This is a genomic window from Kribbella sp. NBC_00889 (assembly GCF_045207705.1).
In the GTDB taxonomy this organism is placed as follows: Bacteria; Actinomycetota; Actinomycetes; order Propionibacteriales; family Kribbellaceae; genus Kribbella.
The window spans coordinates 4,997,857-5,052,483 of record NZ_CP108783.1 but is presented as its reverse complement, the minus strand read 5'-3'; the positions used below and the strand labels follow the sequence as shown (position 1 = coordinate 5,052,483).

Genomic DNA, 54,627 nt, shown 5'->3' with positions numbered 1-54,627 from the left:
CGAGATAATGTGCTTGGCCCATTTCGACCCAACCTCGTTGTGCATGGGGTTGATCCGGGTTTCCATCTCAATCTCCTTCGTCTTCGGATACTTGCACCACTAAGACGAAGCACCCCGCCAAGACGTAACAACCGCCGGCGCTCGACCTGCGCTACTCAGGTCGTGCGGGCAGCCCCATAGTGTCGAGGCGCTTGCGGTCGCTCACGGTCAGGATCTCGACGATCCGGCCGTCGACCACGGTGCACGCCACCACGCCGAGCACCTCGCCTTTCGCACCCCAGGCCACGAACCCGGGCTCGCCGTTGACCAGGACCGCCAGCGCCGAGGTCATCGACCGGCTGCCGCGTAGGATCGGACCGGCCACCTCGGCCGCCCCGACCGTGGTCACCACGCCCCGCGGGTGGTACGTGCGCCACGTCACCTGCGGATGGAGCAGCCGTACGAGCCCTTCGAAGTCCCCGTTGCGCGCCGCGGCGAGGAACGCGTCGACCACGGCGCGCTGCCGCCGCGGCTCCCGCTCCGGCGGCGGTGTGCCCTGCACCTTCCGGCGGGCCCGGCTGGCGAGCATCTTGGTCGCGTCGGTGGACCGGCCGATGATCTCGCCGATCTCGGCGAAGGGCACCGCGAACATGTCATGCAGGACGAACGCCAGCCGCTCGGTGGGCGTGAGGGTGTCGAGCACCACCAGCAGTGCCAGCCCGACCGATTCGGCGAGCATCGCGTCGTCCTCAGGTGGAGCCCCGCCGTCCACCGTCACCACCAGCTCGGGCAGCCGGTCATCGTACGACAGCTTGGCCTGGGTCTTGCGCGAGCGCAGCGCGTCGAGGCAGACCCGGCCGACCACGGTGGTCAGCCAGCCGGCCAGGTTGTCGATCGCGTCCGCGTCCTGTCGCGCCAGCCGGATCCACGCCTCCTGCACCGCATCCTCGGCGTCCCCCCGCGACCCGAGCATCCGATGCGCGACCGCCACCAGGCGCTCGCGCTGCTCTTCGAAGGCTTCCGCCAGTGCTTCGTGCGGACCTGATCCGGTCACGTCGTTACCTTTCTCGCGCGAACCCCGTCATGGTTATGACGGACCCGAAGGCGCCGAGGTAACCGTGCGGCGTGCGCCCTGATCGAAGCACAGCGGCGGCGACCGATGATCAACAGGTGTCGCCGCTGCCCCAGCACGGTTCAGAGGGACCTTGATTCCTTCGATCCTGGTGGTCAGCTCGCCTTCCCCGACAAGGCTGAAGACCTTGCCCTGGAAGAAGCTGGTCCGCCACCGTGCCGACCTCGAACCTGGCGGCGTCGAGGCCCGCCCCTCAGAGTGACTCAGTTCGAGGTGAGCGCCGAGTCTGCGGTGAGCTGTTGCTCGGCTTCGTTGCGGCGCTGCCGCAAATGCCGCAGCGACTCCTCCAGCGCGGCGACCTCACCCAGCCAGGCTCGGTCTTTGGCCTCGACGAGGCGCGCTTCGGCGTTGCTGGTCATGTCCTCGATCCGGGGCAGCTGGGCGGGGTCGACGCGCAGGAACCGGCACCTAGTGCAGGCATGCTCGTGCACGCACGGCGTGCCGTAGGGGCGGTGGCATTCGCCCAGGGCGACCTTGCGCAGCAGGAAGTGATCCTCGAACTCGGTCCATTCCTCGCCCGTGGCCGGCCGCAGCTCCGCGAATGGGTGGGTCGCGCGGCGCCGCTCGATGAAGTGCTGATGTGCGGCGATGACGTCTTCGGGGAACACCGCGGTGTAGCCGCGGGTGGTGTCGAGGTTGAGGTGACCGAGCAGGGTTGCCGTGATGTGCAGCGGCAATCCGCTGGAGACGAGCTCGGTGGTGAAGAGTCGTCGGAAGTCGTGCGGGGTGAAGGTGATCGGCTGGCCGGCGTCACGCAGGTCTGCCGAGGCGCCGACGTCGTTGAGAAGACGCCGGATCACCGAGGCGGACAGGACTTCCTGGCGGCTGCCGAGCCGGCGGGCGAACAGGTGCGGGAACGGTTCGCCGTGGACCTTCTCGTAGGGGTCGTAGCGCACCGACAACGGCACCTGGTCGTGTCCGCCTTTGGCGCGGCGCTGGACCGCGACCAGCACGGTGACCAGTTCCGGCGTCATCGGAATCAGCCGCTCGGCGTCGGTCTTGCTGGGCACGATGTGCAGCAGCGGCACAAGTGTCCCGGTCGTGGTTGAGGTGTAGTGGCGCAGCGACAGCTGGGTCAGCTCCAGCAGTTCCTCGATCCGGATGCCGGTGTGCCGCAGTGTCTCGATCGCGGCCCAGGCCCAGAACCCGTCGGCCGCGGCCGCGGTGAGGTCGATCAGGCCGCGCCGGTTGGCCCCGACCGGCGGCACTTCCGGTGCTGCGGTGATCAGGCGCGCCCGCAGGAGGCTCGGGCGATCACGCTCGTAGCGGTGCGGCGGTGGCTGGTGCAGCTCGAACACCGAGCCGTCGACCACGAACTGTTCACCGTGGCTGACCTGGCCGGCCGCCGCCAGCGCTCGTGCTGACCAGTCGCGGCGCCGAACCGCCTCGGCCACCAGCCGCGGGAGCAGCGGCACCAGGGATCTGGTCCGGTTCTGAGTGCGGGACTGTTACGGGCTTTTCCCCTTCGACGCCGCTTTCGACTCGTGCCGCGATACCGGGCACGGCGCCACCCAAGGTCCCCAGCGTCCCAGTTCGTCGTGCGACCACTCCGCCAGGTCGCGATACATCCCTCGGACCGCGAACAGCACCGAGTGGACCTCGCCCCGCGGCCGGCCATCGCTGGTCACCGCGAGCCGTTCCCGCCACTGCGTTGCGACCGCCGGTGCCAGCCGCAGATCGGTCTGGGCAGGATTGATCTGCAAAACCTCCCACCAGAAAAGCCGCACCAGCCGGTAGGCCCAGCCTTCCAGGCTCCCATAGTCCATCGACGGCTTCAGCTCACGCAGATACTCGACGAGCAGATCCCGCACCCCACCCGGCGGAACACCGTAGCGGTCGACGAGAGTCTCCACCGAATGCTGGCGGGTGTTGCCTTTGGCCGACCACGCTGCCCGCAACGTCACCGGTTCACCGGCGAACGGCCCCAGCGCGACCAGAAGCTCCCAGGCCAGGTGCTCGCGGCGGTTGCGGCCCGAGGTCCTGACCACGTCGGCGTAGTGCAGCAGATGCTCGCCTTGCAGCTGGTCGAGCCGTCGGCCGGTGCGGATCAGGACCCTTGACAAGCACGCCTCGGCGTCGGCTTGATGCCGCAGCAGCGCAAGCCGGTAGGCCGGCAACGCACGCATCCGCTCGAGCATCTCCGCCTCGTGCGCCTGGAGCATGCGCTGCGGCTGATGCGCCCCAGCCCCGCTCGTCAGTTGCCAGCCGTAGGACGGGCGCAGCACTCGGGCCATCATCAGCGCGTTCACCGCGACCCGCAGCGCCGCCGGGACGGTCTGCGGCTCCACGCCGTCACGCCATGTCCGGGGCGCTAGATCGGCGCCGCTGGCCAACCAGCGCTGTTCCCACGAGTCACCCTCGAAGCGATCGAGCCAGCCCAGCAGCCGCCGGACCCCGTAGCTCAGGTGCTTGCGGCTCAGAAACACCCCCGCGGTCGAGTCCAGAGTGTGCTCGATCGCATCAGCCAGCCCCAGAGCCTGAACTGCTCGGCCTGCCGCGTCCGGGAGCAGCGGCGGCGGCTCGAGTCCGACGTCGTAGCCGTGTCGAGCGAGCAGTTTTCCGCCTGGACCGAACACCGCATCGGGCGGGACTACTCCAGGCAACGACAGCAACTTGACCGATGGCCCCGACGCCGCTCGTGTGGTGTTCGCTTGCTGCCGCTGGGCCGATAGCTCCTGCGTGATGGTCGATTCGCTCATGCAGGCAGGCCGAGGAGCTCGCGCACCGCGGCCGAGTCGTAGACCGGTTCGATGCTCGGTTCCGTCGCGCGGGGTCGGGCGTAGTGCTCCAGTACCTTCGCGACCAGGTCCTCCAGCCGCGGCTGGGCATAGATCTGGGTGGTGGACACGCTCGCGTGCCGAAGGATCGTCTGCACGTCGAACAGCGTGAACGCCGGATCTGCCAGTAGCCGAGCGGCCGCGGTGTGCCGCAGATCGTGCAGCGTCCAGTTCGTGCCCAGCGCGGCGTTCGCGCGGTGCAGAACCGCCCGCGCCGCGTGGTAGGTCAACGGCCGCGGCGTACCTTGCCGGGTCCACCACAGCGGACCGCCAGGTGACACCGGAGGGCACTCCTCGCGTAGATACAGCGCCAGCCACACGAACGAATCCACGCTGGCCGGGATCGTCTCCCGCAGTCGGCTGCCCTTGCTGACCACCGTGATCGTGTTCGCACCCGCGTCCAGGTCGGTGTCCAGACACAGACCGAGCAGCTCGGTGGCCCGGGCGCCGCTCGACAGCCAAAATGACACCAGAGCCCGGTCGCGGTGGCTTCGCAGGACGCTGAACAGAGCGTCCGCTGCGTCATCGGGTATCGCCCGCCACGCCGGCCGGGGAACCTTCTGCCGGTAGGTGGCGCGGCGGTGCACGACGAAGTTGTCCATCGGGTTGTGGTGTGCGTTGAGACGTCCCGCCGAACGGGTCCGTTGCGCCGGCACCGGGTTCATCAGCGGACCGAGGTCGGCCGCACAAGCCCATTCGTAGAACCCGAACAAGACGCTCAGCTGGTGGTTGATCGTCCGGGCTGCGTACTTCGTGCCCAGCACCGCCTTGCCTGTCACCGGGTTCACCGAGCCCGGCGGTGGTCCGTCCGGGCGCCGGTTGAGGCGCTGCGGAACCGGTGTCTCCCGCAACTGTTCGACGAGCTCGCGTACGTCGGTGCGCTCCGCGCGTTCCCAGGCGGTCCAGCGGCCATGAAGGAAGCGGAACCACCGCAAAAGGTCGTAGGCATAGCTGCGCAGAGTCGCCACAGAACAATCCGAGGCAGCCACGTCACGCAGGAAGCCCGACGCCGCCAGATGCTCGCTGTCGGGGAACACGACGCGCCATCGCAGCCCCTGCTCGAACTGCACCACCCGACCCAGCTTGGTTCCCGCCACCGGCACACCCTCTCCAGCCACCTGCCTCGAGCGCCAATCAGCGCTCGTGAAGAGTTCAGTCAACTAGCCGGGTCGCGATCGTCCGCGCCGGTGACCGGGCCCGGCTGTGGACCCGCAACCGCAACGACATTAGCGACCGCTTCCCCGACATCGTCACTGCCGCCGTCCGCCAGCTGCCCGGCGGCGTCGTCCTGGATGGCGAGCTCGTCATCCTTGGCGCGGACGGCCGCCTGAGCTTCGACGCGCTCCAGCAGCGCCTTGTCACGAGTCCGGCGAAGGCACGCGCCAAAGCCGCCCAGGTGCCCGCGGCCTATGCCGCGTTCGACCTGCTGGCGATCGGCGGAGTGGACCTGCGCACCGAACGCTGGACGGTCCGCCGGCAACGACTCGAGCAGCTCGCGCGCTCCTGGGTGCCACCGCTGCAACTGACGCCAGTCACCGACGACATCGACGAGGCCCGCGAGTGGTTCGAGGTCCTGCCTGCTGCGATGGGTGTGGAGGGCTTGGTGGTCAAAGGTGCCTCCACCAGATACACACCGGGCCGCCGAGACGCCTGGATGAAGGTCAATTCTGCTGGGGTGTCCGGTGTTCGGTTGGCTCGCCGTTCGGGTGTATTGCCTGGTCAGCGCTTCGCGCGGCGCTTGGTTGTCGTGCGCAACGGGTGTAGCGGGCGAGCGGCGGCGTGATGGCTGAACCTGCAGGGGACTGGCTGGTCCGGTGGGCTTTGAGCTGGCCAGATCCGTTGACGAGATGCCCGATGAGCGCAGGCAAGCCGGATCACGTCCCTCAATCCACGCCGACGTGGGCGTAGCTGGGGGAATCGCGAGCAGCCAGCTTCAGCGACTGGGGTGGTCTCGCGGTTCTTGGTGCTGCTCGTCTGGTGCCGATGCGTCGGTGCGGGTAGCGATGGTTCTGCGGCAACGCAGGTACTTGTCGAGTTCGCTGACGGCGATGGCTGAGGAGGCGACGATGACGGCGGCGATCCAATCCAGCCGGCCGAGGAGTGCCTCGCTCTCGCCGCCGGTGTTGTCCGGGCTCGGCTACCACGCGTAGCAGTCGGCGGTGTCGATGAACGAACCGCCCCCATCCAAGTAGCGCTCAAGCATCCCGACCGACGTCGGCTCGTCGGTCGACGTACCCATCAACATCGCTCCCAGCGCCAACTGGCTGACCTGCTCGCCGGTCCGGCCCAGCGGGATGTTCCGCATATGTGTTCTCCTCACGACCCTGTTGTGTCGTCACGAGGCTAGGAACGCGCCGTCCACTCGTCCAATGCCGGTCTTTGCGGCTTTTATGCGTACGGCGCATCAACTGGGTATGGTGCCGCGGACAATGCTGTCGCGTGAGTGAGCCGGATTGCCGTCGTTCGGCTCCAAGGAGACGTCGATGATCCGGTAACCCTCGCTGGTCAGGTTGTCCGGGATCCGGAATGTGCCGCCGGTGGCCGGATCGAGCACCCCGAGGGACACCATCCGTTGGCCGTCGGCGTTGATCAGCCAGAGCTCGTAGTACCCGGAGTGCGCGTCCAGGCCATCCACCGAGACCTGCAACTCGTTCCCCGCCTGGATCAGGTCCGCGGTCCCGCTGCCGGTCTGTCCGGGCAGCGGCTCGAGCCTGACCACGGCGACGGGCGGAGGTGCCGGCGACTGTTCGTCGCGGTCGACGACCGACGCGGCGCCCAGGCCGATACCGATCCCGAGGATCGCCGCCACTCCGGCCGCGAGCGCGAGCATTCCGCGCCCGTACCGCGGCCCCGGCCGAGCACCGACCACCGGCTCCGCGGTGGTCCCGCTCAGGACGCCATCGAGGCCGGGCGTCAGGTCGAGGTCGGCGCTAATGCGGGACCAGACCTCGGCTGACGGGGTGGACAGCTCCGGCGTCTCGTGGAGCTCGGAGGTGAGCGCACGCAGGTCGGACAGCGCAGCCTGGCAGGTGGCGCAGGTCGCGAGGTGGTCAGCCGCGTCCGGTTCGGGCTCGGTTCCTTCGAGGGCCCACTGGGCCAGGAGTTCCTCGTCAAGATGCTTCACTGTTCACCTCCTTCAATCTGTCCCGCAGGGACAGCAGACCTCGTCGCGCGTGGCTTTTCACTGTGCCGAGCGGAAGGTTCAGCCGGTCCGCGATCTGCGGATATGTCTGGTCTTCGTAGAACGCGAGCCGGAGGATGGTCCGGCGCGGTTCGTCGATCCGGTCGAGCTCGTCGGCCAGCATCAACCGGTCGACGAGTTGGTCGTCGGCAACCGGCTGCGATGCCGCCAGGGTCTCACCGACGGCGGTGGCGTTGCGCCGGTCGCGGCTGCGCGCCTCGAGCCGGTCGGCGATCCGGTGCCTGGCGATCCCGGTCAGCCACGAACCCAGCGTGCCCGAGCTCGGGTCGAACGTGTGCCGGCCTCGCCAGGCCGAGACGAACACCTGCTGGGTGACATCCTCGGCGTCGTGCCGGTCGCCGAGCACCCGGAGCGCCAGGGTGTAGACCAGACGAGACCAGCGTCGGTACGCGGCCGCGAGGCTGTCCTCGCGCCCCTCGGCGAAGCCCTTGGCGATCTCGGCCGGCGAAGGTTCGCCGGCGATGCTGGTCACGGCTGGGACTCTAGCCCTAGTCCCAGCCGTGATGTCAGACACGCGCGGCACTGACGATCAGGTTCTGCTGGTATCCGCCGTTGTCCGGCTCATAGCGTCCACCACAGGTGGCGATCCGAAGACGGGGCGTCCCGGTACGGTCGAAGAGGTCGGCGAGGGCCAGTCGCTGTTTGGCGACCTCGCGGATGGAGTCGACGCGGTACGTCGTGGTGCGTCCGCCGTCCGACGAGATCCGGACGAGCTGACCCGGCCGGAGCTTGCGCAGCCGGACCAGCGGCCCGACGCCGTACTGCTTGCTGTCCAGGTGCCCGCCGAGTACGACTGAGCCCTGCTCGTCCGCGGGGCCAGGCCCGAAGCGGTACCAGCCGATCACCGCCGGATTCGCCGGCAGTTCCATCTGTCCGTCGCCGGCGACCCCGACGCCGCGCACCGGGATGTCGATCCCGACGGACGGCGCCACCAGCCGCACCGGCGCCGGCCCTTGCGCCTCCCTCACCGTCGGTACGCCGGCTTCGCGCGAGCGCACTGCCGGCGACGGGACGACCGTCGGCGCGGCCTCCGTCCGCGCCGCCGACGGCGTCCCGACCGGAGTCGGTACGGCGGTGTCGCGGGGCCCGGCCGTGGGTGGGGCGGGCCCGCAGCCGGGAATCGCGAGGAGTGTGGCCGCCGCCAGGACGGCCACACGACGGGCATGGATCACGAGCGCGCCCGGACCGCGGCCGTTCCGCCGCCGATCAGTACCAGCATGAGCACCGCGGCCGCGGCGGCCGGCCAGACCGGCAGCTGCTGGGACGCCGCCTGACCACCGGTCCCACCCGGTACGCCGGACGGGTTGCCGTGCAGGCCGGACACCGTCTGGACCGCGAGCTTCAGGTTGTTGGCCGACGCACTGCCCCACGCGTAGACGATCGTGTTAGTCCCTTCCTTGAGGTTCACGTCGGCCGGGCCGAGGGCGACCGTCGACGTACCGGCGAGCACGACGTCGGCCGTGACCGTTCCGGCCGGGAGGTCGGCCTTCGCCTGCTTGGGATTCGTCAGCCCGGTGAAGACCGGCTTCCCGCCCGCCCGGACGTCCACGGCCGGGGCGGCGGCGGTGTGCCGGACGGTCAGCCGGGCCTGACCGGCGGCGAGCTTCGACGTGTCGTTGACGAACGGCGTGAGCACCGGCTTGCCGCCCGCGTTGAGATGCGCGACCACGGTCACGTTGGCGCCACCGGGTACGGCGACGTCGTTCGCCTGAATCAGTGCGGCCGTCTTGCCGGCCGCGGTGACCTTGAGGTCGTACTCACCCTCGGGCAACTTCAGCGGGTCGGTGAGGGTGCCGGGCTTGAAGTTGGTGAGCAACTTCTTGCCGTTGGCGTAGACGTCGACAGTCGCGCCCGGTACCCCGTGCAGGACGGACACGGTCGCGGTCGCGGCGGGTGCAGCCTGGGCGGACGCCACCGGGACGCCGGCAAGCAGCAGACCTGCGCTGATCAGTACGGCGGACCTGCGAACAGCCATCGGAACTCCTCCTAGCAATCGGTATGTGTCTGTCTCTTCCGCCGCAGCCGCCGCCGCGGATGCAGTCGAGAACTTGTCTGTCGGAACACAGATCTGCTTGGCGCCGAAGAAGCAATCAGAGGCGAGGAGTTCCGCGGATCACCGAACACAGTCAGCCCAAGGCGACGATCGTCCGTCCCGTCGCGCGGATTGCCTCCACCTCTCGCTCCGCAGGGACAACCGGGACCGTCTCGCGTAGTCGGACGGACAAAGCCAACTCTGAGGCATGAACGGCTCGCCGCGGCGCAAGCGCCGTGCACCTATGCGCGAGCCTGGTAAGCGGCATGGTGGAAGTCATGAGGACAACAGACCTGACCGCGACCGACGTCGATGAGCGCAGCCTGCGGTCCCTCCGCGGCTGGAATCTGGTCCTGGCGCTGCTGCACATCGGGCAGGCCCTGGCAGTGCTGGTGCTGGCGACCGACTTTGCCGTCACGGTGACCCAATCGCTGCCCACCGGCCCTCCGGGCACGCCGCCGCGGTCGCCGGAGGCGCTGTTCGACGTCCCGATCGGCGCCGCCGTCGCGGTGTTCCTCGCGCTCGCCGCCGTGGATCATTTGCTCACCGCGACGGCCTTCCGGCGCACCTACGAAGATGACCTCCGAGGCGGGATCAACCGGTTCCGGTGGCTGGAATACTCGTTCAGCGCGACGCTCATGGTGATACTGATCGCGTTGTACACAGGCATAGACGGCGTCTCGGCGCTCATCGGCATCGCTGGCGCCAACGTGGCCATGATCCTGTTCGGCTGGCTGCAGGAGTCCGCAAATCCGCCGGGGCGGTCGACCGTGACGATGAAGCCGTTCTGGTTCGGCTGCATCGCGGGCGCCGCGCCGTGGGTGGCGATCGCCTACAACCTGGTGGCCGCCGAGCAGGTTCCCGGCTTCGTCGTCGGCATCTTCGTATCGCTGTTCCTGTTCTTCAACAGCTTCGCACTCAACCAGTGGCTGCAGTACCGGCAGGTCGGACGGTGGCGCAGTTACGCGTTCGGCGAGAAGGCGTACTTGATTCTCAGCCTGGTGGCGAAGTCGGCGCTCGCCTGGCAGATCTTCGCCGGCTCGCTGGCGACGTAGCCGGGGACTCGGCTCTTCGAGGAGGGCCGCCAAGGCGTCGACAGATCGAGGCCCGGCCTCGCAACCGTGCGCGGGTCCCAGCCGCGCGGTCGACCGGGTAGCGGCGCCGAATTCCCCCCAGACCGGAAGTTGTTTTCCGGTAACATAGCTCGGATGGAGGGTCACGGGTGGACGTTCTTGTCGAACCACGGGCACGTGATGGTGTGTTTGGCGGCTGATCCGCAGGTGCGGCTACGGGATGTTGCTGAGCGGGTGGGGATTACGGAGCGAGCTGCTCAGGGAATTGTGCGCGACTTGGAGCAGGCTGGGTATGTGGTGAAGGAGCGGGTGGGTCGGCGGAATCGGTATCTGGTGGTGCGGTCGCGGCCGTTGCGGCATCCGCTGGAGCATCAGGTACGGATTGGGGAGCTCGCCGATCTGATCGTGGACCATGACCGGACCCAGGACTCGGGGTAGAGAGCTGTTGTGGAGGGGGTTGCGGTCGCGCAGCGTGCTGTGGTGGCCTGAGGTGCCGGCTGAGCCTGGGGGCCCAGCGCCGTGTGGAGGGGTGGACCCGGATCGCGATCGCGATCACCACGACCAGGATGAGGACGGCGTCGAGCATTGCCTCGGTCGCGGTGCCTGCGCCCGGCGGTGTCATCGGGCACCTCGAGGTGGGATATGTAGCAGCCCGGCGGGAACCGGACCGACGTGGTCACCGGTGGTGCCGGGCTGCATGGTGAGGGCGACGCGGTCGAGGTGGCGCAGGCGTCCGTCGTCGACGAGGGCGACCCAGCCACCCCGGGCGATGACGACCTCGATGAGGTCATCGATCAGATCGCTGCGCAACGTTGACGGATCGGATGACCGACCGCCTGCCGGGCCGGTGGCCCCGCTCGGATCGGTGGCGAGAAGTTCGACTCGTTGCGGTGCGACCGGCAGGCCGGGCTGGGTGGGGGTGATACGGGCGGGTTGAACGTAGGTTTCTTCGACGGCGAGCATCATCGGGCTGGCGTTGTGGGCAGCGGCCCAGCAGGCCGCGGCGCCGGTGACGACGGTGGGACCTTGTGGTCCGGGGACGAGCCGGGCGGTGGTGCGGGTGTGCTCGAGGTGTTCGAGGGCCTCGTCTTGGCGTGACAGCAGGTATGACTGGATCGCGGTGCGGGTTGCGTGGTGCAGAGTCGCGGGTGATTCGCTGTCGGGGCCGGTGATGGTGCCGGCGAGCCGGTTGCGGTTGCGGGACAGCACGAGGAACCGTTCGACGGTGCGCTGGTGACCGGCGACGATCAACGGGGCGGGGTGGCGCTGCCGGTAGCGGCCCAGGGCCTGGTCGACGCGTTGCAGGAACCGGTCGCCGTCACGCGCCGGGACCGGCACCTCGAGGCGGCGCTGCAGCGGAAACCCGACCTCGGCCAGGCCGGGGTCTTTGGCCTCATGATCCGTCACGGTGGCGCCGATGATGTCGGGAGGCTGGGAGGGGCCGACGTTGAGTGTGGCGAGGGTGTGGATGGGGGTGAGGTTGTCGCCGGTGCCTTCGTAGAGCTGGGCGCTGTAGGGCTGCAGCAGCAGGGTGAGGTGGGGTGGTGTGCGGTGGAGCGCGTGGATGAGGTCGCGGGTGGCGAAGGTGTCCTCGATCACGACCCGGGAGCGTACGGGGATGGGCAGGCGTAGGGTGCGTTGGACGGCGCGGTTGACGAACAGGGCCAGGGCCTGGCTGGTGGGTTGGCTGATCGCGGAGTCGGCCAGTGCGTTGAGCGTGATCAGGAACTCGCGGGCGTTCAGGACTCGCCGGTCGTGCAGCAGTGCGGCGGTCTGCCGTACCAGTTGCTGCAGACGGGCGGCGTCGCGCGGCGTCATCGAGGATGCCGGCGTGGTCGACAGCAGGATCGAGATCGAGGGAAACGCCTGGGTCGCCACGAGCTCGGCGACGGCGGCCGCGTGCAGCCGCGCCGATGGACCGCCCGGGGCATTCTCGGGCGATGCGGGCGCGGGCGGTGGGGATGCGGGTGAATGCTGACTGGACATGGTCTATCTCCTCGGTGCCTGGTGCGCGGGTGTTGGATCCGGCGGCGTGGCGGTTGTGGCGGCTGTGGTCGATGTGGGCTGTGGTCTGGTTGGCATGCCGTCCAGGTGCAGTCCGGTGAGCTGCTGTAAACGGTCGGCGTCGTCATTGGGATGGCGTCTCCACAGCAGGGCCCGGAGGAGTCGCCGCGGGCCTGGGCGGGGTGCGGTGGTCCAGCGGATCCGGATCCGGCCGCCACCGGTGAACTGCGGCAGCGGCCCTTCGGCCAGGCCGCCGGCCAGGCCGCCGGCCAGGCCGCCGGCCAGGCCGTCGGCGAACTCGTCGTGGCGATTGCGCAGCCACTCGGCCCGCTGCCGCTGCTGGCGCTCGATGAGACGGGCGTTCAAGGTCCATCCCGGGCGCGGGACCGCGATCACGACGGTGACGACGTGGCCCTCCCACGCCAGCCGGATCGCGGTCCGGGCCAGGCCCGCTCCAGCGGCCTGGTGTCGTTGAGGACAAGCCACATCGGCACCGGCGACCACTCTGACGGCTCCACGCCCGAGCTGGCGCCGGAACGGCTGCCCGAACTGCTGCCGGAAGTGGCGCCGAGCCTGACGGCGGCCGCGGTAGCCGTCGTGGCGGATCTGCCCCGCCGAAGCCGCATGATGCTCATCGCCGAGCCTCATCAATCGTGGTCGGCGCGGCACCGTCCACCGTCCGATCCACCCCGTCCACCCCATCCATCCCATCCACCCCGTCCACCTGATCCGGCGCGTGCGTGGTGTGAGCGGCGTCGCTGAGCACAGCCTGGGTTGTTCTTGTGGCGCGCAGGCTGGCGACGACAGCGATGGTGAGGCAGGTGGCGATGACGGCCAGGGAGACCGCGATCGGGATCTTGTACACGTCCAGCAGGAGCATCTTGGCGCCGACGAACACCAGGATCGCCGACAGGCCGGCCTTGAGGTGGACGAAGCGGTGCATCAGGTCGGCGAGCAGGAAGTACAGGGCCCGCAGCCCGAGGATCGCGAACGCGTTGCTGGTGAACACCAGGAACGGTTCCTGGGTGACGGCGAAGATCGCCGGGATCGAGTCGACCGCGAACACGATGTCGGTGGTCTCGACCACCACCAGCACCGCGAACAGCGGTGTCGCGACCCACCTGCCCCGTCTGTTCCATCTGCCCCGGCGGGCGGTGTCGCGGATCCAGAACTTCTGACCGTGGTAGGTATCGGTCGAGGGCACGATCTTGCGGATCAGCCGCAGCACCGGGTTCCTGGTCGGGTCGGACTCGTCGTGGCGATGGCGGAACATCCGCCACCCGGTCAAGACCAGGAATACCCCGAACACGTACAAGATCCAGTGAAAGCGCTCCAGCAGCGCGGCACCGCCGGCGATGAAGATCGCCCGGAACACCAGCGCTCCCAGCACGCCGAAGAACAGCACCCGGTGCTGATACTCGCGCGGCACCGCGAACGCGGTGAAGATCAACGCGAACACGAACACGTTGTCGACCGCGAGCGACTTCTCGATCAGGTACCCGGCGAAGTACTCACCACCGGCCCGGCCGCCGTACAGCGCCCACACCAGCACCCCGAACCCCAGACCGAGTGCAATCCACACCGCGCTCCACGCCGCCGCCTCCCGCACCCCGACCACATGCGCATGGCGATGCGCGAACAAGTCCACCGCCAGCATCACCACGATGACCGCCAGCACGGCGATCCAGCCCCACAACGGAACAAACAGCGGAACGGACACTCCAACCTCCGGACACCACATCGGATTCCGGAGGTCTCTCCCACCTCGACCTGACTCTTCACGCCGGGGCCGTTCCGCCGGGCCGGCGCTTCAGGTGGCCGACCGGACTGACGACGAGAACGCCAGGGATACTCCCCTCACTGATCAAGAAGTATTCCGGAAGTTCCATTCCGGTGTCAAGGGTTATGCCGACCCGGCTCCTTCAGCGATGGAGCATGTGCTTGCTGGTCTTGCGACGGCCACGCGGACCGCGCGGCCGCTCCTGGTCTCGAGCAGCGGCAGAGCGTCGTTGAGCGCGTTCATGACCTCGTTCGGCAGGGCGCGGCCTGGCCCGTCGACGTGGACCGGAGGCGGGATGTCCTCTGCGCGAACGCCGAACTCGCCTGGAAGTCCGGCTGCGCACCCACCGGCCCGGGTCATGCCGAGGTCCCGCGCATCGCGCAGGATGGTCCGGACGTGCCGGACGATTTGAAGGCGCCGATTCGCAGAGATCGTCTCGGTCTGCTCGAGATGCCCCAACCGGGTCAGGAAGGCCACGATGTCGGTCCGTCCAAGGGCTGCCGGTTCGAGGCCGTGGTCGAGGCGAGTCAGGCGCAGCGTGGTCGACAGCTCGGCCAATGATCCGATGTGGGTTCGCACCACGCCGCCGGAGCCGCCACCGCGGCGCCGGGCGAGATCTTCACTGGCCCAGTGTTTGGCGAGTTCGCGCAGCCACGGCTGGATCAAGATGGTGAAGTCGATGCGGCCGGCCGCGCCGAGAACGACAAGGTCCCACTGATCTTTGCGCTGCTCCTCGCCTGGGGTGGTCGTCGCGCGGTCGACGTCGAGCACCAGCATCGCGGCCAGAGACTTCACGTCTCCGCCCACCCCGTCCAGGTCGATATCGCGCAGACTCGCGACCTGTTGGTGCCGCGCGGCCCGTGCGAGCCGATTCACCTGAGATGGCCGGGTCTTCCTGCCCTGACCCGTGCGCAGCTGCAGGCCGCCGAGAACCACGAGTACCACCGCCCGCGGTAGGCCGCGGAGGTTCGCGACACCGGACACGGTGACGCCGTCCTCGCGGCGGCACCACTCGACCAGATCCGCGTTGACATCGACGCGCAGCGTCTCGTGCCAGCGCTGCGAGTGGAGCAGACACAGGCCGGCGCTGTTATAGGCCAGCCGGAGACAGGCCGCGACACGGCAAGAACCGAAGCTCTGGAACGGCCGGACATCGGAGCGGTCAAGGAACAGCGGAACGTCGGCCGGGTCGAGCCGCCCGAACAGGTCACGGCACCGCAGAGCGTGCGAGTTGCACAACCCGACCGTGCGGGCATGCATTGGTCGTTGGCATCCGTCGACCCGGCAGAGCCGCTCATCCAACAGCCAACGGCCCTCGGCGCCACCGTACTTCTTCGCCGGTGACGATGCGATGAACTGCTCGGGCGACAACCCGCTGTCAGTCTGCCGATGTCGGCAGCCGGTGCACAGCTGATTGCTGGTTTCCACCGTGCAACCTGGCACCGAGCAATGCGACCAGCCCAGCAACCGGTGATCCGGCGATGGACGCAGTAGCGCCCGCTCGGCATCCCAGCCGGCCCCGGACAAGAACACCGGATCCAGCAACGCCTCCAGCCGCGACAGCCGCAGGTCGTCCGGGCCGACAGCAGGGACCGGGACGAGTGCGGCACGTGGGCCGCTCATCGGCGCCTCATGGACTGCCGGGCGAGCCGATCCACCGCCGCTCGCAGCCGCTCGGGCGCGGGATGGGCGTAGACCTGCGTCGAGGCCAGGCTGGCGTGCCCCAGCAGGGCCTGTGCCTCGTCCAAGGTGCCGCCGGCATCCAGCACATTGCTCGCGAAGGCATGGCGCAACATGTGCGGATGCACTGGCCGCTCGAGTCCCGCTCGGCGCGACAGCGCTGCCAGCAGCTCGGTCACCGCTCCGGGCCGCATCGGTGCGCCGAGTGGTTCCCGGAACAGGTTCACCAGCACGAAATCACAGCGGGCGGCGGCCGGCACCTGCTGCCGTTCCCAGCAGTAGGCGTCATAGGCCTGCACCACCAAGAAGTCCAGCGGCACGATCCGGGACCGTGGTGACTTCGCGGTCGCGCCGTTCGGCGCGTCCTCGCGGCGAACGACGTGCAGATGCTCGCCGGGAACGTCACAACCCACCGACCTCGAATCCAGCGCCATGTGCATGTCCGGGCGTCGAAGACCTGCCGCCTCACCGCGCCGCAGCCCGGCCCGGCCGAGCAGCACCACCAGGACCCGGTCGCGTGCCGACCGGCAGGCGCCCAGCAACGCCAACGCGTCGTCGTCGCTGGACCGCGCCGACTGACGCTCCGGAACCGACAGCCGATGGCGCGGCCGGGCCACGAAGCGTAGGCCAGTGCGCTCGCCGCGCAGGTCCTCAGGCAGCCAGCGATCGTCACCGATCTCATACAAGGCCGACAACACCCGTGCCGGAGCGTCGCCGGCAGCGACCGCGTGCTTCAAGAATTCGCGCACCGCGACAAGGACCGCGTTGATCCTGCCCGGCCGCCGCACCACGCGCCCATGCGAGCCAGTGGTTCCAGCGCCTACAGCTGGCCCCTCGGCGTGACGCAGGCACAACATGAACGCGCCCAGCCGATCGGCGGCATCCCACCAGTCCCTGTGCACCTGCCTGCACCACAACAGATACAGCGAGACCGACGTGGCGTAAGCCCTCGTCGTACTCTCCGCGCAACCCCGGCCGAACCGCAGAGGCCGCAAGAAATCATCTGCCGCCCGATGCGTCCGAAGATCGCTCTCCAGCACCGTCCAGTACCGAACACCCGACGGCAAACCGCACCACAAACGCTCGCACCCGACCTCCAACAGCCCACCCAACATCCGACACGAGCGCCAAACGTAGGGCCAACGCCAGCACCAAAGCCCTGAGCACAGAACGGAGTGTCGTACACCCGCCGAATAGCCCCTCACTGCGACAGTGCACGACACGAAATCCAGCCCTCTGAAAGGTGAAGCACCGCGAGACGCGCGAGGTGATCGTGGGCGGAGTCCTCGGCTCCCTTGCGAGGCCAGAAGTCGTGATTGCTGGCCTCTACACCACTGCGGGCGAGCTGACCGTCATCGGCCGCACGGTGCCGCTCAAGCCCGCGCAGTCTGCCCAGCTCGCCGCCGCGCTCGAACCCGCCAGCACAACGCATCCGTGGCCTGACGAGATCACCTCGTACCGCTGGGGAGGTCCCGATGCGAAGAAGCCCCTAACTAAGGTCGACCCGACCGTCGTAGTCGAGGTGACCGCCGACTCCGCCACCCAAGGCGGCCAGGTCCGTCACGGTATGCGGTACGTGCGCGTCAGACGCGATCTGTCGCCCGAGGACCTGCCGCAGCTCGAATGATCCAGTGAGCCGACTCGCAGCTCCGGAGAGCTGCCGAACGTGTCCGATGGCCAGCACCCGAGATGACTCGAACGCTGGCACAGACCACTCCTCTTTACTGTGCTATCTGTGACTTCGCACCACGAATAGCCACACGCGAGATTGGCTGGCAGGAACGGTCGTGGGATCGGCGAGCCCCTGACCTGCGATTTTGTGTGGCGCGCCCGGCAGGATTCGAACCTGCGACCCACAGATTAGAAGTCTGTCGCTCTATCCAGCTGAGCTACGGGCGCGTGGCACGGACGAGTCTCTCAGATCGGTGGGCGACTGCGCCTCTGGGTTACCCGGTTTCGGGGGTTGGGGGGTGGACGAAGTACATGCTTGTCGTTCCATCCGGGTAACGCTGCGTGGGCGGTCCTGCCGTGTGAAGGGCTCTCCAACTAGGCTGCGGGCATGAGTTACCCCTCACCAGGCCCAGCCGGCTCGCCGCAGCCCGCGGCGGGGTCGGCGTACTCGCCCGGCGGACCCTACCCGCAGCCGAACGTGCTGGGGAACCATCCGGTCCCCGGCCAGCGGCGCAACCAGGGCATCCTGATCGGCATCGTGATCGCGGTCGTTTTCGCGATCGCGGGCCTGGTGATCTTCGGCATCGTGGTCAAGTCGACCGGCGCGGGCGGCTTCACCTGGGGGCTGGTTTTCGCGTTCGTGCCCGTCATTCCGGTGATCGCGCTGTATCTGTGGCTGGATCGTTACGAGCCGGAGCCGACCAAGTACATCCTGTTCGCGCTGTGCTGGGGTGCGTTCATCGCGACCCTGGCCGCGATCTTCATCAACACCGAGGTCTCGAACCTGCTCGAGGAGACCGGCAGCGGCGGCAACCGCTCCGCCGTCTTCGTCGCGCCGCCGGTGGAAGAGTTCGCCAAGGGCTCGGTCATCCTGCTGCTGGCGCTGGTTCGCCGCAAGGAGTTCGACGGCATCATCGACGGCCTCGTGTACGCCGGAATGGTCGGCGTCGGCTTCGCCTTCACCGAGAACATCCTGTACTACGGCCGCATCTTCAACCAGCTGTCCGAGGAAGCCGGCAGCGACGCGGGCCTGCGCGGCGCGTTCGTACTGTTCGTGATCCGCGGCCTGATCTCGCCGTTCGCCCATCCACTCTTCACGTCGTTCACCGCGATCGGCATCGGGGTTGCGATCAGGCATCGAAGTACCGCCGTCCGGTATCTCGCCCCGATCGTGGGGTACCTGGCTGCGGTGCTCGCCCACGGACTCTGGAACGGCGGCGCCAGCTGGGCCGGCGGCGGCGGTTTCATTACCGTCTACCTCTTCCTGATGGTGCCGATCTTCATCGGCATGGTCGTGTTCGCGCTGGTGATGCGGTCCCGCGAGGGACAGATGATCGCATCCCGGCTGTACGACTACGTGCGCTTCGGCTGGCTGGTCCCACAGGACGTACCGCTGATCGCGACGCTGCGCGGGCGCAAGGCGCTACGGCAGAACGCGAAGCGGTACGGCGCTCAGGCGGAAACGGCAGCCAAGGCGTTCCAGCACAACGCGACCGAGCTGGCATACCTGCGGGACAAGATCGTCCGCCAGGTGATCGGGCCGGACGCGCTCGAGACCGAGAAGCAGCTGCTGGACGAGCTGCGGGAGCGGCGGCCGAGTGTGCCGTTCCCGCCGATGCCGGCGTTCGCTCAGGCCGCGCCGCAGTTCCAGGCGGTGCCGGGGCCGGGGATGCCTGGGGCGCCCGGTGGTCCTATGCCTGGTGGTCCTGGGCCGGGTGGACCTGTGCTCGGGCCTGGTGGCCCGATGCAAGGGGCGCCGGTGCCTGGGGGTGCAGGGCCTGGTCAGCAAGGGTCCGGTCAGCCGGGAGCGGGTGCGCCCGGTGGGCCTGGAGGGTCGCCGTACCAGGGTCAGGGAACAGGTGGATATCAGCGTCCGCAGGATGGTTATCCGCCGCCTCAGCCGGGGTATCCGTCGGGGCAACCCGGTTACCCAGGGGGCCAGCCTGGTTACCCGCCGGGACCCCCTGGTCAGCAAGGACCGCCGGGAGGATACGGTCCGTATCCACCATCGCAGTGATGCCACCCGTCCACGCCGCCAAACGGGGATGACGATGACTTTGCTTCTGCGCTGTCCGACCGGGCACCCTGTGTCCGTGGGCGGACGTCGTGGCTGACACCAGGTCAGCAGCTGGTGAAGGTTCGGAGCCGCAGGCTCCGGGCCGGGATCAGCCTGCCCAGGAGCTGGCGAACTTGATCACCAACTCGGATGCCAAGGGCAAGGGCTTCTGGCGCCGCCGGCGCCGGAAGTCCCAGCCGGAACCCGCCGCGCCGCCTGCCTCGGAGCCTGCCGCGCCGCCTGCGCCGGAGCCTGAGAAGGGCCAGCCGGGCGCTGAGGCGACGGGTGCTGCTCCGGTTGAGGAGTCCTCGGCTGAGACGTCTGTAGGCGCTGAGGCACAGCCTGAGGCGGCAGGTGCGGCAGGCGGGTCCGAGTCGGATGGCGCCGCTGGTGCTTCCTCAGACGATGAAGAGAAGGTGTCTGAGGCCGAAACCACGGAGGCCGCAGCCGAGGGCGGGGAGACCGATCAGGCCGCGGCTGAGGTAGCTGAGGAGCCTGAGGCTCAGGTCGCTGACGCGGCGGATGGGTCTGCCGAGGGTGGCGACGTACCGGCTGAGGAGCGGTCGCGGGCGCCGGTTGGGGTTGTCTACGAGCCTGATGAGTCTCCGGATGGGTTCCCGCTCGAGTACGGGAACATCATCGTCGGCCTGCCGAAAACGGCAGGCGGTGAGTCCGACGAGGCCGGTGAGGCCGACGCCTCGGACGACGCTGACGCCGAGGCTGCAGAGGCGGCCGAGGAGCAGGAGCGCGGCACGGGTGACGCTGCCGAGGAGACCTCCGAGAGCGCTCCGGCTGATGAAGCTGCCCCGGTGGAGGCCGGAGACGCGGAGTCGGCTGACGCGTCTGCTGCGGTGTCCGGCGACGACGCTGCGGCTGAGGCCTCACAAGACGGTGCTGAGTCGAGCGCCGAGACTGAGAAGCCCGAGGACAGGGCTCAGTCGGCCGAGGAGCAGGAGGCCGACGCGGAGCAGTCTGCGGACTCCGCGGAGGGGTCGTCCGAGAGTGCTTGGGCTGACGAGGCTGGTGCGGAGGAGTCCTCCGAGAGTGGTCGGGCTGACGAGGCTGGTGCGGGGGAGTCCTCCGAGAGTGGTCCGGCCGCCGGGGCTGATACGGAGGACACCGCGGACGATGTACCTGCTGAGGACGCGCACGACGGCGGTACGTCTGCGGACGTGAGCGCAGAAGCAGAGGCGTCCGAGGCCGGGACTGACGGATCCGGGGCGAGCGACGCGGCTGACGGATCCGCGGAGGAGGGGGCCTCGGAGGAGGTTGCTGCGGCCGACGGTGTGAGCCAGGCGTCGGATGAGGCCCGGGCGGGCGCGGACCACGAGTCCAGCCAGGAGCAGGAAACCGCCGGGGAGCAGGAAGACGGCGAGGAGCAGGCGACCGGCGGGGAGCGTGCTCCGGTTGCTGAGGTTGAGAAGGCTGCCGAGGACAAGTCCGAGGATGGCGCCGCAGCTGGTGAGGCGGATCCGTCGGACGAGAGCGGACCCGAGGAAGGCGCCGCGGCCGCGGCGCAGGATGCTGGCGCGCCAGCGGGGGAGCAGGACAACGAGGCTGCGGAGCAGGACGGCGAGGCTGGGGAGCAGGACGGCGAGGCTGGGGAGCAGGATGGTGGGGGTGCGGGGGAGCAGGGTGAGGATGTTGTTGAGGAGCTGACTGCGGATCAGTTGGCTGAGCGGTTGGCGGCTGAGCAGGCTGCTATGGCGCTGATTACGGCTTTGATGAAGTTGCGGGGGGCGTTGGCGACCAGTCGGTTGCCGATTGATGTGGTCGGGGCCGACGAGGCGCGGCAGCAGCAGAAGTCCATGCTGGATCAGCTGGACGACTACATCCTGCCTCGGCTGGTGCAGTTGGAGGCGCCCGTTCTCGCGGTCGTTGGTGGCTCGACCGGCGCGGGCAAGTCAACCCTGGTGAACACCATCATCGGCAAAGTCGTCAGCGAGCCCGGCGTACTGCGTCCGACGACCCGCTCGCCGGTGCTGATCCACAACCCGGCCGACGCGGACTGGTTCGTCGGCGACCGGGTGCTGCCAGGGATGGCGCGTACGACCTCCGACAGCCCGGGCGGGATGGAGGACGCGGGACAGCTCCGGTTGGTTGCCGCCGACACCGTTCCGCGCGGCCTGGCGATCCTGGACGCTCCCGACATCGACTCGGTCGTCGAGGCGAACCGCGATCTCGCGACGCAGCTGCTCGGCGCTGCGGACCTCTGGCTGTTCGTGACCACGGCAGCCCGGTACTCCGACGCCGTCCCGTGGGATTTCCTCCAGAGCGCGTCGGACCGCAGTACGGCGGTCGCCGTCGTACTGGACCGGGCCCCGGGCGAGACGATCGACGACATCACCGGCCACCTGGCCCAGATGCTGCTCGAGCGCGGTCTCGGCGACTCGCCGCTGTTCTCGATCAAGGAGATCGTTGTCGACAGCAACGGCATGTTGCCGGCCGAGACCGTTGCCTCGATCAAGGACTGGCTGGTCGACCTGGCCGCCGACGCGGAGGCCCGGTCGGCGGTCGTCCGCCGGACCCTGCACGGCGCCGTCACCGCGATGGTGAAGACCACTCCGCCGTTCGCGGCCGCGGTCCGCGCGCAGGCCGACACTGTGATCGAGCTGCGTTCGACCGTCGAGTCGGCGTACGACCAGGCGGTGAAGGACATCGCGAAGGCGGCTGAGGACGGCACCCTGCTGCGTGGCGAAGTGCTGGCCCGCTGGCAGGAGTTCGTCGGCACCGGCGAACTGCTGAAGGGCCTGCAGTCCAACGTCGGCCGGTTCCGCGACAAGGTGAAGGCCACGCTCGGTACCAAGGCCGCACCGCCGACCCGGGATCTCAACGACGCGGTCGAGTCCGGCCTGGAGTCACTGCTGGTCGAGCATGCCGCTGCCGCTGCCGAACGTGCTGAGAAGGCATGGCAGTCGAGCGCAGGCGGGCGGCAGTTGCTCGCAGCCGGTGGCCCGGAACTCGGTGCGATGTCCGAGGACTTCGCGGCCGCAGCGGGACGTACGGTCCGCGAGTGGCAAGCCTTCGTGCTCGACCTGATCCGCAAGGAGGGCGCCGAGAAGCGCGGGACCGCGCGTCTCCTGGAGTACGGCGTGAACGGGCTGGCACTCTCGCTGGTCGTGGCGCTTTTCGCCAGTGACGCAGACATCCCGACCGGTGCCGATGCGAGTTCAGGCGTCGGGAGCGCAGTTGTCGGGCAGAGGTTGCTGGAGGCGGTCTTCGGCGACGAGTCGGTTCGGACCATGGTGGCGAAGGCACGGGAAGAACTTGACGGTAAGGTTCATGCCCTGATGGATGCCGAATTCGCCCGCTATCTGACTGTCCTCGACCAGCATCCGGTCGACGCTGAGGCAGCCAGGCAACTGACCGAGGCCGCGCGCGCGGTGGAGGACTGCACGTGACGGGAACAGTGGATACGGTCGACGCCCCGGTGCGGGCCGCGACCGATGTCCTGATGAAGATCGACGCGCTGGAAGCAGCTGCAAAGGCAGGTCAGGGTCGGTTGGACCAGGTGGTGCTCACCGAGGCCACCCAGATCGTGGACCGGGCCGGCCAACGTCTCAGGATGTCCGGCGAGCTGACCGTGGTCGCCTTGGCCGGTGCGACCGGGTCCGGGAAGTCGTCGCTGTTCAACGCGATGACCGGCCTCGACCTGGCCGCGATCGGTACGCGTCGGCCGACCAGCTCGATGCCGCTTGCCTGTGTGTGGGGTGAGGAGCCGGCCGGTGAGGTGCTGAGCTGGCTCGGGATCCCGCGGCGCCACCAGGTGCAGCACCGCAGCTCGCTGGAGGAGCAGCAGTCGGAGGATCTGGACGGTCTGGTTCTGCTGGACCTGCCCGACCACGACTCGACCGAGGTCGAGCACCGGCTGATCGTCGACCGGCTGGTCGAGTTGGTGGACATGCTGGTGTGGGTGGTGGACCCGCAGAAGTACGCCGATGCGGCGCTGCACAACCGCTATATCAAGCCGTTCGCCTCGCACTCCGGTGTGATGGCGTTCGCGCTGAACCACATCGACAAGCTCAACCCGGACCAGCAGAAGAGCTGTCTGAACGACCTGGACCGGCTGCTGAAGGCGGACGGTCTGAAGTCGCCGACGGTCGTTGCGACGTCCGCGGTCAGCGGTGACGGGCTGGACGAGGTGCGTGGCTTGTTGGTCAAGCGGGTCAGCAACAAACGGTCCGCGCGCGAGCGCCTGGCCGCCGATGTCGATCGCGTCTCCGACCGGATGGCAAGCCAGTGTGGCAATGCCAAGACTCCGGAGATCGCCGAGGCTGACATCACCGAGCTCGTCGAGGCACTGTCCGACGCAAGCGGCCTGCCGGTCGTCGTCGACGCCGTACGGCGTTCCTACCTGCAGCGCGCCAGCGCCGCGGCGGGATGGCCGCTCACCAAGTGGTTGGGACGGTTCCAGCCGGATCCACTGCGGCGGCTGCAGTTGGACCAGGTGTCGAGGCAACAGGGCAAGGAACTGCGCCGGTCCGCGTCCCACGAGGTCGCGACCGCGCGGGCTTCGTTGCCTGCGGCAACGCCTGTGCAGCGTGCCCGGATGGACACCGCGGTGCGGACGATCACGAACAAGGCCGCGGAAGGACTGTCGCGGCCCTGGGCGGACTCGGTGCGTTCCGCGATCCGGCGCCGTGAGGAGTCGCTCGGCGACGAGCTCGACCAGGCGGTGGCGCGGACGGATCTTGGCATCGCCAACAATCCCGGTTGGTGGGGCGCGGCCCGGTTCGTGCAGTGGCTGCTGTTCGCGGTGACGCTCGCTGGTGGTGTGTGGCTGGCCGCGCTGCTTGTGGCGCGGATCGCCGGGCTGGATGACCCGCCGCTGCCCAAGGCGGGTGGAATCCCCTACGCGTGGATCATGCTGGTCGGTGGTGCGGTCCTCGGGATAGCGCTCGCGTTCGTCTGCCGGTTGTTCGCCAGCGGTGGCGCCGCCCGCCGGGCCCGCGCGGCCGAGAACGCCCTTCGGGCCGAGCTCGAGAAGGTCGCCGACAGCCATGTCGTCGCTCCGGCCCGCGAAGAGCTCGAGGCCTACACCACCTGCCGCGAGAGCCTCGCCATCGCCCGGGGCTGACGCCCCGAACCATCGCCACCGTCGCACCGAACCATCGCCACCAGCCGGGGCTGACGCAGCGGACCCCGGCACCGGTCGATGGTGAGCCGCCCAACCCACGAGCCGTCGTGAGTTGGGCGGGACCGCGGGACTAGAGCTCCCGGCCGGGGGCGAACTGGTTCATCGACAGCTCGGCCGCTTCGTAGAGGTCCTTCTCGGTGGTCGTGCCCGAATCGCGCACCGCGGTCATCCAGGCGCGGACGGACTGCTCATTGAAGTCCACCATCACCGGATCATCGGCGACCTCCACCGGAGTGCGGTCCGTGGGGAACGTGCCGTCGACGTACATGGCCAGGGCGAGGAAGCCGCCTTCCCAGCCGGGGCCGACGTACAGGGCGCCGGCGCCGCCGGGTGCCGGGAGTTCGCTGACCGTGTGCTCCAGTTCCAACTCGGTGGAGGCGTTGGCTCCCGGGATGAGACGGAGCTCGAGGAGGCTGGTCGGGCCGCCGAAGGTCACCTTGAAGCGCTTTGGTGGCTCGCACTCGAGGATCTCGCCGCCCGCGTTGTCCTGGAGCTGGAAGCTGCCGCCGACCTTGAAGTCGCCGGTGACCGGCCAGAACCAGCGCTTCATCCGCTCCGGGTCCGTGAGGGCGTCCCACAGCTCCTCCGGCTCGGCCTGGTACGAGCGACGCATCAGCACGGTGGCCGTCTCCCCGGTCCGGCTGACCTCCCGATGAACCGCGTTGATGTGCTCGAGGATGTCGATCACTGGTGTTCCCTCTCCTGATGGGGGCTGATGTGGAGCCCAGAATGCCGTTCGGTACTTATATAAGTCAAGGCTGAGATAGTCACGCGGCGTCCCGCTCGGCGGTCTGCGCGGTCAGGGGCAGCGATGTGACGGAATACTCGTCCGCGGGGTACGGCGAAGCGGTCGCCTCGATCGGATCCGGAACCGGCGTGGGAGTCAGCGAGTCCAGCTTCGGTGGATTCTTGCTGAAGGTCGTCGTACCTCGGGTCAGGTCGTGGCCGAGGGAGAACGCCTCGAGGACGACGCGGCTGTGTTGCTCGCCGGCGTCGTCGGTCCACTCGTGCGTTCGCAGGCGGCCGGTGACGATGACCGGTTGGCCGATCCGCACGGATTCGAAGGCGTTCTGAGCCAGTCCGCGCCAGCATTCCACGCTGAACCAGGTGGTCGGCTTGTCGACGTACCGCCCGAGGGCGCGGTCGAACTGTCGTGGTGTCGAGCCCATCCGGAACGTCGCGTGCGGGGTCTGGGCGACCTCTTTGAAGTCGGGGTCGCTGCCGACCCAGCCCAGAACGGTCACATAGGTTTCGCCGAGGCTCATGATCGCCACCTTCTTGATCGCGGGATGCACTGTCACCCGAGAAGATGCATGCGTTGCGACCCTGATCGGCACCCGATCCGACGATCTGTGGACAACTCAGGGCTGATTGGGTTCCGGCTGGCCCGAGCACATAGGCTCTGGGGTATGGCGGAATTCATCTACACGCTTCGCAACGTCCGGAAGGCGCACGGCGACAAGGTCGTTCTCGACAACGTCACGCTGAACTTCCTCACCGGCGCGAAGATCGGCGTGGTCGGCCCGAACGGCACCGGTAAGTCCTCGCTGTTCAAGATCATGGCGGGGCTCGACCAGCCCTCCAACGGTGAGGCCCGGCTGGCCGAGGACGCGACGGTCGGGATCCTGCTGCAGGAGCCGCCGCTGACCGAAGGCAAGACGGTGCTCGAGAACGTCGAGGAGGGCGTCGGCGACACCAAGCAGAAGCTGGACCGCTTCAACGAGATCTCCGCCGAGCTGGCCGATCCGGACGCGGACTACGACACGCTGCTGGCCGAGATGGGCGACCTGCAGACCGAGCTCGACCACCGCAACGCCTGGGACGTCGACGCTCAGCTCGAGCAGGCGATGGACGCGCTGCGATGCCCGCCCGCCGACGCGCTCGTGGACAAGCTGTCCGGTGGTGAGCGCCGCCGGGTCGCGCTCTGCAAGCTGCTGCTGCAGCAGCCCGACCTGCTGCTGCTCGACGAGCCCACCAACCACCTGGACGCGGAGTCTGTGCTGTGGCTGGAGCAGCACCTGCAGAAGTACCCGGGCGCCGTCCTGGCGATCACCCACGACCGGTACTTCCTGGACAACGTCGCCGAGTGGATCCTGGAGATGGACCGCGGCCGCACCTACGGCTATGAGGGCAACTACTCCAAGTACCTGGAGACCAAGCAGGAGCGGCTCGTCGTCGAAGGTCGCAAGGACGCCAAGCGGCAGAAGATCCTGGAGCGCGAGCTCGAGTGGGTCCGGTCGAACGCGAGAGCCCGCCAGACCAAGAGCAAGTCCCGCCTGGCTCGGTACGAGGAGCTCGCGGCCGAGGCCGAGCGCGCCCGCAAGCTGGACATCGACGAGATCAACATCCCGCCGGGTCCGCGGCTGGGCAGCACGGTGCTCGAGGTTTCGAAGCTGGAGAAGGGCTTCGGCGACCGCAAGCTGATCGACGGCCTGAGTTTCTCGCTTCCGCGGGCCGGCATCGTCGGCATCGTCGGCCCGAACGGTGTCGGCAAGTCGACGCTGTTCCGGATGATCGTCGGCGAGGAGATGCCGGACGCGGGCACGTTGAGGCTCGGCGACACCGTCAAGGTCTCGTACGTCGACCAGTCCCGCGGCGGCCTGGACCCGAAGAAGACGGTCTGGCAGCAGGTGTCCGACGAGCTCGACTACATCAAGGTGGCGAACTTCGAGATGCCGAGCCGGGCGTACGTCGCCTCGTTCGGCTTCAAGGGCCCGGACCAGCAGAAGCCGACCGGCGTACTGTCCGGCGGTGAGCGGAACCGGCTGAACCTGGCGCTGACGCTGAAGATGGGCGGCAACCTGCTGCTGCTCGACGAGCCGACCAACGACCTGGACGTGGAGACCCTGCAGTCGCTCGAGGACGCGCTGCTGGAGTTCCCGGGCTGCGCCGTGGTCGTCTCCCACGACCGGTGGTTCCTGGACCGGGTGGCGACACACATCCTGGCCTGGGAGGGCACCGACCAGGACCCGGCGCAGTGGTTCTGGTTCGAGGGCAACTTCGCGTCGTACGAGGCGAACAAGGTGGAGCGGCTCGGCCCGGAGGCCGCACGCCCGCACCGAGTCACCTACCGCAAGCTCACCCGCGACTGAAGCACTGGCCCGGTGCCCTTCGGATCAGTTGACGTGGAGGGCGGACAGCAGCATCGGGAGAGAGGCGTGGAGTTCCCGTTGCCAGTAGGCCCAGCCATGGGTGCCGGGGCCGTAGAAGTTGGTCGTCAGGTGTTTCGCACCCACGCGGTCGAGTTGTGCGGCGAGAGCGTGGTTCTGACGGTTGAAGTCGGCCTCTAGCGCATCCGTCTTGCCGGGTGGGTCGAACGGTCCTGCGGTGCCGTCGCCGCAGGACAGGTAGACCGGCAACGACTTGAGGCGGTGCGCGAGGTAGTAGGGGTCGTGGGCCGCCCAGATGTCTCGCTGTGCGACCGGATCACCCCAGACGCGCAGCGGGTCGTTGCCCTGGCCGGCGAAGAACCCCATGATCCGGTTGACGGACTCGTCGTTCAGCAGCGGGTGCGCGGAGCCGGAGTACGCCGCCACCGCGCGGAACATCCCCGGGTGCCGAGCGGCGTACAGCAGTGCGCCCTGACCGCCCATGGACAGCCCGGCCACGACGCGGTTGGCGCCGGCGCCCCAGTCGCGTTCCAGCAGGTGGCGCAGCTCGACGGTGTGGAAGGTCTCCCACGCCGGGTCGCCGCCCGCGCCGTAGTTCCACCAGTTGCTGTACCAGCCGTTCCATCCGGCTTCCGGCATCACCACGAGAACCTTCCGCAGGCTGTCGATCGTGGCGATGTCGGTCCCCGTCCACGAGGTGTAGTCACCACAGCAGCCGTGCAGCAGCCAGAACGTCGGCCAGTGGCGGCTGCGGTCGGCGGGATTCCATCCGTCCGGTGTCATCAGCCGGACCTTCACGGTCCGGCCGCCGAGGGCCTCGGACCGTACCGACAGGTCGACCAGTCGATCGGCGACCTGCGTGACGGCGACGACCTCCGCGCCGCGGGAGTGTCTGGTCTCGACGGAAGGAGCCGCCGTGGTGGCCATCGCGGCGTCCGCGGGTGCGAGCGGCCAGAGAGCGAGGATCACCGCCAGGACAAGCAACACTCGCTTGCGCAGAGACCTCGGATGCCGAGTCGAGCTGGGACGTGTCGTCATGAGAGACCTCCGGGGGCGGTGCGGAATTCTGCTCAGGTGCGTCGCCGAGACGCTAATCCACTCGCGGCACCGCGGCAAGACCACGGCCCGGGCAGAGGGTGGGGCTCTGACGCTCCCAAACACTTAGCCCTTGATCTAAGTGTCTGGTTGTGACAATACTTAGCCTCATGGCACAGTATTCAGCGGAGGTCGACGGTGTGTTCGTCGCGCTCGCCGACCCGACCCGACGCAGCGTCATTCGGCGCCTCGGCCGCGGGCCGACGAGCGTGGGCGAGCTCGCCGCCGAGTTCCCGATGACCCTGCCGTCGTTCATGAAGCACGTCCGGACGCTGGAGAGCAACGGCCTGATCCGCACGGTGAAGGTCGGCCGGGTGCGCACCTGCGTGCTCGACCGGGACCGGCTCGCGCTGGTCGACGACTGGCTCGCGGAACAGCGCCGGATCTGGGCCGACCGTACCGACCGGCTCGAACGATTCGTCACCGATCCGATGGAGGAGCATTCATGAACCCCGATCTCGACCTGACAGTGGACCGCGTCATCCGCGCGCCGCGTGCGGTGGTCTGGCGCGCGTGGACCGATCCGTCCCGCTTCGAGAAATGGTGGGTTCCGGCGCCGGCCGTGTGCCGGGTGGAGCGCCTGGAGCCGCGTCCCGGCGGTGCGCTCGTGACTCGGCTGAGCGGTGACGGCCCGGAGTTCGGTCCACATCTCGACGCCTGCTTCGTCGTCGTCGACGAACTGGAGCGAATCGTGTTCACCACCGCGCTCGACAGTTCCTGGCGCCCCGCACAACCTGCACCGGTCCTGATGACGGCCGAGATCACGTTGGCGGACCACCAGGACGGCACCGACTACCGGGTCATCGTCCGCCACGGCGATCCGGCGGCCCGTGCCCGCCATGAGGAGCTCGGCTTCGCCGACGGCTGGGGCGCGGTCACCAAGCAACTCGCCACCATCGCCGAGGGCGAGGCCGCGCGGTGAAGCTCGTACTCACGGAGTTCGTCACCCTCGACGGGGTCAGTCAAGGTCCTGGCTCGTCGACCGAGGACACCAGCGACGGCTTCACCCGTGGCGGCTGGCTCGTGCCCTACCTGGACGAAGCCTTCGTACGGCGTACCTCGGACTGGCTCGATCTCGCCGACGGACTGCTGCTCGGTCGCCGGACTTACGAGGCGTTCGCCCGCGACTGGCCGCAGATCACCGACCCGGACGACCCGTTCACCGTACGGATGAACGCGTTGCCGAAGTACGTCGTCACCAACACCCTCGTCGAAGGCACCTGGAGCCCGACCACCGTGCTCCGTGGCGATCCCGTCCAGTCCGTCGGTGAACTCAAGGCCCAGCCAGGACGGGAGCTCCAGATCCACGGGAGTGCTCGACTCGGCAACGCGCTGCTGGCAGCGGGTCTCGTCGACACGCTCCGACTCGTCGTCGCCCCGACCGTGATCGGCTCCGGGCGACGACTGCTCGACCACCCGAGTGCGCCGATCGGACTCCACATCACCGAGCACGAAGTGACGCCGAACGGTCTGGTGATCCTGCAGTACGACGCCACCGGCGCCGCTCCACTCGGGGAGTACGAAGGCGTGGCGGCCTTCGTCTAGCCGGCCTGGTGGTCCGCCAGAACGCTCATCACGACTGGAAGGTCCGTCGTGATGAGCGCCTTCCACAGCGCCCAGCCACGGGCGCGCGCCCAGGTCCCGGCGTCCTGCCCGACGGCCTCCCGGAAGGCGACGCGGGACTCGCCGGAGAAGAACGTGTACGCGATCACCAGATCGCAGGCCGGGTCGCCGATGCCTGAGGTGCCGAAGTCGATGACGGCGGACAGCCGGCCGTCCTTCACCAGCAGGTTCCCGCTCGCGATGTCTCCGTGGAACCACACCGGCGGCCGGTCCCACGACGTCGCCAGCGCCGCATCCCAGACATCGCGCGCCAGGTCGGTGTCGATCCGTCCCTTCAGCACGCTGAGCGCCTCGACGGTCTCGTCGTGGTAGTGCTCCGGCGGCGCACCGCGGTAGAAGCTGTGCGCACCCGCTGCCGGTCCACCCGTGGCGTCCGCACCCTGCAACGCGAGGATGAACCCGGCGATCGACCGCGCGAATTCGTTGAGGTCGGCAACGGTCTCGTACGACGCGGTGGCGCCGTCCAGCCAGCGCCGGATGGCCCAGTGGAACGGATACCCCTCGCCCGGTGAGCCCTTCGCGACCGCCTCGGGGATCGGCACGGGCAGGACCGGAGCCAGCTTCGGCAGCCACTCGTGCTCCTTGTGCACCGCGGCGGTGTAGCTCTCGTGCGTCGGCAGACGCGCGGTCAGGTCTTCGCCGAGCCGGTACGTCCGGTTGTCCCAGCCGTCGACCTTGACCGCCGTCACCGCCAGCTCGGCCCACTGCGGGAACTGCGTCGCGATCAGCCGCCGTACCAGTGCCGCGTCGATGCCGGCCCGGCCGTCTTCGTGAATGTCCGTCACGCGACGAGATTCTCCGGGGTGCGGTGAAGGCACATCAAAGGCTTTAGCTATCGGCTAAAACATCCTTGACCGGCTGCGAGTTGCCGACCGCGTCCGCGAGGAAGGCGGAGATGGTCCGCAGTTCCTCAGTGCTTCGCGACGCCAGGACCGCGTGCATGCGCTCGGCCTGCTCGGCGTACAGCGGGACGAGCTTGTCCTGGATCGCCTCCGTCGACGGCGTCACCACGACCTTGCGGCGATCACCGGGATCCGGTCGACGGGTGACGAAGCCGTGTGCCTCGAGCCGGTCGATGACACCGGTGACCGTGCCGGAGGTGAGGCCGGTGTGCTCGGCGAGCTCCCTCGGAGTCAGCGGTCCGTAAGTCTGCAGCAGTGTCATGAACTGGGAGTCGCTGGCGCCCAGACCGACCTTCGCGGAGACCGCGTGGTTGAACAGCACGACGCTGGCGATCAGGTGGATCATCCGCTCCTGGATCTCGCCGGCGAGCTCTTCTCTGGCACTGGTCATGGCCTCCTCAGCATAGGGGTTGCATTTCTCTCGGATCTCCAAGATACTCAGATTACCAAGATACTTGAAGAACCGAGATAAAGGAGAGAGCGATGAAGGTGCTGGTGATCGGTGGCGGGACCGGCGGGCTGGCGCTGGCGCACGGGCTGCAGCGGGCCGGCATCGGCGTGACCGTGTTCGAGCGGGATGCGCTCCGGACCGATGGGCTGCACGGCTACCGGGTCGGGATCGACCCAGATGGCAGCCGGGCGCTGCACGCGCTGCTGCCGGCCGACCTGTACGACACTTTCGTGGCGACCAAGGCGCGTGACCCGAAGTACTTCAACATGCTCACCGAGGACCTGAAGGAGGTCCTGTCGTTCGACCTGCCGGAATCGACCGGTCCGGTCGAGAGCGAGAAGTCGATCAGCCGGATGACGCTGCGACAGGTGTTGCTCACCGGTCTGGACGACGTGGTCGAGTTCGGCAAGGAGTTCACCCGCTTCGAGCAGCACGGCGACCAGGTGACGGCGTACTTCGCCGATGGCGCCCAGGCGACCGGTGACCTGCTGGTGGCCGCCGACGGCTCGGGCTCGCGGGTACGACGCCAGTACCTGCCGCAGGCCAAGACCGAGGAGACCGGGATCATCGCGATCGCGGGGAAGCTGCCGATCACCGCGGAGAGCGCGAAGCTGGTGCCGCCGAAGGTGTTCGAGGGCATCTCGATGGTCAACGCGCCGCACGGGCTGGCCTGCATCCTGCACGTGATGGAGTTCCAGTGGGACCGTGACGGCAACGTGAAGAGCGGGATCGGCGGCAACACCGAGGAGTTGATCCGGCGCTGGCCCGGGCTGCAGTTCGACAACACCCGCGACTACATCAACTGGGGCCTGTCGGCGACCAGGGATACGATGCCCGGCAACATCTTGGAGCTGCGAGGGCAGGAGCTGATCGACGTCGCCCTCCAGCTCACACCGGACTGGCATCCGAATCTGCGGCGGCTGTTCGAGCTGGCCGACCCCGGCACCTGCTTCCCGGTGAACATCTGGACCTCGGTCCCACTGGAGCCGTGGCAGACGACGAACGTGACGCTGCTCGGCGACGCCATTCACACGATGACGCCGGGGCGCGGCGTCGGCGCGAACACCGCGTTGAGGGACGCGGTGAACCTGTGCCGGCAGCTGATCGAGGTGCGTGACGGTCGCCAGGAGTTGATCCCGGCGGTACGGGCGTACGAGGCGAAGATGATCGCGTACGGCTTCGACGCCGTACTGAAGTCGCGGGCGCAGATGACCTCCGACGATCCGGTGTACAAGCCGGTGATCGGGCGGCTGGCGCTGGCTGGGATGCGCACCGCGATGCGGACGGTCAACCACCTGCCGCCGGTGAAGCGGCGGATGCGTGACTCGATGCTCGCCTACCGCGGGGCTGACCGTGACGAACTGGCCCTGGAGATCAGCCCGGCCACGACCGCACGCTGACGAGCCGGCCCAAAGCGATCGGGCCGGCGACTGTCAGCGGGTCAGCGCTGGCCGATGTGCTCCGACACGGCGTCGAAGACGCGGCCGACCGCCACGAAGTCCTCGGGGGTGGCCAGGTCGACCAGGTTCTCCCGGACGCCCTCCACGTGGTACGGCGCGGCCTGCTCGAGCAGCTGGAGACCGGCCTCGGTCAGCTCGGCCCAGACGCCGCGCTTGTCGCTGGTGCAGGACGTACGGCGGACCAGCTCGGCGGTCTCCAGCCGGCCCACGGTGTGGGTCAGGCGGGAGCGGCTCTGGTGCAACCGGTCGGCCAGGTCGGCCATCCGCAGCCGCCGGTCGGGCGCCTCGGAGAGCCGGACCAGGATCTCGTAGTCGTTGATACCCAGGCCGAACTGACGCAGGTCGTCGTCCAGTTTCGCCATCAGGCGTGCGGTCCCCAGCAGGTACGCACGCCACGCCACCTGCTGCTCGGCGTCGAGCCACCGGGTCTCAGTCGTCGTCGTCACGGCATCAGTGTACCGGGAATGTAATTGACTTTTAAACCGTTCCTCACTACTGTCGCAGTAAGAGATTGAAATTTTAACCTCCACGCTGCGTCGCCCCCGACCAGAACGCCCCCTTCGAGAGGAACCCATGAGCGAGACCATCAATGCCGGCACGACCCCGACCAGCACCATCCCCGGCCTGGTCGCCGGCACCTACGCCCTCGACACCGCCCACACCGAGATCGGCTTCACCGTCCGCCACCTGATGACCAAGGTCCGCGGCACCTTCCAGGAGTACGCCGGCGAGATCGTCGTGAAGGACTCGCTGGAGGAGTCGACCGCCACCGTGACCGTCGAGCTGGCCTCCGTGCACACCCGCAGCGAGCAGCGTGACGGGCACCTGCGTTCCGGCGACTTCTTCGACGCCGAGAACAGCCCGAAGATGACCTTCGCCAGCACCGCCTTCAAGCCGGAGGGTGACGACTACATCCTGGCCGGCGAGCTGACGATCAAGAACGTGACCAAGCCGGTCGAGCTCGCGGTCGAGTTCCTCGGCGTGGACCAGAACGCCTACGGCCAGACCATCATCGGCTTCGAGGCCTCCACCTCGATCAGCCGCAAGGACTGGGGCATCGACTTCAACGTGCCGCTCGAGGGTGGCAAGCTCCTGATCGGTGACAAGGTCGACATCCACCTGGACGTCCAGGCGGCTCTGCAGGCCTGACACCTCGGCTGACGTAGCGTCGGAAAGACCCCGCACCGGGTGGGTGCGGGGTCTTCCTATGTCTGGACCATCCGGTGCGCGAGGTCGGCGTACAGCTTGCCCAACGCCTCCGGGTCTGCCCGGTGTGGCGTGTACCACCGGGCCACGTCGATGGACAGCGAGAGTACGGCGAGTGTCGTCCCCGGCAGGTCCGTCACCGCGAACGAGCCGTCGTGTACGCCGTCTGCCAGGACCTGCTCGATCTGCGTGGAGATGGCCCGGCGGATGGTCGCGACCTCGGCGAGGTGCTCGGGCGACAGAGCGGCCAGCTCGTACTGCACGACGCGGGCGATCGTGTGATGCTGCGCATGCCACGCCGTGAAAGCGGAGACAAGTGAGCGCAGACGGTCCGCGGGGGTTGGACCGATGTCGGCGGAACGCAGTACCTCCAACGCTGCGTTGTGTCCGTACAGGCTGATCTCGAAGAGCAGCCGCTCCTTGGACGGGTAGTGCACGTAGAGCGCGGCCGGGCTCATCCCGGCGCGGGACGCGATGTCGCGCGTGGTGGTCGCCTGGAACCCGCGCTCGGCGAAGGCGTCGACGGCGCCGGTCAGCAGCCGGCGCGCGGCGGCCGGCTGGACATGCTCCCAGACCAGGGGACTCGTGACTGCGGACACGTTGACACCATGCACCGGACGGGCGAAGCTAAGCAAGCGCTTAGCCACGAATCTCATCCCTCGGGGAGGCCCCATGGAGCGCGTCATCTTCAACGAGGATCACCACGCTTTCCGGGCCAGTGCGAAGGAGTACTGCGACCGTTCGCTGGTGCCGCGGATGGAGCAGTTCCTCGAGGAGAAGACGGTCGACCGGGCCGCCTGGCTCGAGGCCGGCAAGCAGGGCTTCCTCGGTCTCGACGTGCCGGAGGAGTACGGCGGTTCGAGTGTCGGCGACTACCGGTTCAACGCGGTCTTCGCCGAAGAGGTGTCCAAGGTCTCCGCGTCGCTGTCCAGTTGCTTCGGCATCCACTTCGACTGTTGCGCGCCGTACATCGTCGATCTGGGCACCGAGGAGCAGAAGCAGCGCTGGCTGCCGAAGTTCTGCTCCGGTGAGTACGTCGCCGCGATCGCGATGACCGAGCCGTCCGGCGGATCGGACCTGGCCGCGCTGAAGACGAGCGCGAAGAAGGCCGACGGCGGCTGGGTGGTGAACGGGTCGAAGACCTTCATCACCAACGGCGACATGGCCGACCTGGTCATCGTGGCCGCCCGGACCGACCCGGCCAAGGGCGCGAAGGGCATCACGCTGTTCGTGATCGAGGAGGGCATGGAGGGCTTCGCCCGCGGCCGCAAACTGGACAAGGTCGGCCAGACCGAGTCCGGTACGTCGGAACTGTTCTTCTCCGACGTGTTCGTCGGTGACGACAACGTGCTCGGCGAGGTCGACCGCGGCTTCATCCACATGATGGAGCGGCTGGCCCAGGAGCGGGTCGGTGCCGCGGTGTCGAACATCGCGCAGGCGACCCAGATCCTGGCCGAGACGATCGACTACGTGAAGCAGCGCAAGGCGTTCGGCCAGCCGGTCGGCTCGTTCCAGTACAACAAGTTCCTGGTCGCCGAACTCGTCACCAAGGCCGAGGTCACCCAGGCGTACGTCGACAACGCGATCGTCGCGCACGACGAGGACCGGCTGTCCGCGGTGGACGCGGCCAAGGTCAAATGGTGGGCCGCCCAGGTGCAGAACGAGATCCTGGACGCGTGCGTGCAACTGCACGGCGGCTACGGCTACATGAACGAGTACCGCGTCGCCCGTGCCTGGCGGGACGCCCGGGTGACGAAGATCTGGGCCGGCTCGAACGAGATCATGAAAGAGCTCATCGGCCGTGACCTCGGCCTGTAGAAGGGAAGCGTTGTGCCTGAAGCAGTGATCGTGTCCACGGCCCGCTCGCCGATCGGCCGCGCGTACAAGGGATCGATGACCACGATCCGGCCGGACGACCTCGCCGTACAGATGATCCAGGCGGCGGTCGGCAAGGTCGGGCTGACCGGCGACCAGATCGAGGACCTGGCCCTCGGGTGTGCGGAACCGCACGACGAACACGGCGGCAACATGGCCCGCCGGGTCGCGATCCAGCTCGGCTGGGACAACACCCCGGCGACGACGGTCAACCGGTTCTGCGCGTCGTCGACGCAGACCGCGCGGATGGCCTTCCATGCGATCAAGTCCGGTGAGGGCGACATCTTCGTCAGCGCCGGCGTCGAGTGCGTGTCGCGGTACAAGAACTTCGGCTCGGCCGGGGTCGGTGACCCGAGTTCGTTCAACCCGGTCTTCACCGACGCGGTGCAGCGGACCGAGAAGTACGCCGAGACCAACGACACGTGGCACGACCCGCGCGAGGACGGGCAGATCCCGGATGTCTACATCGCGATGGGCCAGACCGCGGAGAACGTGGCGACGCTCAGGGGCATCTCCCGCACGGAGCAGGACGCGTTCGGCGTCCGCTCGCAGAACCTGGCCGAGAAGGCGATCGGCAACGGCTTCTTCGCGCGTGAGATCACGCCGGTGACGCTGCCGGACGGAACTGTGGTGAGCAAGGACGACGGACCGCGGGCGGGGACGACGCTGGAAGGCGTCAGTGGCCTCAAGCCGGTGTTCCGGCCGAACGGCACGGTCACGGCCGGCAACTGCTGCCCGCTGAACGACGGCGCGGCCGCGGTCGTGATCATGAGCGACACCAAGGCCCGTGAGCTCGGCCTGACCCCGCTGGCGCGGATCGTGTCGACCGGGGTGAGCGGTCTGTCGCCGGAGATCATGGGCCTCGGTCCGGTGGAGGCGTCGAAGCAGGCGCTGGCGCGGGCCGGCATGAGCATCAACGACATCGACCTGGTCGAGATCAACGAGGCCTTCGCGGTCCAGGTGATCGGCTCGGCGCGAGAGCTCGGCATCGACGAGGACAAGCTGAACGTGCACGGCGGCGCGATCGCGCTCGGGCACCCGTTCGGCTCGACCGGTGCGCGGATCATGACCACGCTGGTGAACGGGCTGCAGTTCGAGGACAAGCAGTTCGGCCTGGAGACCATGTGCGTCGGCGGCGGCCAGGGCATGGCGGTCGTCCTCGAGCGCCTCAGCTGATGAGTCTGGAGAACCGTACGGCGATCGTCACCGGAGCCTCCCGGGGGATCGGGCTGGCAGTCGCTCGGCGCCTGGTTGCCGATGGCGCGCGCGTGGTGATCACCGGCCGCACCCAGGAGACGCTCGACCAGGCAGTCGAGTCCCTGGGTGGCCGGGAGCACGCGCTCGCGGTCGCCGGGAAGGCCGCGGATCCCGAGCACCGGGCGACCGTGGTGGCCGCGGCGGTCGCGACGTACGGGTCGGTGGATCTGCTGGTGAACAACACCGGCATCAACCCGATCTACGGCAAGCTGCTCGACGTCGACCAGGCGGTCGCGGCCAAGATGGTCGACACGAACGTGCTGGCCGCGATCGCCTGGGTGAAGGCGTGCCGGGACGCCTGGATGCGCGCGCACGGTGGCGCCGTGGTCAACCTGTCTTCGGTGGCCGGCCTGGCGCCGTCGCCGGGCATTGGCTGGTACGGCGCGACCAAGGCGATGGTGTCGCGCGTGACCGCCGAGCTGGCGGTCGAGCTGGCGCCGGAGATCCGGGTCAACGCAGTGGCTCCGGCGGTGGTCAAGACCAAATTCGCCGGAGCCCTCTACGAAGGCCGTGAGGACAAGGTCGCCTCGACGTACCCGTTGCGTCGGTTGGGTACGCCGGAGGACGTTGCGTCGCTGGTGTGGTTCCTGCTGTCGGACGAGTCGTCGTGGATCACCGGTCAGACCATCACGATCGACGGCGGCCTCACCCTCAACGGCGGGATCGTCGGTTAGGGCGTGTCTCCCAACCCCACGCCTACTGCGCGGCACTCGGCGGGCACCTCGCCGAGCTGGAGCGAAGGGCACGATGGAACCACATCGAACCCTCCGCTCCAGCTCACCGAGGCACTCCGCCGAGCGCCTGCTCGCTACGGCGTGGAGTTGGGAGACACACCCTAAGGCTGCCGGCCCTGCCAGCCGGCCAGTTGGTCGTACGGAGCTGCGTCGTCGGCGACCGGTACGACGGGGCCGAACGGGATCGGTCCGCCGCGCTGCTCGGCCGGGACGAACCGCCGGACCAGAGGCAGGCAGTACGTCGCCAGCGCGTCGTCGAGCTGTCCGAGGCGATCGGTCGCCTTCGCCAGGTCCCACGAGTGCATGGTGAGCTCGGTGGTGTAGGCAGCGATCGCGGCCGCGCCCGGAAGCGTTGCCCACGGCAACTTGCAGGTGCGGTCGAGTACGCCGTCGGCCGCCAGCGTCTCGTCGAGCGCGGTACGGCGCTGCTTCCACTCGGCCGGAACGTCGTCGACGCCAGTGGTGATGTGCGGCACGTCGAGCGCGTTGCCACCGTTCAGCGCCAGGTCGATCCGGCCGACGACGGTGAGCAGGTGGCCCAGCAGGGTGTTGACGTCGTACTCCGGGCAGGGGGTCGGCCGGCCGAGGTCGTCGGGACCGGTGGTGTCGATCAGGTGCTGCGTCTGGTCGAGAGCACGGATGAGCATCGGACGGGGGTCGTTGGTGTTCATGACGACAGCCTCGCGGGGTATATGCGACATCTTCTGTCGCATATTCTGAACTCGTGCGAGCCGACCGGTTGTTGCAGACCATTCTGCTGTTGCAGCGGCATGCGCGGTTGAGTGCGCGGGAGTTGGCCGAGCGCCTGGAGGTGTCGACGCGGACGGTGATGCGCGACATGGAGGCGTTGTCGGCGGCCGGCGTACCCGTCTACACCGAGCGTGGGCGCAACGGTGGCTGCGTGCTGCTGCCGGGGTATCGGGCGGATGTCAGCGGGTTGACGCCGCGGGAGGCGCAGGCGTTGTTTGCCTGGTCGGGGCGATCGGCGTTGTCCGACGAGCTGGGTCTGCGGGATGCGTTGCAGTCGGCGATGGGCAAACTGTCGGCCACGTTGCCGCTGGAGTTGCAGGACGACGCCGATGCGTTGTCGGGTGCGATCGTGGTGGATCGGCGTCGCTGGTTCGCGGAGGCCGAGGACACCGGGGCGCTACCGGTACTGCGGCAGGCGGTGGTGACGCGGAGACGGGTGCGACTGCAGTACGCGTCCGCGAGTGAAGGGCATCAGCGCCGTACCGTCGATCCGTGGGGGCTGGTCGAGCAGGCCGGGCGGTGGTATCTCGTCGCGGCGCATCGTGGCGCGGCGCGGATGTATCGCGTGTCCCGGGTCGAGGAGGCCGACATCCTCGAGGAGGCCGCTGAACGACCGGACGGACTCGATGTGCGGGCGGAGTGGGAGCGGCTGCGATCCGGGCTCGAGCGGCATGCTCCCGCCGGCGTGGAGGTGGAGGTTCGGGTGCACCCGGAGCGGGTCGGGGTGATCCGCCGGATCGCCACGCCCATGGTGGCCAAGGGGACGAGGATCCGCGACGTACCCGCGGAGGACGAGTGGCCGCACCTCGCCCTGCACTTCCGTGTCCGCGAGGCCGCGTGCGGTCTGCTGCTCGCTTTCGGGAGCGACGTCGAAGTGGTCGAGCCGGTCGAGTTGCGGACCCGGCTGCTGGAGCTCGCGACCGAGGCGGTCGCGACCTACGGCTGACGTCTGGCCACGAAGGTCTGGCGGAGGATGAAGTTGCCGTCGGCACCTTCGTCCTCGTTGCGCCAGTGGAAGCCGGTCTCGGTGATGCCGGTGAAGGCCCACCGGGTCTTGGCGGTCTGGGACTCGAGCGTGATCGTGTCCTTGGTCGCGTGGGCGACGAAGGGCATCACGAAGGCGGCCTTCGGGCCCATCCAGGTGGAGCGAAAGGCGTTCAGTTCGGGATCGTGGATGCGGATCGACAAGCCCCACTCGCCATCACCGTCGACCGCCCGGGCGGCCCGGCTCGGCGTGATCCAGATGTCGGCGACCGCGCGGCCGTCGAGCGCCCAGGCGAAGTGCCACTCACCCTTGGTCGTCCGGGTGACCGCGCCGGTTTCGTCGTACCAGGAAACGTCGAGGTCCCAGCTGCCGATCAGTGGGGCGAACGGCGCGAACGCTTCGGCGTACTCCGGACGAGGTCCGTCGGACACCATCAGCCCGGCCAGGACCCGGGCTGCGGCAGCGCCATCGGTAATTTCCATAGCTGCTATTTACTCCTGACGCACCCGGGAGGTGTCAAGAGGATTCGGACTCCCCGCCGCCGGTGACCCCGTCGTGTCCCAGCACGATGGCACTTCCGGCGGTCGGGGCGATCAGTCCGACAGCACCGAGTAACTCTAATGCCCCGGCGTTCCACCACCGAATCGTCCGGAGCGCGCACCTGTTGCGATCACGTTGCTGTTCATCCGTTATTCCGTGGCGAGGCGGAAGGTAGCTGGTTATGGTCCGGGCATGACCACACCGATGCTGATCCGGGCGGCCGTTGGCGACGACGCCGAGGCGGTGGCCGAGGTGCGACGCGCGGTCTACTCGTACAAGATCATGTCGCCTGCCGCGACGCGGCACATGATCACCGTGCAGATGCCGGGCGAGCGGTTCCTGGCGCTGGTCGCCGAGTCCGGCGGTCAGCTGGTCGCCTGGGGATCAGCGGGTCTGAACGTCTGGACCAGCAGTCCGGGCCAGAGCCACGTGTCGATCTATGTGCACCCTGATCATCGCAAGCAGGGCATTGGTAGTGCGCTGGCCGAACGGCTGCACCAGCACCTGAGTGAGGTCGGCGCTGTGCGCGTGCGGTCGTTCGTCCATCCTGACGGCCTCGAGTTCGCCCGCAACCTCGGGTACGACGGGACGCGGCAGATGCACTACGCAGGTGTCGACCCGCGGAAGCTGCCGGCGCAGCCGCCGACCCCGGACGGCATCGAACTCATGACGTTCGACCAGGTGGATCCGCACCAGGCCTACACCGCCGACACGGTCGCGTCGCTGGACGAGCCGGGTGACTCGCCGATCGACGCGGTCGGCTACGACGAGTGGCTCGACGAGATCTGGAACGGTCCGGGGCTGGACAAGTCGCTCAGCGTTGCCGCGATGGCGGGTGACGAGATGGCGGCGTTCACCGTGATCGAGACCGCCGGCGACCGCGCCTGGTCGGGCATGACCGGGACCATCCCGGCGTACCGGGGTCGCGGTCTGGCCAAGCTGGTCAAGTCGGTCGCGCTCCGCCGCGCCGCCGACGCCGGCATCACCGCCGCCTACACCTCGAACGACGATGAGAACGGTCCGATGCTGGCCATCAACAACTGGCTCGGCTACCAACGCGTCCAGACGGAGTACGGGCTCCTGCGCACGCTCTCCGAGTAGATGACAACCGTCGGTTTCGACCGGGTGCAGCACCTGGTCCGGGTGCACGTGCGGTTTGGCGACGCGGAGTACCGCTTCCTCGTTGACACCGGCATCGGAATCACGGTCGTTGCCTCGGCCATCGCGAGTCGTGCCGACGTCCTGCCCACGGGCGAGACGTACACCGGGCGGCGGGTGTCGGGTCAGGAGGTCGAGGCGCCGCTTGTTCGGCTGCCGGTGCTCGGGGTCGGTGACTACGCCGTCGACGGGCAGGTCGCGGGTGTCGCCGACCTCGGGGATGCGGGCGATCCGAACGGTTTCGCCGGGATCATCGGACCCGGGTTCTTCGAGAATCACACGGTCACCACGGATCCGGACGCGATGACTCTGACGGTGCTGCCGCGCGAGAGCTTCCAGGCTGACGGTCCCGAGGTTCCGCTCGACGTACGGCGGGAGTCGGTGTCGGTGGATCCGTTCACCCAACTGGTGTTGCCGAGTGGGCGCGAGATCTGTGTCGAGGTGGACACCGGGTCGGACAGCCTGATCCTCGACACGCGGTTCATGGCCGACTGCGGCGTGGATCTCGAGAGCCCGGGGCTGACGACGCGGACCGGGACGGACGAGACCGGCTACGAGTGGACCCGGCACTGGGGCACGATTCCGGGCAGTGTGCACCTGGCGGCCGCGCCCGAAACCGCCCAATCGTCACCCAGGGTTCAGTTTCAGGACATCGTTCACGACGGTCTGGTTGGGGCAGGGTACCTGGAGCGATACAGGATGACGTTCGACGTGACTGGCGCGCGATTGGTGCTCGGTCCCCGTAGCGAAACGGCTGAGACACAGCTGTAATCGGGTCTGTATCCGGTCTGCACCTGATTGCGGGTTATGTTCCGGAGAACTTCGCTGAAGGAGTTCGCATGGAGATCAGGGCTGCCGAAACGGGGGATGTCGAAGGGGCGATCGCGTTGCACGACGCCCTCGCACCGTACTTGGTGGTCACGCGAACCGCGTTGACCCGCCGACTGCAGGCTCCGCCCGCGCTGGGACTTGGAACCTTCGCCGCCGTGGACGCGGGCGAGGTGGTCGGCTGGGCGTCGACCGCGCTGATCGCGGGGTCGGAGCCGCTGGACGGGCAGTTGCGGGTGCTGGTCCGGCCTGACTACCGCGGCCGGGGGATCGGTGCGAAGTTGCTGGAGGCAACCCACCGGGACCTGCGGACGGCCGGTGCGACCAGTGCGCGGGTGTTCGCCGACCCGTCAACCGTGGCATGGGCGGCCCGGTGGGGCTACCGGCAGACTCGGCAGGTGCACTACGCGGGCATCCACCCAGCCAAGGCACCAGACGTCCCGGGCGCCCCGACCGGGGTGGAGCTGGTCGGTCTGGACCAGGTCGATCCGCGCAAGCTCTACGAGGCCGACGAAGTTGCCCAGCGCACCAAACCGGGTGACGCCAAGATCACCACCCGGCCGTACGACGACTGGCTCGCGGGCATCTGGAACTCGCCGTCGATGGTACTCGACCTGAGTACGGCGGCCCTCTACGACGGCGAGATCATCGCGTTCACCCTGGGCAACGGTGATCACACCAAGATCTGGTCCCAGATGACCGCGACAATGCCGGAGTACCGCGGCCGCGGCTTGGCCAAGCTGGTCAAGTGCGCTGCCCTCCACCGTGCCGCCCAGGCCGGCGTCCGCGGCGCCTACACCGCCAACTACGACGGCAACGCCCCGATGATCGCCGTCAACGAGTGGCTCGGCTACGACCGCGTCGCCACTCACGCCGTACTGATCTGCCCGCTCTAAGCCCTCGCCCGGTCAGGGGACGAGCAGTACGACGGTCTCCGCGACGCAGGCGGGTTTGGTGGAGTTCTCCAGTTCGATGACCCAGTTGAGGGAGACCTGGACGCCGGCCGGGGTCTCGACGGCGTTGGAGATCGAGGCGCTGGCGCGGACGCGGGTGCCGACCGGGACCGGGGCCGGGAAGCGGACCTTGTTGACGCCGTAGTTGAGCTTCGCGGTGACGCCGCTGACCGAGAACAGTTCGTCGCCGAACCGCGCGATCAGGCTCAGGGTGAGGTAACCATGCGCGATCGTCCCGCCGTACGGGCCCTGCTTGGCGCGCTCGACGTCGACGTGGATCCACTGGTGGTCCCCGGTGGCGTCGGCGAACGTGTTCACCTGCTCCTGGGTGATCTCCAGCCACTGGCTCTCGCCCAGTGGGGTGCCGACCGCGTGCACGACCTCGTCGACACCGGTGAACGACTGCGCCATCTGCAAACTCCCTCAGTTTCGCGGTCCGCCGGCAACGTACAGGACCTGGCCGGAGACGAACCCGGCCTCCTCGCTGCAGAAGAACGACGCCGCCGCGGCGATGTCGTCGGGCTTGCCGGTCCGGTTCACCGGGATGGTGGCCGCGGTCGCCTTCTTGAACTCCTCGAAGTCCACCCCGACCCGGGCGGCGGTCGCCGCGGTCATATCGGTCTCGATGAACCCGGGCGCGATCGCGTTCGCGGTGACGCCGAACTTGCCCAACTCGATCGCCAGCGTCTTCGCCAGGCCCTGCAGGCCGGCCTTCGCGGACGCGTAGTTCGCCTGGCCGCGGTTGCCCAGCGCCGACGTCGAGGAGAGGAACACCATCCGGCCGTAGCCGGCCTCGACCATGTGCGCCTGGCAGGCGCGGGACATCAGGAAGCTGCCGCGCAGGTGCACCGACATCACGGTGTCCCAGTCGTCCTCGGACATCTTGAACAGCAGGTTGTCGCGCAGTACGCCGGCGTTGTTCACCAGCACCGTCGGTGCGCCCAGCTCGGCGACCACGCGCTCGACGGCGGCGGTCACCTGATCCGACTTGCTGACGTCGCAGCCGATCGCGATCGCCTTGCCGCCCGCCTCGGCGATCGCCTTGACGGTGCCCTCACAAGCGCCCTCGTCGAGGTCGAGGACGGCCACCGCGTTCCCGTCCTTCGCCAGCCGCAGTGCGACGGCCGCGCCGATTCCCCGGGCCGACCCGGTCACGATCGCTACCCGCTGATCAGTCATCCGCGCTGCTCCTTCGCTCGTGCTGCTGCCGGGGATGACATTACCCACGCTCCGTCACGCCGGGAGTACTCCGGATGCGATGATCGCCGTGTGGATCATCACAACCGCCATGTCTACTACTGCCCGCTGCGGTGGGGTGACATGGACGCCCTCGGGCATGTGAACAACGGACGGTACGTCGACTACCTGCAGGACGCCCGCGTCGACTTCCTGTTCCGGACCGCCAAGGAGCTCGGCGCGGACGACCTGGAGACCGGCCTGCTGGTGGCCCGCCACGAGGTCGTGTACCGCGCTCCGCTGCTGTACCGGTCCGAGCCGGTGCGGATCGAGCTGTGGATCAGCGAGATCAAGGCTGCGTCGTTCACCGTGGACTACGAGATCCTCGACGCCGAGCCCGAGCGCCGGATGTACGTCGAGGCGCGGACGCGCCTGGTGCCGTTCGACTTCGCCGCCAACCGCCTGCGCCGGATCAGCCCGATCGAGCGCGAGGCCCTGTCAAAGCTGGTGGGCGCATGAAGTACACCCATCCCGTTCTGGTCCGGTGGTCGGACATCGACTCCTACGACCACGTCAACAACGTCCGGTACTTCGACTACCTGCAGGAGGCCCGGATCGCGTTCCTCGGTGAGGTCCTCGGCGTCACCGGCGACGTGTTCGCCGTGCACTCGGTCGTCCTGGTCAGCCAGACCGTGGACTACCTTCGCCCGATCCTGCTGCGGCACCCGCCGTACGACGTCGACGTGTGGGTCGACGCCGTTGGTACGACGTCGTACACGCTCGGCTCGTGGATCCTCGACCGCAGCGGTGAGAGCGAGGACGTGTACGCCAAGGCGGTGTCCGTGCTCGTCGCCACGGACCCCGAGACCCACGCCAAACGCCCCCTGTCAGAGTCCGAACGGGCAGCCCTGCTGAGACACATTGAGACGGCTTGAGACACTGGGACCGACATGAGTGACCAGCAGAGCTTTTACGACGCTGTCGGTGGGGCGGAGACCTTCCACCGTCTGGTGGCCGCGTTCTACCGCGGTGTCGCCGCCGACCCCGAACTCCGCGCGCTGTACCCGGAGGAGGACCTCGGTCCGGCCGAGGTGCGCTTCCGGATGTTCCTGGAGCAGTACTGGGGCGGTCCACGCACGTACTCCGAGCAGCGCGGGCACCCGCGGCTGCGGATGCGGCACGCCCCGTTCGCCGTCACCCCGAGCGCCCGGGACCTTTGGCTCGGCCACATGCGCGCGGCACTGGACGAGATCGCCCTGACGCCGGAGCAGGACAACCAGATCTGGACGTACATGGTGATGGCCGCGCAGAGCATGGTGAACACCGACGAACCGCAGTACCCCGGCGCGATCGACGTGTCCGGCCGCTGACCCTCTCTTCGAAGGAGAAAACACGAGCATGGCTACCACTCGTACGGCCAAGGCCCACTGGGAAGGCTCGCTGATGGAGGGCGCCGGCAAGGTCGCCCTGGAGTCGTCCGGGATCGGCACCTACGACGTGACCTGGGCCTCCCGGGCGAACGAGGCGAACGGCAGGACCAGCCCGGAGGAGCTGATCGCGGCCGCGCACTCGACCTGCTTCTCGATGTCGCTGTCGCACGCCCTGGCCGGTGCGGGCAACGCGCCGGAGTCGATCGACACCCAGGCCGACGTGACCTTCCAGCCGGGTGAGGGCATCACCGGCATCAAGCTGTCCGTGAACGGCAAGGTCCCCGGCATCACCGCCGACGAGTTCGCCGAGTTCGCCGAGGGCGCGAAGAAGAACTGCCCGGTCTCCCAGGCCCTGTCCGCCGTCCCGATCACCCTGGACGTCACCTTCAGCGCCTGACATCTCCAGCCGACACCGACCAGGAGCCGTTGCGCCTGGTCGGTGTCGTGTTTCTGCGCGACAGTCCCGTGTGATGCTGGGCATACTGCGCGGGTGCATGAGTTGCTCGACAACCACCTGGCGTTCCTGGCTGCCCATCGAGGCGAGGTCCGACGCACTGCCACCGGAATCGAGGTGGTCGGTGAGGACGCGTACTTCTCGGCGTGGATCCCGCTGGCGGCAGATGCGGAGCTCCCGGAAGGGACCGCCACAGTGCGGTTGGTGCCGTGGAGCGGGGACGGATGGGAAGAGCGGCTGGCTGGCGCCGGGTTCGAGGCGACCGAAGTGCTGGTGCACATGGAGGCGCCGTCGGACGCAGTCGACGGTGACCCGATCACGCCGATCGCGACGGACGAGGACGCGGTGGCGTTCGCTGAGGTGCAGGGTGCCGCCTTCCTCGACGACGACGATCCGGACATCGAGTGGTGGCAGGCGATGCTCCGCGAGAAGGCTGTGAAGAACTACTCCGCGCCGGAGCAGTCGCTCTACGTACTACGCGTCGACGGCGACCCGGCTGCGGTGACGCTGGTCCTGCGGTCTGGACCGGTGACCGGGATCTACGCGGTCGCCACCAAACCGGCGTACCGGGGACGCGGGTTGGCCTCGGCGCTGCTCGCCCAGGCGCGGCGGGACGCGGCCGGTGGGCGGCTCACGCTGCAGGTGGTGGAGGGATCGGACGCGGAACGGCTCTACCTCAAGCTCGGCTTCCGTCCTGCTTTCTGGTCGCCGCACTTTCGTCGCCCTTAGCCTCGATCGCGGCCTCAGCCTCGGCCTCCTCCTTCTCGGTCGCGCTGCCGACCCCGGACGACCCGGTGCTGGCTGGGTCCCGGGTGGTCAGGTTGCCGACGCGGAGGACCTCGCCGTTGCGGACGTACCAGGTGGTGCCGTCCTCGCCTCGGAGCGTGGTGATGCGCAGCCCCACGGCAACGACCACACCGGTGGCCTTCTCCATGTCGATCAGGTCGCCGACGCCGTACTGGTCCTCGAAGATCATGAACACGCCGGCCAGGAAGTCCTTCACCAGCGTCTGCGCGCCGAAGCCGAGCGCGACACCGATGATGCTGGCCGACGCGATCACCGGGAGGATGTTGAAGCCGAGCTCGGCCAGCACCATCACCACCAGGATCGACGTCAGCACGATCGTCACCGTGCTGCACAGCAGGGAGGCGATCGTCTCGGCCCGTTGGGTCCGGCGTTCGCCGGCCAGGTTGTTCTCGACGAAGCCCTGGCCGATCTTCGACTTCGACAGCACCCCGGCGACGGCGCCGTTGCCGGTCCGCCGGGCGAACCGGCGGATCAGCTTGTGCAGCACCCAGCGCAGCACGAAGAAACCGATGATCAGCCCGGCGATCCGGGCCGGGACCATGAAGATCTGGTCGGTCACCTCCAGCTTGCCGTCGTTGCCCATCCGGAAGAACGTCGGGAAGTCCTTAGGCAGCGAAAGCAGGGGGTGACTGATCGGGGACACAAGGTAGCTGGTCAGAATAGGCATCTCGCCGCCCGATCTTAGTAAGGCTGACAAGGGAGACGCGATCGCATGCCCAGCCGGCTGGATGACGAGCTGTCCCGGCTCGTGAGCGCTGGTGTGCTGCGCCAGTACCAGGCCGACGCTCTGCGAGACGCTGCGGACGCCGAGATCGACGCTGCGCTGGCCGATCCTGGGCGGGGCCGGCCGGAAGCTCCACCGAAGCCGAAGGCCCCGCCGGCTGTGTCGCATGCAGGCGCGCTCATCGAGGTGCTCGGCTACATCGGCGGTGCACTGCTGCTGGGAGCGGTCGCGCTGCTGACGATCGCGAACTGGGGTGAGATGGGCCACGCCGCCCGGGTCACCACGGGGACGAGCGCGGCGATCGTCCTGCTCGGCGCCGCCGCCATCCTCGCGCTGCTGCGCCGTCAGGACCAGCTGAGCTCGGCGCTGGCTGGCCTCGGCTGCTGCGCGGCCGGTTTCGCGACGTACGTCGCCATCGAGGGGGAGACGGGGCGGGTCATCGGCGTCGCGGTGGCGCTGGCGCTGGTCGCGATCGGGGTGTGGTGGCTGGCCGGCTCTTCGTTGCTTGTAGCAACGTTCGGGATCCTGGCCGTCGGCGTCCTGGTGCTCACCGCGGACGTGCTCACTCCGGACGACGGTACGGCGACCAATACGGCCGGGATCGCCGGGACCGGGTTCATCCTGGTCGCGTTCGTGATGGCGCTGCTGGGACTGGTGCGGGACCAGGTGACCGCGTGGTCGCTGGCCGGGGCAGCGATGTTCAGCTCGTCGATCTGCTGGCTGGTCCAGGAGCGCGGCGAAATCATGGCTCTGGCCGTCGGCACGGCCGGTCCGGCCGCTCTGCTGGTCGCGTACGGTCGCCGGCACGCATCTGCGTACGCCGTGGTGGGCTGCGCGATCCTGCTGGTCATCTGGCCGACCGCGCTCTATCAGTTGACCGACAACGTCGCGGGCGTGGCCATCGGTCTGGTCGTCGCCAGTGCCGCGCTGCTGTTCGCCGTACTGCTGCTGAGCCTTCGCCGCTCCAACGCGAACCAGTGAACGCGGCGCGCGGCGTTACGCAGTACGGCGGTTGATGCGGCAGACTCGCTGAGGTGACTGCTCCTACTCCTGCCCTTGTCGAGCTAGCGGTTGCCCACGGGGTGGCGACGGAGTACTGGAACTGGCAGGGCGAGCATGTGATCGTCTCGAGCGAGGTGGTCGCCGCCGTGCTCGCGGCGCTCGGTGTGGACGCTTCCACGCCGGAGAAGGCGGCCGACGCGCTCGCGGAGCACCAGCAGACGCGCTGGCGTCGTACGTTGCCCGCCACTGTGGTGATGCGGGAGGGGTGGACGCCCTGGTTCGCCGTTCACCTGCCGCATGGGTCCAGCGCCGAGGTGTGGGTGGACCTCGAGGACGGTGGACAGCGGCGTGACATCCCGCAGCAGGACCACTGGGTCGAGCCGGAGTGGATCGATGGTGTGCAGATCGGTGAGGCGACGTTCCAGTTGCCGGGCGACCTGCCGCTCGGGTACCACCGGCTCTGCGCGCGCGTCGGGACCAGTCCGGAGATCTCGGTCAGCACGCTGATCGTCACACCGCGCAAGCTGGAGCCGGAGAAGCTGCGACGTACCTGGGGCTGGGTGCTGCAGCTGTACTCGGTACGCTCGCGCCGGTCGTGGGGGATCGGTGACCTGCATGACCTCGCCGACCTGGCTGCCTGGTCGGCGAACGACCTGGGCGCCGGCTTCGTGCTGGTGAACCCACTGCACGCCGCGGAGACGTCCGGCCGGATGGAGCCGTCGCCGTACCTGCCGGCCTCGCGGCGGTTCGCCAACCCGATCTACCTGCGGGTCGAGGACATCGACGAGTACGGCGACTTGGCGCCGGCGGAGCGGGATCGGGTCCGGGCACTCAGCCTGCAGACGCGGGCGTTGAGCGAGGATCCGACCGCGCTGGACAGGGACACGGTCTGGGCGGCGAAGCGGGAGGCGCTGCAGTTGCTGTTCGGCGTCCGCCCGTCGATCGGCCGGATCGCGGAGTACGGCGCCTACTGCGACCGCGAGAGCCAGGGGCTGATCGACTTCGCCACGTGGGCCGCGATCGCCGACGTGCACGGGCCGGAGTGGAGCAAGTGGCCGGAGGAACTGCAGGAGCCGACCGCACCGGCTGTTGTTGCCTTCCGCAACGAGAATCCCGACGCGGTGGAGTTCCACTGCTGGCTGCAGTGGCAGATGGACGAACAGCTTGCTCGCACCCAGGCGCGGGCCAGGGCCGCGGGCATGTCGCTGGGCGTCGTCCATGACCTGGCTGTCGGCGTACATCCGGATGGCGCGGACGCTTGGGCGCTGCAGAATGTGCTGGCTCCCGGCATCCACGTCGGTGCACCGCCGGACGCGTTCAACCAGCAGGGTCAGGACTGGTCGCAGCCGCCGTGGCGGCCGAACGCCCTGGCCGAGACCGGGTACGCCGCCTGGCGGGATCTGGTCCGGGCGGTGATGCGGCACGGTGGCGGGCTACGGATCGACCACATCCTCGGCATGTTCCGGCTCTGGTGGGTGACGTCGCCGCAGCGGCCGACCGAGGGCACGTACGTCCGCTACGACCACGAGGCGCTGGTCGGCATCCTCGTACTCGAGGCGACGCGCGCCGGCGTGACGGTGGTGGGCGAGGACCTCGGCACGGTCGAGCCGTGGGTGCGTGACTACCTGACCGAGCGCGGCATCCTCGGTACGTCGGTGCTGTGGTTCGAGGGGGACCGGGATGGCAACCCGCTGGCACCGGAGCGCTGGCGGGAGCTCTGCCTGGCCACGGTCACCACCCACGACCTGCCCCCGACGGCCGGCTACCTCGCCGGCGACCACGTCGAACTGCGCAACCGGCTCGGTCTGCTCACCAGACCGGTCGAGGAGGAGCTCGCAGTGGACGAGGCGGATCGCGACTCCTGGCTGAACGCCCTCCGCGAGCGGCATCTGCTCAGCAACACCGACGGCGACGTGGAGCGCATCGTCGAGGCGCTGCACCAGTACGTCGCTCATACGCCGGCGAAGCTGGTCGGCGTGGCATTGACCGACGCTGTCGGCGAACGTCGTACTCAGAACCAACCGGGCACCACGGACGAGTACCCGAACTGGCGCCTGCCGCTCGGCGGGCCCGACGGCCAGCCCGTGATGATCGAGGACCTGCCCAACAACCAGCGCCTCCGCCGACTGATCGGTGCTCTCAACATCTAGCTTTCTGTGCACAGGTGCTTACGAACCGTTGACAATAGATTTGAACGGTTGTTTTCTATGTGTCGACCAGCGCGGGGGAGCGTGGCCGGCCACTCAGCTCACCTCGGGTGCGAGCTACACGTTCAACTGGCACCTGACCGCACCGCACTCCACCGCCGACCTTCAAGTACTACATCACCAAGCAGGGGTGGGATCAGAACGTCCCACTCACCCGCGCCGCGCTCGACCTGGACCCGTTCCTGACGGTGCCGATGAACGGCGGCCGCCCCGCCAACGACGTCAGCCACCCTGGCACCCTGCCGAACCGGTCCGGACGGCACATGATCCTGGCGGTGTGGACCATCAACGACACCGCGAACGCCTTCTACCAGTGTTCGGACGTTAATTTCTGATTCAACGGGACGTTTCGTGAATTACTTTCGGGGGAAGTGCACTCCTTGAAATATCCGCCCCGTATTTCGAGGAGTGTCCCCCATGAAGTCAGTGCTCCGTCGTGTCCTCATCCCCGTCGTCGCCGTCATCGCCGGGTTGCTGCCCGCGGTGGTCGCCGTCGACCAGGCGTCCGCGCTCACCAAGCTCACGCACTCGCAGGCGACTGCGATCTTCAGGGCCGCCGGCATCACGTGGTCGTCCAGCGGCGGCTGCTCGGACTGGAACAACCCGACCTGTACGTCGTTCACGAACATCAACGACTCCACCGTGTACGGCGTCCGCACCCTGAAGCAGGCGAGTGGCTGCGCCGTGAACATCACGGGTGGGACCGAGGTTGGTCACGCCAGTGGCACCTACAGCCACCGCAACGGCTACAAGGTCGACATCTCGGTGTACACGTGTGTCAGCAACTACATCCGCGGCACTTTCACCCGGATCGCCGACCGTGGTGACGGTGCCCAGCAGTGGCGCTCGGGCGCCGGCAACATCTACGCCAACGAAGGCAACCACTGGGACATCACGTACTACAACTGCGGTGGCTGCTGAGAGAAGAACCAGCAGCGCTTCGCGCTGTGCTGGAGGGAGCAACCGCGGTGGTTGCTGACAGCTTTGTCTCTTCTTCATGGTTGTCTCGGGGTGAGCCCCGGGGCAACCGTGGAGGGGTGGGGGACTAGGCTCTGGAGTGTGATCTCTCTGCTCTCCGGCCACACCGTGCTGGTGTTCGTCGGTATCCCCGTGCTGGTCATCGCGGTGGTGGCGTTGCTGGTCTTCGCGCCGTCGATCGCGAAGGGGCCGCGCTACCGCCCAGGCCTGTCCTGGTGGGCTCCGCCGGTCTGGATCAACGGTCCGGTCGCGACCAAGCCGGACCCGGCCCATCTGCCCGAGCTGCCCGGTGCGCCGGGGACCCCCGCGACCGCCGGCAGCGGCGTCGCCCGCACGACCGGAGGCGCAAGTGCCAGCTGGTGACGCATTCACTCCTGACCAGCTCTACGACATCGAGCGAGCGGTCCGGCACGCCGAGGAGGTCTCCGGCCTGCACTTCTCCGTGTACGTCGGTGGAGCGGACTCCGAGACCCGCCCGTTCGCGCTGGAGCTGCTGAACGAGCTCGAGGACCCGGACCACACTGTCCTGGTGTACGTCGACCCCGCGGGGCGCCGCCTGGAGATCGTCACCGGAGCGCTCGCCAAGCGGCAGCTGTCGGACACGGCAGCCGGTCTGGCCGCGCTGGCGATGCAGACCTCGTTCGCCACTGGTGACCTGACCGGCGGTCTGGTCACCGGCGTCCAGCAGCTTGGCACCCACGCGCACCAGGCGCCGCTGCTGCACGCGAACGAGCCGCACAAGCAGTGAGCCCGGCGCTCCAGCCACGCCGGATCGAGCTGGGCGACGTCGTACTGCGTCCGTTCGTTCGGTCGGACGAAACCGCGGTGGCCGATGCGCTGCGCGACCCGGACATCCTGCGCTGGACCGGAGGTACCGCGGTGATCCGCACTCCGGCGGAACATCGCGCCCGGCGGTGGCTGGAGCCGCGGATCGACGGCTGGGCGCGTGGCAGCGCGGTGTTCGCCATCGCGGATGCTGCGACGGACCAGGTGGTGGGCACCGTGTCGGTCCGCGACGTCAACCGGGTGCCTGAGCAGGCGGTCGTCGCCTACTGGGTCAGCCCCTCGGCGCGCGGCCGCAGGCTCGGTGCCCGTGCACTCGACGCGGCGGCCCGGTGGGCGTTCGCGTCGGACGGTCTCGGGCTGCACCGCCTCTCGCTGGACCACTCGCTGATCAACGAGGGCTCGTGCCGGGTTGCGACGCGGGCGGGTTTCCAGCTGGAAGGGACGATGCGGGATTACTTCGTCGAGGCGAACGGCGAGCGTCACGACTCGCACCTGCATGCGCGGCTCGCGACCGATCCGCCGCCTCAGCTGCCCGGCGCGGCCGCAGGCTCGTAGGTGGGGCAGGCCGGGTTGCTGTACGCCTTCTGGGTCTTCGGCGCGGAGCACACATCGAGGACCTGCTCCGACGATGAGCCCGGGCCGAGGTAGACGACCCAACTGTCGGTCATCGGCTCCATGGAGCTGTCCGCGAGGCCGGGGTACTGACCGTTCACCAGCATGGCTTTCGCCGGCACGCCGGCCGCGATGAGCTTGGCCGCCGTACCCTTCGCGACCGTGTCGGCCTCCAGGCCGACGTCGGTCGGGTACTTGTCGAGGACCGCGATCCACTGGCCGCGTTTGAAGGCCGGCGAGGTCGGGCCGGTGTTGACGGCCGGCGTACTGGCGCGGGCCATCGGTGCCGGCGTGCTGGGTGGCGGCTTGCGGTCCGCCTTGGCCGTGCCGGCCGACGGCTCCGGATCGGGACTCGCTGTCGCACCACCCTCGGCTGGAGCCGCGGCGCCGTTCGGTACGGCGCCCGTCCGCAGACCGTCGTCGGTCGTCGGCCCGGCCGATCCCCGCGTCAGGATGAACGCGAACACAGCGAGCATCGCGGCCGCGGCCACGATCGAAGCGCCGATGGCGCTGTGCGACCGCTGGGGCTTCCGCGGCTGCTCCGCGGGGGACTCGCGGTGCCGTGAAGGGCTGTGATGTCTCCGTGCTGCCCGGGCGGGCGGCCTGCGGTGATCCACGGGTGTCACGGCAAGGGCCCCTCCCCACAGTTTCCCTGCTATCGGCTGATTCACCCGCAGCTTAAACCGAACCAGCAAGTAAGTGAGTCTTCTTCAGGTGGCGAGAATCTCCTTCTCCACAAGGGAATCGCCGTCCGCGCACGTGTCCTCACGATGCGCCGACGAGCAATCGTTTGATCCTCACGCGCTGCGTCGGAGCGGTGACTGGAGCTAGGTCCCGGAGGGGATGCCGTCGAGCTTGGGTTGCGGCCGGGTGTCCAGGGCGTCGTCCAGCCAGGCGTCGATGTCGACACCTGCGCCGAGGATATGAGTCACGTACGACGCACGCTCGTGGCTGAGGACCTCTTGTTCCCAGATGCAGGGACCGGCGCCGATCGGCGCCGG

At 68.5% G+C, this 54,627-nt stretch carries 61 protein-coding genes, 1 tRNA gene and 1 pseudogene (2 of these 63 cut by a window edge); 33 read left to right on the top strand and 30 right to left on the bottom strand.

Features of this window, described 5'->3' with window-relative positions:
* The 5 genes from OG817_RS24525 to OG817_RS24505 all read right to left on the bottom strand — a co-directional run.
* Positions 1-66: the beginning of a carboxymuconolactone decarboxylase family protein gene (locus OG817_RS24525; protein WP_406046972.1), read on the bottom strand. It extends 405 nt beyond the left edge of the window; the window shows 66 of its 471 coding nt (coding positions 1-66); the start codon lies at positions 64-66; its stop codon lies off the left edge, out of view.
* Between the two features lie 85 nt (positions 67-151).
* A complete protein-coding gene (locus OG817_RS24520) occupies positions 152-1,033 on the bottom strand; it encodes a sigma-70 family RNA polymerase sigma factor (RefSeq protein WP_406046971.1) in 882 nt (293 codons plus the stop codon).
* 281 nt (positions 1,034-1,314) lie between these two features.
* Positions 1,315-2,526: a tyrosine-type recombinase/integrase gene (locus OG817_RS24515; protein WP_406046970.1), complete on the bottom strand. Its 1,212-nt coding sequence runs from the start codon at positions 2,524-2,526 to the stop codon at positions 1,315-1,317.
* A gap of 33 nt (positions 2,527-2,559) precedes the next feature.
* A complete protein-coding gene (locus OG817_RS24510; protein ID WP_406046969.1) occupies positions 2,560-3,810 on the bottom strand; it encodes a hypothetical protein in 1,251 nt (416 codons plus the stop codon).
* Positions 3,807-4,985, bottom strand: coding sequence for a tyrosine-type recombinase/integrase (locus tag OG817_RS24505; protein WP_406046968.1), 1,179 nt, complete (start codon positions 4,983-4,985; stop codon positions 3,807-3,809). Before OG817_RS24505 ends, OG817_RS24510 begins: the two co-directional genes overlap by 4 nt.
* Positions 4,986-5,062: 77 nt before the next feature.
* On the opposite strand from OG817_RS24505, the gene OG817_RS24500 reads away from it, so the two are divergent.
* Positions 5,063-5,671, top strand: coding sequence for a hypothetical protein (locus OG817_RS24500; RefSeq protein ID WP_406057488.1), 609 nt, complete (start codon positions 5,063-5,065; stop codon positions 5,669-5,671).
* A gap of 354 nt (positions 5,672-6,025) precedes the next feature.
* On the opposite strand, the gene OG817_RS24495 is transcribed toward OG817_RS24500, so the two are convergent.
* From OG817_RS24495 to OG817_RS24475, 5 genes are all read right to left on the bottom strand, one after another.
* Entirely contained in the window at positions 6,026-6,193 is a 168-nt protein-coding gene (locus OG817_RS24495; protein WP_406046967.1) for a hypothetical protein, read from the bottom strand.
* A 99-nt stretch (positions 6,194-6,292) separates the two neighbouring features.
* Positions 6,293-7,012: an anti-sigma factor domain-containing protein gene (locus tag OG817_RS24490; protein WP_406046966.1), complete on the bottom strand. Its 720-nt coding sequence runs from the start codon at positions 7,010-7,012 to the stop codon at positions 6,293-6,295.
* Complete coding sequence (locus tag OG817_RS24485) at positions 6,999-7,562, bottom strand: RNA polymerase sigma factor (RefSeq protein ID WP_406046965.1); 564 nt, start codon at positions 7,560-7,562, stop codon at positions 6,999-7,001. The genes OG817_RS24490 and OG817_RS24485 overlap by 14 nt, the downstream gene beginning before the upstream one ends.
* A 34-nt stretch (positions 7,563-7,596) precedes the next feature.
* The gene (locus OG817_RS24480; protein ID WP_406046964.1) at positions 7,597-8,244 is read right to left on the bottom strand and encodes a sortase domain-bontaining protein; all 648 of its coding nucleotides are present in this window, start codon (positions 8,242-8,244) and stop codon (positions 7,597-7,599) included.
* A gap of 14 nt (positions 8,245-8,258) precedes the next feature.
* Positions 8,259-9,065: a DUF4397 domain-containing protein gene (locus OG817_RS24475; RefSeq protein WP_406046963.1), complete on the bottom strand. Its 807-nt coding sequence runs from the start codon at positions 9,063-9,065 to the stop codon at positions 8,259-8,261.
* 335 nt (positions 9,066-9,400) lie between these two features.
* Between OG817_RS24475 and heR the strand changes: the two genes are divergently transcribed.
* A complete protein-coding gene (gene heR / locus OG817_RS24470) occupies positions 9,401-10,177 on the top strand; it encodes a heliorhodopsin HeR (RefSeq protein ID WP_406046962.1) in 777 nt (258 codons plus the stop codon).
* 153 nt (positions 10,178-10,330) lie between these two features.
* Positions 10,331-10,633, top strand: coding sequence for a helix-turn-helix transcriptional regulator (locus OG817_RS24465; RefSeq protein WP_406046961.1), 303 nt, complete (start codon positions 10,331-10,333; stop codon positions 10,631-10,633).
* A gap of 180 nt (positions 10,634-10,813) precedes the next feature.
* Here OG817_RS24465 and OG817_RS24460 read toward each other — a convergent pair whose 3' ends face one another.
* The 5 genes from OG817_RS24460 to OG817_RS24440 all read right to left on the bottom strand — a co-directional run bounded on the left by OG817_RS24460 (position 10,814) and on the right by OG817_RS24440 (position 16,450).
* Positions 10,814-12,181: a hypothetical protein gene (locus OG817_RS24460; protein ID WP_406046960.1), complete on the bottom strand. Its 1,368-nt coding sequence runs from the start codon at positions 12,179-12,181 to the stop codon at positions 10,814-10,816.
* Between the two features lie 3 nt (positions 12,182-12,184).
* Entirely contained in the window at positions 12,185-12,847 is a 663-nt protein-coding gene (locus OG817_RS24455; RefSeq protein WP_406046959.1) for a hypothetical protein, read from the bottom strand.
* The gene (locus OG817_RS24450; RefSeq protein ID WP_406046958.1) at positions 12,831-13,919 is read right to left on the bottom strand and encodes a TerC family protein; all 1,089 of its coding nucleotides are present in this window, start codon (positions 13,917-13,919) and stop codon (positions 12,831-12,833) included. The genes OG817_RS24455 and OG817_RS24450 overlap by 17 nt, the downstream gene beginning before the upstream one ends.
* Positions 13,920-14,102: 183 nt before the next feature.
* Positions 14,103-15,602, bottom strand: coding sequence for a hypothetical protein (locus OG817_RS24445; RefSeq protein WP_406046957.1), 1,500 nt, complete (start codon positions 15,600-15,602; stop codon positions 14,103-14,105).
* A complete protein-coding gene (locus OG817_RS24440) occupies positions 15,599-16,450 on the bottom strand; it encodes a tyrosine-type recombinase/integrase (RefSeq protein ID WP_406046956.1) in 852 nt (283 codons plus the stop codon). The genes OG817_RS24445 and OG817_RS24440 overlap by 4 nt, the downstream gene beginning before the upstream one ends.
* A 452-nt stretch (positions 16,451-16,902) precedes the next feature.
* Between OG817_RS24440 and OG817_RS24435 the strand changes: the two genes are divergently transcribed.
* Positions 16,903-17,286, top strand: a complete 384-nt coding sequence (locus OG817_RS24435) for a hypothetical protein (protein ID WP_406046955.1) — start codon at positions 16,903-16,905, stop codon at positions 17,284-17,286.
* A 195-nt stretch (positions 17,287-17,481) separates the two neighbouring features.
* On the opposite strand, the gene OG817_RS24430 is transcribed toward OG817_RS24435, so the two are convergent.
* Positions 17,482-17,558 (bottom strand) — tRNA-Arg (locus OG817_RS24430).
* Between the two features lie 160 nt (positions 17,559-17,718).
* Between OG817_RS24430 and OG817_RS24425 the strand changes: the two genes are divergently transcribed.
* The 3 genes from OG817_RS24425 to OG817_RS24415 all read left to right on the top strand — a co-directional run bounded on the left by OG817_RS24425 (position 17,719) and on the right by OG817_RS24415 (position 24,463).
* Positions 17,719-19,347: a PrsW family intramembrane metalloprotease gene (locus OG817_RS24425; RefSeq protein WP_406046954.1), complete on the top strand. Its 1,629-nt coding sequence runs from the start codon at positions 17,719-17,721 to the stop codon at positions 19,345-19,347.
* A 455-nt stretch (positions 19,348-19,802) separates the two neighbouring features.
* Complete coding sequence (locus OG817_RS24420; protein WP_406046953.1) at positions 19,803-22,787, top strand: AAA family ATPase; 2,985 nt, start codon at positions 19,803-19,805, stop codon at positions 22,785-22,787.
* Complete coding sequence (locus OG817_RS24415; RefSeq protein ID WP_406046952.1) at positions 22,784-24,463, top strand: ABC transporter; 1,680 nt, start codon at positions 22,784-22,786, stop codon at positions 24,461-24,463. The genes OG817_RS24420 and OG817_RS24415 overlap by 4 nt, the downstream gene beginning before the upstream one ends.
* A gap of 130 nt (positions 24,464-24,593) precedes the next feature.
* On the opposite strand, the gene OG817_RS24410 is transcribed toward OG817_RS24415, so the two are convergent.
* Complete coding sequence (locus OG817_RS24410) at positions 24,594-25,211, bottom strand: SRPBCC family protein (protein ID WP_360456146.1); 618 nt, start codon at positions 25,209-25,211, stop codon at positions 24,594-24,596.
* Positions 25,212-25,290: 79 nt separating this feature from the next.
* On the bottom strand, positions 25,291-25,788 hold the full coding sequence (locus OG817_RS24405) for a single-stranded DNA-binding protein (protein WP_406046951.1): 498 nt from the start codon (positions 25,786-25,788) through the stop codon (positions 25,291-25,293).
* A 144-nt stretch (positions 25,789-25,932) separates the two neighbouring features.
* Here OG817_RS24405 and ettA point away from each other — a divergent pair, with 144 nt between their 5' ends.
* Positions 25,933-27,615 carry an energy-dependent translational throttle protein EttA gene (gene ettA, locus OG817_RS24400; RefSeq protein ID WP_406046950.1) on the top strand — a complete coding sequence of 561 codons (1,683 nt, stop codon included), beginning with the start codon at positions 25,933-25,935 and terminating at the stop codon, positions 27,613-27,615.
* Between the two features lie 24 nt (positions 27,616-27,639).
* Here the strand turns inward: ettA and OG817_RS24395 are convergent, their stop codons facing one another.
* Positions 27,640-28,671 carry an alpha/beta hydrolase gene (locus OG817_RS24395; RefSeq protein ID WP_406046949.1) on the bottom strand — a complete coding sequence of 344 codons (1,032 nt, stop codon included), beginning with the start codon at positions 28,669-28,671 and terminating at the stop codon, positions 27,640-27,642.
* A gap of 167 nt (positions 28,672-28,838) precedes the next feature.
* Here OG817_RS24395 and OG817_RS24390 point away from each other — a divergent pair, with 167 nt between their 5' ends.
* The 3 genes from OG817_RS24390 to OG817_RS24380 are packed head-to-tail and all read left to right on the top strand — an operon-like array spanning position 28,839 to position 30,273.
* Positions 28,839-29,177 carry a metalloregulator ArsR/SmtB family transcription factor gene (locus OG817_RS24390; protein WP_360456154.1) on the top strand — a complete coding sequence of 113 codons (339 nt, stop codon included), beginning with the start codon at positions 28,839-28,841 and terminating at the stop codon, positions 29,175-29,177.
* Positions 29,174-29,650, top strand: coding sequence for an SRPBCC domain-containing protein (locus OG817_RS24385; protein ID WP_406046948.1), 477 nt, complete (start codon positions 29,174-29,176; stop codon positions 29,648-29,650). The genes OG817_RS24390 and OG817_RS24385 overlap by 4 nt, the downstream gene beginning before the upstream one ends.
* Complete coding sequence (locus OG817_RS24380) at positions 29,647-30,273, top strand: dihydrofolate reductase family protein (protein ID WP_406046947.1); 627 nt, start codon at positions 29,647-29,649, stop codon at positions 30,271-30,273. The genes OG817_RS24385 and OG817_RS24380 overlap by 4 nt, the downstream gene beginning before the upstream one ends.
* Here OG817_RS24380 and OG817_RS24375 read toward each other — a convergent pair.
* Positions 30,270-31,136, bottom strand: coding sequence for an aminoglycoside phosphotransferase family protein (locus OG817_RS24375; protein ID WP_406046946.1), 867 nt, complete (start codon positions 31,134-31,136; stop codon positions 30,270-30,272). The genes OG817_RS24380 and OG817_RS24375 overlap by 4 nt on opposite strands.
* Positions 31,137-31,179: 43 nt before the next feature.
* Positions 31,180-31,644 carry a MarR family winged helix-turn-helix transcriptional regulator gene (locus tag OG817_RS24370; RefSeq protein WP_406046944.1) on the bottom strand — a complete coding sequence of 155 codons (465 nt, stop codon included), beginning with the start codon at positions 31,642-31,644 and terminating at the stop codon, positions 31,180-31,182.
* Between the two features lie 92 nt (positions 31,645-31,736).
* On the opposite strand from OG817_RS24370, the gene OG817_RS24365 reads away from it, so the two are divergent.
* Positions 31,737-33,104 carry an FAD-dependent oxidoreductase gene (locus OG817_RS24365; protein WP_406046943.1) on the top strand — a complete coding sequence of 456 codons (1,368 nt, stop codon included), beginning with the start codon at positions 31,737-31,739 and terminating at the stop codon, positions 33,102-33,104.
* 41 nt (positions 33,105-33,145) lie between these two features.
* Here OG817_RS24365 and OG817_RS24360 read toward each other — a convergent pair whose 3' ends face one another.
* Positions 33,146-33,610, bottom strand: coding sequence for a MarR family winged helix-turn-helix transcriptional regulator (locus OG817_RS24360; RefSeq protein WP_396394995.1), 465 nt, complete (start codon positions 33,608-33,610; stop codon positions 33,146-33,148).
* A gap of 127 nt (positions 33,611-33,737) precedes the next feature.
* On the opposite strand from OG817_RS24360, the gene OG817_RS24355 reads away from it, so the two are divergent.
* Positions 33,738-34,313 (top strand): YceI family protein, encoded by a 576-nt coding sequence (locus OG817_RS24355; RefSeq protein ID WP_406046942.1) that lies wholly within the window; start codon positions 33,738-33,740, stop codon positions 34,311-34,313.
* A 56-nt stretch (positions 34,314-34,369) separates the two neighbouring features.
* Here OG817_RS24355 and OG817_RS24350 read toward each other — a convergent pair whose 3' ends face one another.
* Positions 34,370-34,969, bottom strand: a complete 600-nt coding sequence (locus OG817_RS24350; RefSeq protein ID WP_396394993.1) for a TetR/AcrR family transcriptional regulator — start codon at positions 34,967-34,969, stop codon at positions 34,370-34,372.
* 73 nt (positions 34,970-35,042) lie between these two features.
* Between OG817_RS24350 and OG817_RS24345 the strand changes: the two genes are divergently transcribed.
* From OG817_RS24345 to OG817_RS24335, 3 genes are read left to right on the top strand one after another with little or no spacing between them, the layout of a single operon-like run.
* Positions 35,043-36,188 (top strand): acyl-CoA dehydrogenase family protein, encoded by a 1,146-nt coding sequence (locus OG817_RS24345; RefSeq protein ID WP_396394992.1) that lies wholly within the window; start codon positions 35,043-35,045, stop codon positions 36,186-36,188.
* A gap of 12 nt (positions 36,189-36,200) precedes the next feature.
* Positions 36,201-37,421, top strand: coding sequence for an acetyl-CoA C-acetyltransferase (locus tag OG817_RS24340; RefSeq protein WP_406046941.1), 1,221 nt, complete (start codon positions 36,201-36,203; stop codon positions 37,419-37,421).
* Entirely contained in the window at positions 37,421-38,176 is a 756-nt protein-coding gene (locus OG817_RS24335) for an SDR family oxidoreductase (protein ID WP_406046940.1), read from the top strand. The genes OG817_RS24340 and OG817_RS24335 overlap by 1 nt, the downstream gene beginning before the upstream one ends.
* A gap of 161 nt (positions 38,177-38,337) precedes the next feature.
* Here OG817_RS24335 and OG817_RS24330 read toward each other — a convergent pair whose 3' ends face one another.
* On the bottom strand, positions 38,338-38,907 hold the full coding sequence (locus OG817_RS24330; protein ID WP_406046939.1) for a TIGR03086 family metal-binding protein: 570 nt from the start codon (positions 38,905-38,907) through the stop codon (positions 38,338-38,340).
* A gap of 53 nt (positions 38,908-38,960) precedes the next feature.
* Between OG817_RS24330 and OG817_RS24325 the strand changes: the two genes are divergently transcribed.
* Positions 38,961-39,932: a helix-turn-helix transcriptional regulator gene (locus OG817_RS24325; RefSeq protein ID WP_406046938.1), complete on the top strand. Its 972-nt coding sequence runs from the start codon at positions 38,961-38,963 to the stop codon at positions 39,930-39,932.
* Here the strand turns inward: OG817_RS24325 and OG817_RS24320 are convergent.
* A complete protein-coding gene (locus OG817_RS24320) occupies positions 39,923-40,453 on the bottom strand; it encodes a hypothetical protein (RefSeq protein ID WP_406046937.1) in 531 nt (176 codons plus the stop codon). The two genes, OG817_RS24325 and OG817_RS24320, sit on opposite strands and share 10 nt — an antisense overlap.
* 250 nt (positions 40,454-40,703) lie before the next feature.
* On the opposite strand from OG817_RS24320, the gene OG817_RS24315 reads away from it, so the two are divergent.
* The 3 genes from OG817_RS24315 (at position 40,704) to OG817_RS24305 (ending at position 43,393) form a co-directional block, all read left to right on the top strand.
* Positions 40,704-41,612, top strand: coding sequence for a GNAT family N-acetyltransferase (locus tag OG817_RS24315; RefSeq protein ID WP_406046936.1), 909 nt, complete (start codon positions 40,704-40,706; stop codon positions 41,610-41,612).
* On the top strand, positions 41,613-42,440 hold the full coding sequence (locus tag OG817_RS24310) for a retropepsin-like aspartic protease (protein ID WP_406046935.1): 828 nt from the start codon (positions 41,613-41,615) through the stop codon (positions 42,438-42,440).
* Positions 42,441-42,508: 68 nt separating this feature from the next.
* Entirely contained in the window at positions 42,509-43,393 is an 885-nt protein-coding gene (locus OG817_RS24305; RefSeq protein WP_406046934.1) for a GNAT family N-acetyltransferase, read from the top strand.
* Positions 43,394-43,405: 12 nt separating this feature from the next.
* Here OG817_RS24305 and OG817_RS24300 read toward each other — a convergent pair whose 3' ends face one another.
* Both OG817_RS24300 and OG817_RS24295 read right to left on the bottom strand, forming a co-directional pair.
* Entirely contained in the window at positions 43,406-43,861 is a 456-nt protein-coding gene (locus OG817_RS24300) for a MaoC family dehydratase (protein WP_360456206.1), read from the bottom strand.
* Positions 43,862-43,873: 12 nt separating this feature from the next.
* Positions 43,874-44,629 carry an SDR family oxidoreductase gene (locus OG817_RS24295; RefSeq protein ID WP_406046933.1) on the bottom strand — a complete coding sequence of 252 codons (756 nt, stop codon included), beginning with the start codon at positions 44,627-44,629 and terminating at the stop codon, positions 43,874-43,876.
* Between the two features lie 90 nt (positions 44,630-44,719).
* Here OG817_RS24295 and OG817_RS24290 point away from each other — a divergent pair, with 90 nt between their 5' ends.
* From OG817_RS24290 to OG817_RS24270, 5 genes are all read left to right on the top strand, one after another.
* Positions 44,720-45,145 carry an acyl-CoA thioesterase gene (locus OG817_RS24290; protein ID WP_406046932.1) on the top strand — a complete coding sequence of 142 codons (426 nt, stop codon included), beginning with the start codon at positions 44,720-44,722 and terminating at the stop codon, positions 45,143-45,145.
* Positions 45,142-45,561 (top strand): acyl-CoA thioesterase, encoded by a 420-nt coding sequence (locus OG817_RS24285; protein WP_360456215.1) that lies wholly within the window; start codon positions 45,142-45,144, stop codon positions 45,559-45,561. The genes OG817_RS24290 and OG817_RS24285 overlap by 4 nt, the downstream gene beginning before the upstream one ends.
* A gap of 15 nt (positions 45,562-45,576) precedes the next feature.
* On the top strand, positions 45,577-45,996 hold the full coding sequence (locus OG817_RS24280) for a globin (protein WP_396394982.1): 420 nt from the start codon (positions 45,577-45,579) through the stop codon (positions 45,994-45,996).
* A gap of 28 nt (positions 45,997-46,024) precedes the next feature.
* Entirely contained in the window at positions 46,025-46,453 is a 429-nt protein-coding gene (locus tag OG817_RS24275; RefSeq protein WP_406046931.1) for an OsmC family protein, read from the top strand.
* Between the two features lie 93 nt (positions 46,454-46,546).
* Positions 46,547-47,239: a GNAT family N-acetyltransferase gene (locus OG817_RS24270; RefSeq protein WP_406046930.1), complete on the top strand. Its 693-nt coding sequence runs from the start codon at positions 46,547-46,549 to the stop codon at positions 47,237-47,239.
* Here OG817_RS24270 and OG817_RS24265 read toward each other — a convergent pair.
* Complete coding sequence (locus OG817_RS24265; protein WP_406046929.1) at positions 47,187-47,984, bottom strand: mechanosensitive ion channel family protein; 798 nt, start codon at positions 47,982-47,984, stop codon at positions 47,187-47,189. The genes OG817_RS24270 and OG817_RS24265 overlap by 53 nt on opposite strands.
* Before the next feature lie 45 nt (positions 47,985-48,029).
* Here OG817_RS24265 and OG817_RS24260 point away from each other — a divergent pair, with 45 nt between their 5' ends.
* From OG817_RS24260 to OG817_RS24225, 8 genes and pseudogenes are all read left to right on the top strand, one after another.
* Positions 48,030-49,022 (top strand): hypothetical protein, encoded by a 993-nt coding sequence (locus OG817_RS24260; protein WP_406046928.1) that lies wholly within the window; start codon positions 48,030-48,032, stop codon positions 49,020-49,022.
* A 53-nt stretch (positions 49,023-49,075) separates the two neighbouring features.
* Entirely contained in the window at positions 49,076-51,193 is a 2,118-nt protein-coding gene (gene malQ / locus OG817_RS24255; protein WP_406046927.1) for a 4-alpha-glucanotransferase, read from the top strand.
* Positions 51,177-51,314 (top strand): annotated as a pseudogene (locus OG817_RS24250) (hypothetical protein); the annotation flags it as partial. The gene malQ and the pseudogene OG817_RS24250, both read left to right, overlap by 17 nt.
* Positions 51,315-51,366: 52 nt before the next feature.
* The gene (locus OG817_RS24245; protein WP_406057486.1) at positions 51,367-51,585 is read left to right on the top strand and encodes a lytic polysaccharide monooxygenase; all 219 of its coding nucleotides are present in this window, start codon (positions 51,367-51,369) and stop codon (positions 51,583-51,585) included.
* An 82-nt stretch (positions 51,586-51,667) separates the two neighbouring features.
* A complete protein-coding gene (locus OG817_RS24240) occupies positions 51,668-52,171 on the top strand; it encodes a hypothetical protein (protein ID WP_396394970.1) in 504 nt (167 codons plus the stop codon).
* A 138-nt stretch (positions 52,172-52,309) separates the two neighbouring features.
* On the top strand, positions 52,310-52,591 hold the full coding sequence (locus OG817_RS24235; protein WP_396394969.1) for a hypothetical protein: 282 nt from the start codon (positions 52,310-52,312) through the stop codon (positions 52,589-52,591).
* Positions 52,578-52,976 (top strand): DUF5130 family protein, encoded by a 399-nt coding sequence (locus OG817_RS24230; protein ID WP_360456241.1) that lies wholly within the window; start codon positions 52,578-52,580, stop codon positions 52,974-52,976. Before OG817_RS24235 ends, OG817_RS24230 begins: the two co-directional genes overlap by 14 nt.
* A complete protein-coding gene (locus OG817_RS24225) occupies positions 52,973-53,569 on the top strand; it encodes a GNAT family N-acetyltransferase (RefSeq protein WP_406046926.1) in 597 nt (198 codons plus the stop codon). The genes OG817_RS24230 and OG817_RS24225 overlap by 4 nt, the downstream gene beginning before the upstream one ends.
* On the opposite strand, the gene OG817_RS24220 is transcribed toward OG817_RS24225, so the two are convergent.
* Together OG817_RS24220 and OG817_RS24215 are read right to left on the bottom strand one after the other, a co-directional pair.
* The gene (locus tag OG817_RS24220; protein WP_406046925.1) at positions 53,539-54,117 is read right to left on the bottom strand and encodes a hypothetical protein; all 579 of its coding nucleotides are present in this window, start codon (positions 54,115-54,117) and stop codon (positions 53,539-53,541) included. The genes OG817_RS24225 and OG817_RS24220 overlap by 31 nt on opposite strands.
* 336 nt (positions 54,118-54,453) lie before the next feature.
* Positions 54,454-54,627 carry the 3' portion of a hypothetical protein gene (locus tag OG817_RS24215; protein ID WP_406046924.1) on the bottom strand. The gene runs 357 nt beyond the window's last position, so the window shows 174 of its 531 coding nt (coding positions 358-531); its start codon lies off the right edge, out of view; the stop codon is at positions 54,454-54,456.

What these genes read in the sequence shown, in the direction of transcription:
- OG817_RS24300 (WP_360456206.1), bottom strand. Translation starts at nt 43,861, where the DNA reads ATGGCGCAGTCGTTCACCGGTGTCGACGAGGTCGTGCACGCGGTCGGC.
- OG817_RS24310 (WP_406046935.1), top strand. Translation starts at nt 41,613, where the DNA reads ATGACAACCGTCGGTTTCGACCGGGTGCAGCACCTGGTCCGGGTGCAC.
- OG817_RS24405 (WP_406046951.1), bottom strand. Translation starts at nt 25,788, where the DNA reads ATGAGCCTCGGCGAAACCTATGTGACCGTTCTGGGCTGGGTCGGCAGC.
- OG817_RS24265 (WP_406046929.1), bottom strand. Translation starts at nt 47,984, where the DNA reads ATGCCTATTCTGACCAGCTACCTTGTGTCCCCGATCAGTCACCCCCTG.
- OG817_RS24365 (WP_406046943.1), top strand. Translation starts at nt 31,737, where the DNA reads ATGAAGGTGCTGGTGATCGGTGGCGGGACCGGCGGGCTGGCGCTGGCG.
- OG817_RS24395 (WP_406046949.1), bottom strand. Translation starts at nt 28,671, where the DNA reads ATGACGACACGTCCCAGCTCGACTCGGCATCCGAGGTCTCTGCGCAAG.
- OG817_RS24475 (WP_406046963.1), bottom strand. Translation starts at nt 9,065, where the DNA reads ATGGCTGTTCGCAGGTCCGCCGTACTGATCAGCGCAGGTCTGCTGCTT.
- OG817_RS24390 (WP_360456154.1), top strand. Translation starts at nt 28,839, where the DNA reads ATGGCACAGTATTCAGCGGAGGTCGACGGTGTGTTCGTCGCGCTCGCC.
- OG817_RS24385 (WP_406046948.1), top strand. Translation starts at nt 29,174, where the DNA reads ATGAACCCCGATCTCGACCTGACAGTGGACCGCGTCATCCGCGCGCCG.
- OG817_RS24495 (WP_406046967.1), bottom strand. Translation starts at nt 6,193, where the DNA reads ATGCGGAACATCCCGCTGGGCCGGACCGGCGAGCAGGTCAGCCAGTTG.
- OG817_RS24425 (WP_406046954.1), top strand. Translation starts at nt 17,719, where the DNA reads ATGAGTTACCCCTCACCAGGCCCAGCCGGCTCGCCGCAGCCCGCGGCG.
- OG817_RS24285 (WP_360456215.1), top strand. Translation starts at nt 45,142, where the DNA reads ATGAAGTACACCCATCCCGTTCTGGTCCGGTGGTCGGACATCGACTCC.
- OG817_RS24370 (WP_406046944.1), bottom strand. Translation starts at nt 31,644, where the DNA reads ATGACCAGTGCCAGAGAAGAGCTCGCCGGCGAGATCCAGGAGCGGATG.
- OG817_RS24510 (WP_406046969.1), bottom strand. Translation starts at nt 3,810, where the DNA reads ATGAGCGAATCGACCATCACGCAGGAGCTATCGGCCCAGCGGCAGCAA.
- OG817_RS24465 (WP_406046961.1), top strand. Translation starts at nt 10,331, where the DNA reads ATGGAGGGTCACGGGTGGACGTTCTTGTCGAACCACGGGCACGTGATG.
- OG817_RS24260 (WP_406046928.1), top strand. Translation starts at nt 48,030, where the DNA reads ATGCCCAGCCGGCTGGATGACGAGCTGTCCCGGCTCGTGAGCGCTGGT.
- OG817_RS24280 (WP_396394982.1), top strand. Translation starts at nt 45,577, where the DNA reads ATGAGTGACCAGCAGAGCTTTTACGACGCTGTCGGTGGGGCGGAGACC.
- OG817_RS24345 (WP_396394992.1), top strand. Translation starts at nt 35,043, where the DNA reads ATGGAGCGCGTCATCTTCAACGAGGATCACCACGCTTTCCGGGCCAGT.
- OG817_RS24295 (WP_406046933.1), bottom strand. Translation starts at nt 44,629, where the DNA reads ATGACTGATCAGCGGGTAGCGATCGTGACCGGGTCGGCCCGGGGAATC.
- OG817_RS24455 (WP_406046959.1), bottom strand. Translation starts at nt 12,847, where the DNA reads ATGAGGCTCGGCGATGAGCATCATGCGGCTTCGGCGGGGCAGATCCGC.
- heR (WP_406046962.1), top strand. Translation starts at nt 9,401, where the DNA reads ATGAGGACAACAGACCTGACCGCGACCGACGTCGATGAGCGCAGCCTG.
- OG817_RS24305 (WP_406046934.1), top strand. Translation starts at nt 42,509, where the DNA reads ATGGAGATCAGGGCTGCCGAAACGGGGGATGTCGAAGGGGCGATCGCG.
- OG817_RS24460 (WP_406046960.1), bottom strand. Translation starts at nt 12,181, where the DNA reads ATGTCCAGTCAGCATTCACCCGCATCCCCACCGCCCGCGCCCGCATCG.
- OG817_RS24240 (WP_396394970.1), top strand. Translation starts at nt 51,668, where the DNA reads ATGAAGTCAGTGCTCCGTCGTGTCCTCATCCCCGTCGTCGCCGTCATC.
- OG817_RS24355 (WP_406046942.1), top strand. Translation starts at nt 33,738, where the DNA reads ATGAGCGAGACCATCAATGCCGGCACGACCCCGACCAGCACCATCCCC.
- OG817_RS24330 (WP_406046939.1), bottom strand. Translation starts at nt 38,907, where the DNA reads ATGAACACCAACGACCCCCGTCCGATGCTCATCCGTGCTCTCGACCAG.
- OG817_RS24335 (WP_406046940.1), top strand. Translation starts at nt 37,421, where the DNA reads ATGAGTCTGGAGAACCGTACGGCGATCGTCACCGGAGCCTCCCGGGGG.
- OG817_RS24275 (WP_406046931.1), top strand. Translation starts at nt 46,025, where the DNA reads ATGGCTACCACTCGTACGGCCAAGGCCCACTGGGAAGGCTCGCTGATG.
- OG817_RS24445 (WP_406046957.1), bottom strand. Translation starts at nt 15,602, where the DNA reads ATGAGCGGCCCACGTGCCGCACTCGTCCCGGTCCCTGCTGTCGGCCCG.
- OG817_RS24320 (WP_406046937.1), bottom strand. Translation starts at nt 40,453, where the DNA reads ATGGAAATTACCGATGGCGCTGCCGCAGCCCGGGTCCTGGCCGGGCTG.
- ettA (WP_406046950.1), top strand. Translation starts at nt 25,933, where the DNA reads ATGGCGGAATTCATCTACACGCTTCGCAACGTCCGGAAGGCGCACGGC.
- OG817_RS24315 (WP_406046936.1), top strand. Translation starts at nt 40,704, where the DNA reads ATGACCACACCGATGCTGATCCGGGCGGCCGTTGGCGACGACGCCGAG.